Annotated in this window: 50 protein-coding genes, 3 tRNA genes and 5 pseudogenes; 30 read left to right on the top strand and 28 right to left on the bottom strand. The window is 66.7% G+C overall.

Features of this window, described 5'->3' with window-relative positions; genetic code table 11:
* Positions 1-92 precede the first annotated feature (92 nt).
* Positions 93-1187 carry a LacI family DNA-binding transcriptional regulator gene (locus AX769_RS04365; RefSeq protein ID WP_066276369.1) on the bottom strand — a complete coding sequence of 365 codons (1095 nt, stop codon included), beginning with the start codon at positions 1185-1187 and terminating at the stop codon, positions 93-95.
* Positions 1188-1331: 144 nt separating this feature from the next.
* Here AX769_RS04365 and AX769_RS04360 point away from each other — a divergent pair, with 144 nt between their 5' ends.
* From AX769_RS04360 to AX769_RS04350, 3 genes are read left to right on the top strand one after another with little or no spacing between them, the layout of a single operon-like run.
* The gene (locus tag AX769_RS04360; protein WP_082763480.1) at positions 1332-2330 is read left to right on the top strand and encodes a nucleoside hydrolase; all 999 of its coding nucleotides are present in this window, start codon (positions 1332-1334) and stop codon (positions 2328-2330) included.
* Positions 2327-3742, top strand: coding sequence for an MFS transporter (locus AX769_RS04355; RefSeq protein ID WP_066276367.1), 1416 nt, complete (start codon positions 2327-2329; stop codon positions 3740-3742). The genes AX769_RS04360 and AX769_RS04355 overlap by 4 nt, the downstream gene beginning before the upstream one ends.
* A 2-nt stretch (positions 3743-3744) precedes the next feature.
* Complete coding sequence (locus AX769_RS04350; protein WP_066276363.1) at positions 3745-4677, top strand: ribokinase; 933 nt, start codon at positions 3745-3747, stop codon at positions 4675-4677.
* Between the two features lie 117 nt (positions 4678-4794).
* Here AX769_RS04350 and lipA read toward each other — a convergent pair.
* From lipA to AX769_RS04330, 4 genes and pseudogenes are all read right to left on the bottom strand, one after another.
* A pseudogene (gene lipA / locus AX769_RS04345) lies at positions 4795-5777 on the bottom strand (lipoyl synthase).
* Positions 5774-6571, bottom strand: a complete 798-nt coding sequence (gene lipB, locus AX769_RS04340; protein WP_239451938.1) for a lipoyl(octanoyl) transferase LipB — start codon at positions 6569-6571, stop codon at positions 5774-5776. The pseudogene lipA and the gene lipB overlap by 4 nt, the downstream one beginning before the upstream one ends.
* Before the next feature lie 58 nt (positions 6572-6629).
* Positions 6630-7223 carry a GNAT family N-acetyltransferase gene (locus tag AX769_RS04335; RefSeq protein ID WP_239451937.1) on the bottom strand — a complete coding sequence of 198 codons (594 nt, stop codon included), beginning with the start codon at positions 7221-7223 and terminating at the stop codon, positions 6630-6632.
* A gap of 389 nt (positions 7224-7612) precedes the next feature.
* Complete coding sequence (locus AX769_RS04330) at positions 7613-7903, bottom strand: putative quinol monooxygenase (RefSeq protein WP_066276361.1); 291 nt, start codon at positions 7901-7903, stop codon at positions 7613-7615.
* Positions 7904-8011: 108 nt separating this feature from the next.
* Between AX769_RS04330 and AX769_RS04325 the strand changes: the two genes are divergently transcribed.
* Together AX769_RS04325 and AX769_RS04320 are read left to right on the top strand one after the other, a co-directional pair.
* Complete coding sequence (locus tag AX769_RS04325) at positions 8012-8359, top strand: DUF4190 domain-containing protein (RefSeq protein ID WP_066276360.1); 348 nt, start codon at positions 8012-8014, stop codon at positions 8357-8359.
* 316 nt (positions 8360-8675) lie between these two features.
* Positions 8676-8981, top strand: a complete 306-nt coding sequence (locus AX769_RS04320) for a hypothetical protein (RefSeq protein WP_157887448.1) — start codon at positions 8676-8678, stop codon at positions 8979-8981.
* Between the two features lie 460 nt (positions 8982-9441).
* On the opposite strand, the gene AX769_RS04315 is transcribed toward AX769_RS04320, so the two are convergent.
* Positions 9442-9528 (bottom strand) — tRNA-Leu (locus AX769_RS04315).
* A gap of 127 nt (positions 9529-9655) precedes the next feature.
* Here AX769_RS04315 and AX769_RS04310 point away from each other — a divergent pair.
* From AX769_RS04310 to pknB, 7 genes are all read left to right on the top strand, one after another.
* Positions 9656-10384, top strand: coding sequence for a DUF3662 and FHA domain-containing protein (locus tag AX769_RS04310; protein ID WP_066283162.1), 729 nt, complete (start codon positions 9656-9658; stop codon positions 10382-10384).
* Positions 10381-10920, top strand: a complete 540-nt coding sequence (locus tag AX769_RS04305) for an FHA domain-containing protein (protein WP_066276351.1) — start codon at positions 10381-10383, stop codon at positions 10918-10920. The genes AX769_RS04310 and AX769_RS04305 overlap by 4 nt, the downstream gene beginning before the upstream one ends.
* A 3-nt stretch (positions 10921-10923) precedes the next feature.
* Positions 10924-12171 carry a PP2C family serine/threonine-protein phosphatase gene (locus AX769_RS04300; protein WP_066276348.1) on the top strand — a complete coding sequence of 416 codons (1248 nt, stop codon included), beginning with the start codon at positions 10924-10926 and terminating at the stop codon, positions 12169-12171.
* A complete protein-coding gene (locus tag AX769_RS04295; protein ID WP_066276344.1) occupies positions 12155-13582 on the top strand; it encodes an FtsW/RodA/SpoVE family cell cycle protein in 1428 nt (475 codons plus the stop codon). Before AX769_RS04300 ends, AX769_RS04295 begins: the two co-directional genes overlap by 17 nt.
* Positions 13582-15045 carry a penicillin-binding protein 2 gene (locus AX769_RS04290; protein ID WP_066276342.1) on the top strand — a complete coding sequence of 488 codons (1464 nt, stop codon included), beginning with the start codon at positions 13582-13584 and terminating at the stop codon, positions 15043-15045. Before AX769_RS04295 ends, AX769_RS04290 begins: the two co-directional genes overlap by 1 nt.
* Entirely contained in the window at positions 15042-16814 is a 1773-nt protein-coding gene (locus AX769_RS04285; protein ID WP_066276339.1) for a serine/threonine-protein kinase, read from the top strand. The genes AX769_RS04290 and AX769_RS04285 overlap by 4 nt, the downstream gene beginning before the upstream one ends.
* Before the next feature lie 102 nt (positions 16815-16916).
* Positions 16917-18620: a Stk1 family PASTA domain-containing Ser/Thr kinase gene (gene pknB / locus AX769_RS04280; RefSeq protein WP_369824062.1), complete on the top strand. Its 1704-nt coding sequence runs from the start codon at positions 16917-16919 to the stop codon at positions 18618-18620.
* Between the two features lie 32 nt (positions 18621-18652).
* Here the strand turns inward: pknB and AX769_RS04275 are convergent, their stop codons facing one another.
* The 3 genes from AX769_RS04275 to AX769_RS04270 are packed head-to-tail and all read right to left on the bottom strand — an operon-like array spanning position 18653 to position 20279.
* The gene (locus AX769_RS04275; protein ID WP_066276333.1) at positions 18653-19291 is read right to left on the bottom strand and encodes an aminodeoxychorismate/anthranilate synthase component II; all 639 of its coding nucleotides are present in this window, start codon (positions 19289-19291) and stop codon (positions 18653-18655) included.
* A 47-nt stretch (positions 19292-19338) separates the two neighbouring features.
* Positions 19339-19497, bottom strand: a complete 159-nt coding sequence (locus AX769_RS24500) for a DUF4175 domain-containing protein (RefSeq protein WP_162269006.1) — start codon at positions 19495-19497, stop codon at positions 19339-19341.
* 2 nt (positions 19498-19499) lie between these two features.
* Positions 19500-20279: a class E sortase gene (locus AX769_RS04270; RefSeq protein WP_066276332.1), complete on the bottom strand. Its 780-nt coding sequence runs from the start codon at positions 20277-20279 to the stop codon at positions 19500-19502.
* A 72-nt stretch (positions 20280-20351) separates the two neighbouring features.
* Between AX769_RS04270 and AX769_RS04265 the strand changes: the two genes are divergently transcribed.
* Positions 20352-20606, top strand: a complete 255-nt coding sequence (locus tag AX769_RS04265; RefSeq protein ID WP_066276330.1) for a cell division protein CrgA — start codon at positions 20352-20354, stop codon at positions 20604-20606.
* A gap of 163 nt (positions 20607-20769) precedes the next feature.
* Here AX769_RS04265 and AX769_RS04260 read toward each other — a convergent pair whose 3' ends face one another.
* Positions 20770-21618 carry a rhomboid family intramembrane serine protease gene (locus AX769_RS04260; protein WP_204249321.1) on the bottom strand — a complete coding sequence of 283 codons (849 nt, stop codon included), beginning with the start codon at positions 21616-21618 and terminating at the stop codon, positions 20770-20772.
* Positions 21619-21625: 7 nt separating this feature from the next.
* A pseudogene (locus AX769_RS04255) lies at positions 21626-22170 on the bottom strand (peptidylprolyl isomerase).
* A gap of 123 nt (positions 22171-22293) precedes the next feature.
* Here AX769_RS04255 and AX769_RS04250 point away from each other — a divergent pair.
* On the top strand, positions 22294-22920 hold the full coding sequence (locus AX769_RS04250) for a hypothetical protein (protein ID WP_066276327.1): 627 nt from the start codon (positions 22294-22296) through the stop codon (positions 22918-22920).
* A 130-nt stretch (positions 22921-23050) separates the two neighbouring features.
* On the opposite strand, the gene AX769_RS04245 is transcribed toward AX769_RS04250, so the two are convergent.
* The 10 genes and pseudogenes from AX769_RS04245 to dnaA all read right to left on the bottom strand — a co-directional run bounded on the left by AX769_RS04245 (position 23051) and on the right by dnaA (position 34479).
* Positions 23051-23123: transfer RNA gene (locus AX769_RS04245), tRNA-Ala, on the bottom strand.
* Between the two features lie 29 nt (positions 23124-23152).
* A tRNA-Ile gene (locus AX769_RS04240) sits at positions 23153-23226 on the bottom strand.
* 284 nt (positions 23227-23510) lie between these two features.
* Positions 23511-23918, bottom strand: coding sequence for a DUF3566 domain-containing protein (locus AX769_RS04235; RefSeq protein WP_066276325.1), 408 nt, complete (start codon positions 23916-23918; stop codon positions 23511-23513).
* Positions 23915-26571: pseudogene (gyrA, locus tag AX769_RS04230) on the bottom strand (DNA gyrase subunit A). Before gyrA ends, AX769_RS04235 begins: the two are co-directional and overlap by 4 nt.
* 37 nt (positions 26572-26608) lie before the next feature.
* Positions 26609-28591: a DNA topoisomerase (ATP-hydrolyzing) subunit B gene (gene gyrB / locus AX769_RS04225; RefSeq protein ID WP_066276323.1), complete on the bottom strand. Its 1983-nt coding sequence runs from the start codon at positions 28589-28591 to the stop codon at positions 26609-26611.
* Between the two features lie 173 nt (positions 28592-28764).
* Positions 28765-29283: a DUF721 domain-containing protein gene (locus tag AX769_RS04220; protein ID WP_066276322.1), complete on the bottom strand. Its 519-nt coding sequence runs from the start codon at positions 29281-29283 to the stop codon at positions 28765-28767.
* Entirely contained in the window at positions 29280-30449 is a 1170-nt protein-coding gene (gene recF, locus AX769_RS04215) for a DNA replication/repair protein RecF (RefSeq protein ID WP_066276319.1), read from the bottom strand. Before recF ends, AX769_RS04220 begins: the two co-directional genes overlap by 4 nt.
* Positions 30450-30495: 46 nt before the next feature.
* Entirely contained in the window at positions 30496-31386 is an 891-nt protein-coding gene (gnd, locus tag AX769_RS04210; RefSeq protein WP_066276316.1) for a phosphogluconate dehydrogenase (NAD(+)-dependent, decarboxylating), read from the bottom strand.
* Between the two features lie 63 nt (positions 31387-31449).
* Positions 31450-32598: a DNA polymerase III subunit beta gene (gene dnaN, locus AX769_RS04205; protein ID WP_066276314.1), complete on the bottom strand. Its 1149-nt coding sequence runs from the start codon at positions 32596-32598 to the stop codon at positions 31450-31452.
* A gap of 466 nt (positions 32599-33064) precedes the next feature.
* A pseudogene (gene dnaA / locus AX769_RS04200) lies at positions 33065-34479 on the bottom strand (chromosomal replication initiator protein DnaA).
* Positions 34480-34759: 280 nt separating this feature from the next.
* On the opposite strand from dnaA, the gene rpmH reads away from it, so the two are divergent.
* The 10 genes from rpmH to AX769_RS04150 all read left to right on the top strand — a co-directional run bounded on the left by rpmH (position 34760) and on the right by AX769_RS04150 (position 41425).
* A complete protein-coding gene (rpmH, locus tag AX769_RS04195) occupies positions 34760-34897 on the top strand; it encodes a 50S ribosomal protein L34 (RefSeq protein ID WP_066276312.1) in 138 nt (45 codons plus the stop codon).
* A 29-nt stretch (positions 34898-34926) separates the two neighbouring features.
* Positions 34927-35307: a ribonuclease P protein component gene (locus tag AX769_RS04190; protein ID WP_066276310.1), complete on the top strand. Its 381-nt coding sequence runs from the start codon at positions 34927-34929 to the stop codon at positions 35305-35307.
* A 38-nt stretch (positions 35308-35345) separates the two neighbouring features.
* Positions 35346-35684, top strand: coding sequence for a membrane protein insertion efficiency factor YidD (yidD, locus tag AX769_RS04185; protein ID WP_082764007.1), 339 nt, complete (start codon positions 35346-35348; stop codon positions 35682-35684).
* A gap of 4 nt (positions 35685-35688) precedes the next feature.
* On the top strand, positions 35689-36681 hold the full coding sequence (gene yidC / locus AX769_RS04180; RefSeq protein ID WP_066276308.1) for a membrane protein insertase YidC: 993 nt from the start codon (positions 35689-35691) through the stop codon (positions 36679-36681).
* Between the two features lie 4 nt (positions 36682-36685).
* Positions 36686-37327, top strand: coding sequence for a R3H domain-containing nucleic acid-binding protein (locus AX769_RS04175; protein ID WP_082763477.1), 642 nt, complete (start codon positions 36686-36688; stop codon positions 37325-37327).
* A 36-nt stretch (positions 37328-37363) separates the two neighbouring features.
* On the top strand, positions 37364-38002 hold the full coding sequence (gene rsmG, locus AX769_RS04170) for a 16S rRNA (guanine(527)-N(7))-methyltransferase RsmG (protein WP_066276306.1): 639 nt from the start codon (positions 37364-37366) through the stop codon (positions 38000-38002).
* Positions 38003-38074: 72 nt separating this feature from the next.
* Positions 38075-38989: a ParA family protein gene (locus AX769_RS04165; protein WP_157887772.1), complete on the top strand. Its 915-nt coding sequence runs from the start codon at positions 38075-38077 to the stop codon at positions 38987-38989.
* Complete coding sequence (locus tag AX769_RS04160; protein ID WP_066276299.1) at positions 38989-39948, top strand: ParB/RepB/Spo0J family partition protein; 960 nt, start codon at positions 38989-38991, stop codon at positions 39946-39948. The genes AX769_RS04165 and AX769_RS04160 overlap by 1 nt, the downstream gene beginning before the upstream one ends.
* Before the next feature lie 87 nt (positions 39949-40035).
* Complete coding sequence (locus tag AX769_RS04155; RefSeq protein ID WP_157887444.1) at positions 40036-40713, top strand: hypothetical protein; 678 nt, start codon at positions 40036-40038, stop codon at positions 40711-40713.
* Between the two features lie 163 nt (positions 40714-40876).
* The gene (locus AX769_RS04150; RefSeq protein WP_157887443.1) at positions 40877-41425 is read left to right on the top strand and encodes a GNAT family N-acetyltransferase; all 549 of its coding nucleotides are present in this window, start codon (positions 40877-40879) and stop codon (positions 41423-41425) included.
* Between the two features lie 30 nt (positions 41426-41455).
* Here AX769_RS04150 and AX769_RS04145 read toward each other — a convergent pair whose 3' ends face one another.
* From AX769_RS04145 to AX769_RS04120, 6 genes are all read right to left on the bottom strand, one after another.
* On the bottom strand, positions 41456-42430 hold the full coding sequence (locus AX769_RS04145) for a D-alanine--D-alanine ligase (protein WP_066276289.1): 975 nt from the start codon (positions 42428-42430) through the stop codon (positions 41456-41458).
* Positions 42431-42523: 93 nt separating this feature from the next.
* The gene (locus AX769_RS04140; protein ID WP_066276287.1) at positions 42524-43828 is read right to left on the bottom strand and encodes a PLP-dependent aminotransferase family protein; all 1305 of its coding nucleotides are present in this window, start codon (positions 43826-43828) and stop codon (positions 42524-42526) included.
* Positions 43829-43963: 135 nt separating this feature from the next.
* Positions 43964-44290 (bottom strand): thioredoxin, encoded by a 327-nt coding sequence (trxA, locus tag AX769_RS04135; protein ID WP_066276284.1) that lies wholly within the window; start codon positions 44288-44290, stop codon positions 43964-43966.
* A 61-nt stretch (positions 44291-44351) separates the two neighbouring features.
* The gene (gene trxB / locus AX769_RS04130) at positions 44352-45335 is read right to left on the bottom strand and encodes a thioredoxin-disulfide reductase (protein ID WP_066276282.1); all 984 of its coding nucleotides are present in this window, start codon (positions 45333-45335) and stop codon (positions 44352-44354) included.
* A 144-nt stretch (positions 45336-45479) separates the two neighbouring features.
* Positions 45480-47177 carry a murein biosynthesis integral membrane protein MurJ gene (gene murJ, locus AX769_RS04125; RefSeq protein ID WP_239451936.1) on the bottom strand — a complete coding sequence of 566 codons (1698 nt, stop codon included), beginning with the start codon at positions 47175-47177 and terminating at the stop codon, positions 45480-45482.
* Complete coding sequence (locus AX769_RS04120; RefSeq protein WP_066276281.1) at positions 47174-49459, bottom strand: DUF6049 family protein; 2286 nt, start codon at positions 49457-49459, stop codon at positions 47174-47176. Before AX769_RS04120 ends, murJ begins: the two co-directional genes overlap by 4 nt.
* Before the next feature lie 70 nt (positions 49460-49529).
* Here AX769_RS04120 and AX769_RS04115 point away from each other — a divergent pair, with 70 nt between their 5' ends.
* The 6 genes and pseudogenes from AX769_RS04115 to dnaB all read left to right on the top strand — a co-directional run bounded on the left by AX769_RS04115 (position 49530) and on the right by dnaB (position 55185).
* Positions 49530-50957 (top strand): CCA tRNA nucleotidyltransferase, encoded by a 1428-nt coding sequence (locus tag AX769_RS04115; protein WP_066276278.1) that lies wholly within the window; start codon positions 49530-49532, stop codon positions 50955-50957.
* A gap of 138 nt (positions 50958-51095) precedes the next feature.
* A pseudogene (gene rpsF / locus AX769_RS04110) lies at positions 51096-51458 on the top strand (30S ribosomal protein S6); the annotation flags it as partial.
* Positions 51459-51635: 177 nt separating this feature from the next.
* A complete protein-coding gene (locus AX769_RS04105) occupies positions 51636-52214 on the top strand; it encodes a single-stranded DNA-binding protein (protein WP_066276270.1) in 579 nt (192 codons plus the stop codon).
* Positions 52215-52256: 42 nt separating this feature from the next.
* Positions 52257-52517: a 30S ribosomal protein S18 gene (rpsR, locus tag AX769_RS04100; protein WP_055964231.1), complete on the top strand. Its 261-nt coding sequence runs from the start codon at positions 52257-52259 to the stop codon at positions 52515-52517.
* 17 nt (positions 52518-52534) lie between these two features.
* Positions 52535-52987 carry a 50S ribosomal protein L9 gene (gene rplI, locus AX769_RS04095; protein WP_066276267.1) on the top strand — a complete coding sequence of 151 codons (453 nt, stop codon included), beginning with the start codon at positions 52535-52537 and terminating at the stop codon, positions 52985-52987.
* A 932-nt stretch (positions 52988-53919) separates the two neighbouring features.
* The gene (gene dnaB, locus AX769_RS04090) at positions 53920-55185 is read left to right on the top strand and encodes a replicative DNA helicase (RefSeq protein WP_239452081.1); all 1266 of its coding nucleotides are present in this window, start codon (positions 53920-53922) and stop codon (positions 55183-55185) included.
* A 1048-nt stretch (positions 55186-56233) separates the two neighbouring features.
* Here dnaB and AX769_RS04080 read toward each other — a convergent pair.
* A complete protein-coding gene (locus AX769_RS04080; RefSeq protein ID WP_066276262.1) occupies positions 56234-56920 on the bottom strand; it encodes a helix-turn-helix domain-containing protein in 687 nt (228 codons plus the stop codon).
* Positions 56921-57216 lie beyond the last annotated feature (296 nt).

The raw sequence follows: 57216 nt of genomic DNA, 5'->3' as shown, positions 1-57216 counted from the left end.
GGTGCTTCGAACCACGCGATCCGCTTGGCGCCATCGGATCGCGTGGTGTCGACCGGATCGCGTGGTTCGAAGGCCCGAGCCCGGCAGGCGTGTCAGCGAGCCCGCTGCGTCGATCCGCGGATGACGAGTCGCGCCGCGAGGTCGACCGTGGTCGCCGTCGACCCCGCCACCCCCACCCCCGACGACGCGGGCGCGGGGCCGTCGACGCGGTCGAGCAGGCCCAGCAGGGTCGACGCGGCCGTTCGACCGAGGGCCGCGCCCGGGAGGGCGACGCTGGTGAGGCCCGGCGCCGTCACCGCCGACGACGGGAGGTTGTCGAACCCGGCCACGGCGAGATCCTGCGGCACTCGGAGGTCGCTTTCGCGCGCGAAGGCGAGGGCCCCGTATGCCTGCGTGTCGGTGGCGCAGACGACCGACGTGACCCCGGCCGTCTGCCACTCGGGCCACTCGGTGGCCACAGCGCGGGCCGCCGCCGAGACCTCGACGAGGCTCGACGCCGGGCCGACGACGGCGACCCCTCGGCGCGCGGCTGCCGCCTCGAAGAGCGTGCGGCGCAGGGTGAACGTGTCGGTGCCGGTGCTGCTGTCGAGGTAGGCGACCGTGCGGTGCCCCTCGCCGGCGAGGTGCTCGACGAGCTCGTCGACGGCCGAGCCCAGGTCGTAGTTCACGGTCGGGAGCCCGGCCGAGCGGTCTCCCGGCGCATCCAGGAAGACGGTCACCGTGCCAGCGGGAAGCGCGTCGACGAGCTCGGCCGAAGGCGCGTCGACCAACAGCCCGGCGGGCCGAACAGCCATGAACCGGCGGAGGGCCGCTGTGCTGGGCTGCTCGCCGGTGCTCGACACCGACAGCAGCAGCTGGTAGCGGTCGCCGAGCGTCTCAGCGATGCCGGCGACGACATCGCCGTAATAGGGGTTCGACAGGTCGGGAGCGACCAGGATCACGATGTCGGCACTCCCTTTGGCCAGCGCGCTGGCCGCGTGGTCGACGACGTAGCCGAGCGAATCGATGGCGGCTGTCACGCGCGCCGTGGTGTCGTCCGACACTCGCCCCGTCGTCTTGCCGTTGGCGACGAGCGACACGGTGGCGATCGAGGTGCCGGCGAGGGCGGCCACGTCGGCGGCGGTGGCTCGGGGAGGCCGGCCGGGGCGCGCGCGTCGGGGCGCTCTCTCGACCGCATCCCCTGGCATCCTGCAATCGTACGGTCTTCTCGGCGACGGCGAGGTGCAGGCATCAAGCGCTTGACGTGTTCGGGTCTCCAGGTCCGTCAAGCGCTTGACCTTCTCGCGAAGTCGCGAGCCGGCGCTGGAGACCCCCGACGAAGTGGAGACCACATGACACCGAGCCCGACAACAACACCGAGCCCGACACCGACCCCGCCGGGGACCCCACCCCGCGCGATCGTCCTCGACTGCGACCCCGGCCACGACGACGCCGTCGCCCTGCTGCTCGCCCACGGCGACGCGCGTATCGACCTGCTGGCCGTGACGACCGTGTTCGGCAACCAGACCCTCGAGAAGGTCACCCGCAATGCTCTTTCGGTGGCCAGGATCGCCGGGATCTCGGGCATCCCGTTCGCTGCCGGCGCCGCCCGCCCCCTCGTCCGCGAGGTCGAGCACGCCTCCGACATCCATGGCGAGTCCGGCCTCGACGGCCCGACTCTGCCCGAGCCGACCATCGAGCTCGACGCCCGCCACGCAGTCGACGTGATCATCGACACCGTGATGTCGCGCGAGCCCGGCACCGTGACGCTCGTCGCGACCGGCGCCCTCACGAACCTCGCCCTGGCCGTGCGCCGCGAGCCGGCCCTGATCGAGCGGGTGCAGGAGGTCGTGCTCATGGGCGGCGGCTATCACGTCGGCAACTGGAGCGCCGTCGCCGAGTTCAACATCGCGATCGACCCGGAGGCCGCGCACATCGTCTTCAGCGCGGGTTGGCCGGTCGTCATGGTCGGCCTCGACCTCACCCACCAGGCCCTCGCCACCCCGTCGGTCGCAGCCCGGATCGCCGCCGTCGGCACCGCGCCCGCCCGCTTCGTCGGCGAGCTGCTCGAGTTCTTCGGCACGACCTACAAAGAGGTGCAGGGCTTCGACTCGCCACCCGTCCACGACCCGTGCGCCGTCGCCTACGTCATCGACCCGACGATCGTGCAGACCGTGAAGGTGCCGATCGGCATCGAGCTGACCGGCACGCTCACGCTCGGCATGACGGTGGCAGACTTCCGGGCAGCGGCCCCCGAGAGCTGCACCACCCGGGCCGCCACGACCCTCGACCGCGAGCGCTTCTGGGCCCTCGTCGTCGGCGCCCTCGAGACGATCGGAGAAGGCGAGTGAGCACCGTCACCACCACCGCCCCCAAGGCCGTCCGCCTCGGCGCGCTGACCGCGGCTCTCCTCGCCGCGTGCATCGCCTTCCAGCTGAACGCCAGCATGCTCAGCCCGGTGCTCGTCACCATGGCGACCCAGCTGCACACCGACCAGGCCACCATCGGCCTCTCGCAGACACTGTTCTTCACCGCAGCCGCTCTGTTCTCCCTCTTCCTCCCGCGGCTGAGTGACATCGTCGGCCGCAAGCGCGTGCTGACCTGGATGCTCGTCGTCATGCTGATCGGCAGCGTCGTCGCCGCCCTCGCCGTCAACGTGCCGATGCTCTTCGCCGGCCGGATCATCCAGGGCGTCGCGGGCCCCGTCGTGCCGATCTGCCTGCTCATGCTGCGCAGCGAGGTGAAAGACCCGAAGCGCTACGGCGTCACCATGGGTCTCATCACCGCGGTCAACGGCGGCATCGCGGGCATCGACGCCCTCGCAGGCGGCTGGCTCGCGACGAACTTCGGCTTCCGTTCCGTCTTCTGGGTCATCGCGGCGATCGCCGCTCTCGCTGCGCTGTTCGTGATCTTCTGGGGCGTCGAGTCACGCCCCTCGAACGGCGTGCGGATGGACTGGTGGGGCGTCCTGCCGCTCGTCGTCTCGATCGGCGCCCTGCTCACGGCCATCAACGAGGCCGGCAAGCTCGCCTCCGCCGACTGGGCTCTCGTGATCGGCGGTGTCGTCGTCGCGGTCGTCGGCTTCGTCGTCTTCTGGCGACTCGAGAACAGGATCCGGCAACCGCTGATCCCGACCGCGTATCTGCGCCGCCGCGCATCCTGGGCCCTGCTCGTCACCACGCTTCTCGCGATCACGGGCGTCTTCGCCGTGGTCAACGGCCTGGTGACCTCGCTCGCGCAGAACGCCGACGCCGGCTTCTCGATGAAGCCCGACGTCGCATCGCTGGCCTTCCTCACCCCATACGCCCTCGTCGGCTGGCTCGTCGGGCCGTTCGCCGGCCGGCTCGCCCCGACGCTCGGGTACCGCACAATGTTGCGGATCGGCATCGGCGGCAGCGTCGTCGCGACCCTCATCATGGCCTTCGTCGGCGTGCATTCGCTGCCCGTGCTGATCGCGGCCACCGTGCTGATCGGCATCAGCTACGCCGGCATCGCCAACATCATGCTCAACGGCCTCGGCATCGTCCTCTCGCCCGCCGACAACCCCGGATTCCTGCCCGGGCTGAACGCCGGTGCGTTCAACCTCGGCGCGGGGCTCAGTTTCGCGGTGCTGCCCGTGCTGCAGGTCGTCGGCTCGCCGACCGGCAGCCACTCGACCGTCGGCTACACGACAGGCATGCTGCTCGGCGCGGCCATCACCCTGGGGGCGTTCGCCGTGTCCTTCCTGATCCCCCGCCCCGCCGACGCCGAGACGAAGGAGTGAGCATGGGCGACATCGTGATCGTGGGGTCGCTCAACACCGACCTCGTCGTGCAGACCGAGCGCTTCCCACAGCCGGGCGAGACGCTGCACGGCTCGCCGCTCGTGACCTCACCCGGCGGCAAGAGCTCGAACCAGGCCGCGGCCGCGGCTCGCCTCGGTGGCGCCGTCCGACTCATCGGGGCGGTCGGCGACGACGACAACGGCAGGATGCTGATCGCCGCGGCCCAGAGTGCCGGCGTCGACACCGACGCGGTCGCCCTCCGCCCCGGCACCACGACCGGCACGGCGGTGATCACGGTCGACGCCCGGGGCGAGAACACCATCGTCATCTCCGCCGGTGCCAACGGCACGCTGTCACCGGCCGATGTCGACCAGCACCGCGCGGTGTTCGACGGCGCAGCGGTGCTCGGGCTGTGCCTCGAGGTCGACGTCGAGACCGTGCTGGCGGCCGCGCGAGCGGGCCATGAGGCCGGTCTCGTCGTGCTCACGAACCTCTCGCCGTTCGCCGACGTGCCCGACGAGCTGCTCGAGCTGACCGACATCGTGCTGCTCAACCAGCACGAGGCCGCGCTGGTGCTCGACGGCGGCGACGACAGCGACAGCCACAGCGACGACGACGACATGGACCACGACGCCCTGGCCGCGGCCCTGGCCGCGCGCGGCGTCCACCGCTTCGTGGTCACCCATGGGTCGGCAGGATGCACGGTGTTCGGCGAGCAGGCAGCCCCGGTCACGGTCGCCTCCCCTCGTGTCACGGCGGTCGACACCACCGGCTGCGGCGACGCCTTCATGGGTGCCCTCGCCCTCCGTCTCGCCGAAGGTGACGATCTCGTCGGGGCCGCCCGCTACGCGGTCCGGGTGGCGAGCTTCGCCGCCACCCGCGCCGGGGCGCAGAGCTCGTACCCGACCCCGACCGAGCTGGGCGCCTTCGCCTGACCCCGGGGCCGCTGAACGGCGTACCGCCGCCGGGCCCGCGCCGTCACCGGGCTGCACGCCTTCGCACGACCGCGCCCTGCCGCCGGACCGAGCGCCGTCAGAGCCTCGCGCCCGCGGTCACACCGCCTGCGCGCCCGCCGACGCTTCGGCCAGGTGCCGCAGCCCCTCCGGCACCTGCCTCCCCTGCGCCTCCATCGTGCGCGCCCAGAGCCGGCCGGCCCGGTAGGACGAGCGCACGAGCGGTCCGGCGAGCACGCCGCTGAACCCGAGGTCTTCGGCGATGTCCTTGAAGTCGACGAACTCCTCCGGTTTCACCCAGCGGGCCACGGGCAGGTGCCGCGGGCTCGGCCGGAGGTACTGCGTGAGCGTGATGATGTCGGTGTGAGCCTCGCGCAGCTGCTCGAGGGCGTCGATCACCTCGCCGTATTCCTCGCCCATGCCGAGGATGAGATTCGACTTCGTGACCAACCCTGCGTCGTGGCCCTGGCGCAGCACGTCGAGCGACCGCTCGAACGTGAAGGCGGGGCGGATTCGGCGGAAGATCCTGGGCACCGTCTCGACGTTGTGGGCGAACACCTCGGGCGCCGCCTCGAACACCTTCGCGAGCAACTCGGGGCGCCCCGAGAAGTCGGGCACCAGGATCTCGACACCGGTGCCCGGGTTCAGCTCGTGCACTTTACGGATGGTCTCGGCGTACAGCCAGACGCCCTCGTCGGCCAGGTCGTCGCGGGCGACACCGGTGACGGTCGCGTAGCGCAGCCCCATCGACCGGACCGACTCGGCGACGCTGAGAGGTTCGCGGAGGTCGAGGGGTGACGGCTTGCCGGTGTCGATCTGGCAGAAGTCGCAGCGCCTCGTGCATTGCGAGCCGCCGATCAGGAAGGTCGCCTCGCGGTCTTCCCAGCACTCGTAGATGTTGGGGCAGCCGGCCTCCTGGCAGACGGTGTGCAGCTTCTTGTCGGCCACGAGTGCCGTCAGCGCCTGGAACTCGGGCCCTGATGCGCGACCGTCTTGATCCACGACGGCTTCTTCTCGATCGGCGTCGCGGCGTTGCGGGCTTCGACGCGCAGCAGGCGGCGGCCGTCAGGCGCGGCGCTCACGCCCTGACCGCCGAACGCCCGACAGCGAGCGAGCCGGCGTCGAGCGAACGCGCGTCCAGCGAACGCGCGTCCAGCGAACGCGCGTCCAGCGAACGCGCGTCCAGCGAACGCGCGTCCAGCGACTCGAGGTACGCGACGAGGCGGTCGTCGACGAGGTCGACGACGTCGGCCGGCAGGATGCGACGACCAACGGCCCGCGACAGCGTGGTGACACCGGCGTCGGCGATGCCGCACGCGACGATCGTCGAGTACGGCTCGAGCGAGTTGTCGCAGTTGAGCGAGATCCCGTGCATCGTGACCCCTTGCGCGACCCGGATGCCGATCGCCCCGACCTTCTCGTCGCCGAACACCCCGCGCACCCAGGCGCCGCTGCGCCCTTCGATCCGCTCGGCGGTCACGCCGACCGCGGCGCACACATCGATCACGATCTGCTCGAGGGCCCGCACGTGAGCCACGACGTCGACGGGCTCGGGCAGCCGCACGATGGGATAGGCGACGAGCTGGCCTCGCCCGTGCCAGGTGATCCTGCCGCCCCGGTCGGCCTCGATCACGGGGCTGCCGTCACGGGGCAGATCGGTCGGCTGCGTGCGGGTGCCGGCGGTGTAGACGTCGGCGTGCTGGCACAGAATCAGCGCGTGGTCGAGAGTGCCCGCCACCACCTCGGCGTGGAGGCGGCGCTGGAGGGCGAGCCCCTCGCCATAGTCCAGAAGCGCGGTGTTCGGAAGTGCGGTGTCCGGAAGCGCGGTGTCAAAGAGTACGGCGTCGCCGCCGAGACCGATTCGCATCGTCGTCATGCGGCGAGGATAGCGTTAATGTACTCGGTCTAAAAACTCCTTCGAGCACGCGCAACCGTCAGCGCAACTCGCTCGGAGGCGCGCTGGCCGAGTCGCCCGTCGGCAGCCACAGCTGCATCCACGCGGTCGAGTGCCAGGATCCGAGCTTCCAGCCGATGTCGCGGTAGGTCGCCACGCGCTCGAACCCGAGCGCCTCGTGAAGGCCGACGCTCGCCTCGTTGGGCAGCGTCATGCACGCCATCGCGATGCGGAACCCGCGGTCGACGAGGCGCGGCAACAGCGCCGCGTAGAGCGCCCGCCCGCCCCCTCGGTGCCGCTCGTCGCGGGCGAGGTAGACACTGACCTCGGCCGCCCAGCGATACGCCGCCCGCGTGGCGAATGGGCCGGCGTAGGCGTAGCCGATCACTCGGCGATCCGGTGCCTCGCCGTCTTCGAGCACGAGCCAGGCGTGAGCGGCCTGCGCGTCGGCGATCCTGCGCCGCATCTCGTCGACCGACGGCACCGCCTCTTCAAAGGTGATCGCGGTGTCGTCGATGTAGGGCCGGTAGATCTCGCGGCAGCGCTCGGCGTCGTCGGGCGTGGCATCTCGGATGGACGCCCTGAGGTGGCGGCTCGCCGCGCTGTCCCGAATCCATGCCAAAAAGTCTGGCACGGTCGATCGGTGAAGATCTCTCGCATCACCGCCACCGTCTCGGCCGTCGCGGCCATGCTGCTGGTGAGCGTATGCACGGCTTCCCCGACCGGCGCCACAACATCGGCGTCATCATCCTGAAGACGGATGTCCCCCGGGCAACTTCCTGGGGTACATTGCTTGCGGGGATCACCTCCACCTGGTCGGGCTTGACCCGCGGCTCTGCAAACGGGGCGCGGACGATCACCCTTCCGGCCGACAGGCCTGCTGGCGCAAGGACGCGCGAGCAGGCCTGTTTCCGTTCTGGGCGCGCCCCAGAGCGGCTTCGCACTACGCGATCCCTTTCACGCCATCGGATCCCGTGGCTCCAAGGGGATCGCGTGGTTCGTCGCGAGAGGTCCGCGCCTCCCCTACAGAGCGAGGGTGTGCGAGAAGATCCGCTTGAGGCGTGCCTCGGAGATGTCGCCGAGTCTCGACGCGCCCTCCGGCGTCTGACGCCAGGCGTTGTACGCGGCGTGGTGCTCTGTCGTCTCCCAGATCTCGACGACCACGAGCTTCTGTTCGTCGTCGTCGTCGAGCAGCACCTCGAGACTCTCGTTGCCGTCGAACGCCGCCGTCTGAGCCAGAGTCTCGCGCAGGATCTCTTCGGCGCCGCTGGTGCGTTCTTTGAGGGTGATTTCGAGCAGAACTGTCATCGACATACCGCGAAGATACTCCGCGCGCAGCACCGTCCACCTCACGATTCACCCGCCCCTCGCCTGCTCCCCGTGATTAGAGTGACCGGCATCACCCGAAACGAAGGAACTGTCATGGTCGACACCCCTACCCATGCCGCACCGCCCACCTACCAGGGCAGCAACTACCAACCTCGTCAGGGAACGTCGGGCATGGCCATCGCCGGCTTCGTCCTGGCGTTCTTCGGCGTCCTCGACATCGTCGGCCTGATCCTCTCGATCATCGCCTTCCGTGCCGCCAAACGCGAGAACCGCCCGCGTGGATTGGCGCTGGCCGGGATCATCATCGCTGCTGTGACCATCGTCCTCGCCATCGTCGGCGGCATCGTCGCCGGCGTCGCGCTCGGCCACGTCGCATCAGAATGCAAGCAGCTCGGCCCCGGCACGCACCACGTCAACGGGGTCACGTACACCTGCTCGTGACCGCGCGATCAGCTGACGTGGCTGACGTTCTCGAATAGTGCGGCCCCCGACAGGCACCTCGGTAGACGGTGCCGCGGCCGCCTCGACAGGGGTCGAATATGCTTCGTGCATGCCATTCAGGTTCGGGCGCAAGCCGACGGAATCGAACAGCAGCGGGGCGGCCCCAGCCGGTCTCGTTCGACCCGGCCCGCGGGATCGCGACCGTCGCGGCGGCGGCGGCCAGTTTACTGACGAGGGCTGACGGCCTGTCGAGGCCGAGTCGGTCGAGAAATCGGCTTGGGGAGACTTCTGGGCGGTGCTCGCCGAGGCGGAGAAGATGCTGATTCGAGCGACCGAACTCAGCCCAGACGATCCCTACCCGTGGTCCCAGCTCATCTGGACCGGAACGGGCCTCGAGGTGTCGAAGGGCGACATCCTCGAGCGGTTCACGTCGATGCAGGAGCGAGACCCGAGCTACATCTACGGCTGGCTTGCGGTCGTCCCGTCACTGGCGAAGAAATGGGGCGGAAGCCACGAACTGATGTTCGCCGTCGCCCCGCACGGCGACCGTGAGCTCCCCGCCGGAAGCGTCGGCCGGGTCGGCATCGTGTGCGCGCACGAAGAGCGTCGCCTGTGTCTCTAAGGCTGGGAAGATGACGCTACCGCAGCGGCGAACTACTTCACGCGGCCCGAAGTCGTGGCCGAGATCTCGGCCGCGGCATCCAACAGCGTGCTCTCTGACCAGCACGAGCCCGGCGTTGCAACCCGGTCGGCGCAAAGCTGGTTCTCGTACGGTCTCACCCGAGTCGGCGAAAGCGCTGTCGGCGAGCGGATTCGCGCTGCCGACCTCTTTTTTCCAGTTGGGCGAGGACGGAATCCCCGCCGACCCCTGACGGACTGTCTACGGCTCGCGGGCCGGCACGCACTACGCGAGGATCCGCAACCTCTGCTATCGCGAGGCCCTCGCGAGCGACTCGCGGTCCTAGCCCTTATGCGCCCGAGCGGAAGCGTGGCGCGAAGCGCACGCGCCGAGAGGCGCCAGACCAGCACCCGGCAATGGAAAAGCCCCATCTCGACGAGATGGGGCAAGGAGTTTCCATTGCTGGTGCGCGAGGGGGGAGTTGAACCCCCACGCCCTTTCGGGCACACGGACCTGAACCGTGCGCGTCTGCCTATTCCGCCACTCGCGCCAGCGCTGGCCCCGAAGGACCAACCTGAAAACGATAGCATGCAGCCGCTCCCCGATTTGCACCGGCTAGTCTCGGGGGATCTCTGTGAGCGCCCACCGGCGTGCACACCACCGACCAGGAGAACCCGATGGGGCTACTCGACAACTTCGAACAGCGTCTCGAGCGCGTCGTCAACGGCGCCTTCTCGAAGACGTTCCGTTCGGGTGTCCAGCCGCTCGAGATCACGGCGGCGCTGAGGCACGAGCTCGACATCAAGGCGGCGGTGGTGTCGCGCGAGCGCATCCTGGTGCCCAACGAGTTCCGTGTCCTGCTCTCGAAGACCGACTACGACAAGATGCACGCCATGGGCGGCGCACTCATCGACGAGCTGGTGCAACTGGTCAAGAATCACGCCGCGGCGCAGAGCTACTCGTTCGCCGGCCCCGTGCGGGTCGCGCTCGAAGACAACTCCGAGCTCAGCGTCGGGATCATCAGGATCGAGTCGGCGAACGTCCGTGAAGAAGATGTGACGTGGACACCGGTCATCGAGATCGACGGCCGGCAGCATCGCATTAAGAGAGGTCGCACGATCGTCGGCCGCGGCAGCGAGGCCGACATCACGGTCAACGACACGGGCACGAGCCGCAAACACGTCGAGATCCTGTGGGACGGCGAGCGCGCGCAGGCCACCGACCTCGGTTCGACGAACGGCTCGAAGCTCGACGGCGAGCCTCTGACGAAGGCCGTGCTGCAGCCCGGTTCGGTCGTTCAGATCGGGCGGACGCGTATCGTGTTCCGAGTGCTTCCCGTCTCCTCCGCTTCTCCGCGCCCCGGCGACCCCCGCCGTGAGGGCGATGACGGGGGGTCGACGCGGTGACCAGTGAGCTGACTCTTCTCGTGCTGCGGTTGGCGTTCATCGTCGTCCTGTGGCTGTTCATCTTCTTCATCGTCTACGCGCTGCGCAGCGACCTCTTTGGCCAGCGAGCCAAGCGATTGCCGTCCGATCAGCAGCCGACATCGACACCACCCGGCGGCCAGGCCGCCCAGAACCAGGCCGCCGCGCCATCCCGACAGGCAGCGGCACCGCGCACCCCGCCGCCGTCCGCCCCGAGCGCCGGCGACACCGCCAGCCGCCTGCTCATCACCAAGGGCGCGAAGTCAGGCCTCGAGATGCCCCTCGGCGACGGGCCGCTGACCATCGGCCGCTCGAACGAGAGCAACCTGATCATCCGCGACGACTACACGTCGACGCATCACGCCCGCCTCATGCTCTGGAACGGCCGCTGGGTCGTCCAAGACCTCGACTCGACCAACGGCACCTTCGTCGACGGCGAGAAGGTCACCGTTCCCACGCCCGTCCCGCTGAACACCACGGTCACCATCGGCACGACCAGCTTCGAGTTGCGGCGGTAGCGCGTGAGCGCAGCGATCAAGAGCGCCGCACTGTCCAACGTCGGGAAGATCCGGGCGAACAACCAAGACAGCGGCTACGCGGGCAACAGCCTCTTCGTGGTGGCCGACGGCATGGGCGGCCACGCGGGCGGCGACGTCGCCTCCGCGATCGCGATCCGCAGGATCCGAGAGACCGACAAGTCGTACGCCTCGCCCGGCGATGCCGAATTCGCGTTGCAGTCGTCTCTGATCGCCGCGAACCAGCTCTTGGCCGAGACCGTGTTCGAGCACCAGGAGCTCACCGGGATGGGCACGACCGTCAGCGCGATGATGCGCGTCGGCGACAGCATCGCGATCGCGCACATCGGCGACTCGCGCATCTACCTCTTCCGCGACGGCGAGCTCAGCCAGATCACCGCCGACCACACCTTCGTGCAGCGCCTCGTCGACTCCGGCCGCATCACGCCCGAAGAGGCCGCGGTGCACCCGCGGCGCTCGGTGCTGATGCGGGTGCTCGGCGACGTCGACGCCGCCCCCGAGATCGACACCGCGATCATCGGCACCCAGCCCGGCGACCGGTGGCTGATCTGCTCGGACGGCCTGTCGAGCTACCTCGCCGAAGACCGCATCCGCAAGGCGCTCGCGAGCGGTCTGGATCCTGACGCCGTCTGCCGCCGCCTGATCAAAGAGACCCTCGATCACGGCGCCCCCGACAACGTCACCTGCGTCGTGGTCGACGTCGACGACGACGAGACCAGTGCCGCCGAGGTGCCGACCACGGTCGGCTCGGCCGCCGCCCCCCTCACCTTCGAGGGCGAGCAGGGCCGACGCCCGCTGCGCCTGCCGACGCTGCTGCTGCACCCGCTCAAGGTCGCGACCACCCCCGAAGACAGTCACTTCGAGCCGGAGTCGGACGAATACCTCGCCGAGTTGATCGCCGAAGACCGCCGCCGTGCGCACCGACGCCGGGTCACCTGGCTTGTGGCGCTCATCATCGCGGTGCTGCTCGTCGTCACGGGCATTTTCTTCTCGTACCGCTGGACGCAAGACCACTACTACGTCGGCGATCGCGACGGCACCGTCGTGATCTACAAGGGTGTGCAGCAGTCGCTCGGGCCGATCGCCCTGTCGAGCGTCTACGAGACCACCACCGTCAAGCTGTCCGACCTGTCGAACTACAACCGGCAGAACGTCGACGACACCATCAACGCGGCGAGCCTCCGAGACGCTCGCGCCATCGTCGAGAGGCTTGCCGATGCCAGCAAGCAGTGACGCCACCCAGGCGATCGGCACGCCGTCGAACCCCGCCTTCGCGGCCGCGCCCATGACCGAGAAGATCCGCATCCGGCTGCGTCAGCCGGCCCGCCTCCGCAACATCGAGCTCGCCCTTCTGTTCGTGGCCTGCGGCATCTGCGCCGGCGCGATGATCCTGGTGCAGCTCGGCGCGCTCGGCAAGATCGAGCCGGGCATCCTCTACGAGGGCATCACGATCCTGGTGCTCGCGCTGATCCTCCACTTCGTGCTGCGCATCGTCGCCCGCGAGGCCGACCCGTTCGTGCTGCCCATCGGCCTCACGCTGAACGGCCTCGGCATCGCCGAGATCTACCGCATCGACATCCCGAGCTGGACGACGAAATTCCCGACGCACGCGGGCGAGCGCCAGATCTACTGGACGATCGCCGCCTTGATCCTGGCGATCGTCGTGCTGATCGGCATCCGCAACTACCGCGTGCTGGCGCGCTACCGCTACATCGCGATGTTCGCGTCGATCGTGCTCCTTCTTCTCCCACTCGTCCCGGGCCTGCGTCTCACCGGGCTCAACGCCTACGTGTGGATCCACGTCGGCCCGCTGTCGTTCCAGCCGGGTGAGATCGCCAAGATCACGCTCGCGATCTTCTTCGCCGGCTATCTCGTGCAGGCCCGCGATTCGCTTTCGCTGATGGGGCCGAAGATCCTGGGCATGCGCTTCCCTCGGCCACGCGACCTCGGGCCGATCCTGGTCATCTGGGGTGTCGCGATGGTGGTGCTCGTCTTCGAGCGCGACCTCGGCACGTCGCTGCTCTACTTCGGGCTGTTCCTGGTGATGATCTACGTCGCCACCGGGAAGGCCAGCTGGGTGATCATCGGGCTGGTGCTCTTCGTCGGCGGCGCGATCGTCGCGGCCCTGTCGCTGTCCTATGTGCACGGCCGGTTCCAGGCCTGGCTCGACCCCTTCCAGTCGAGCGTCTACAACGCCTCCGGCGGTAGCTATCAGCTCGTAACCGGTCTGTTCGGTTTCGCCAACGGCGGCTTGATCGGCACCGGGCTCGGCCAGGGGTCGCCGCAGACGACGCCGCTCGGCCAGAGCGACTACATCATCGCGTCGCTCGGCGAAGAGCTGGGGCTCGTCGGCCTCGTCGCGATCCTGGGGCTCTACCTGCTGCTGGTGTCGCGAGGCTTCAGGATCGCCTTCGTGGGCCAGGACGACTTCGGCAAGCTCCTCGCTGTCGGGCTCTCGTTCGCGATCGCGCTCCAGGTCTTCGTGGTGATGGGCGGCGTCACGCGCGTGATCCCCCTCACCGGTCTGACGATGCCCTTCCTCGCGGCGGGCGGCTCCTCTCTCTTGTCGAACTGGATCATCGTCGCCCTCATCCTCCGGCTCTCCGATGGCATTAGAAACCAACCGAGGACGGTGGTCGGCTGATGAACAAGCAGCTGAAGCGCGTCAGCGTCGTGGTGCTGGCCATGTTCGTGGCCCTGCTGGTCTCGACGACGTACATCACCGGCGTCCAGGCGGACTCCCTCCGCGCCGATCCACGCAACTCGCGGGCGATCCTCCAGAGCTACTCGGCTCAGCGCGGCGCCATCGTCGTCGGCGGGAAGGCCGTGGCCGAATCGGTGCCCTCGAAAGACCAGTACAAGTTCTTGCGCACCTACACAGACGGGGCGCTCTATGCCCCCATCACGGGCTATTACACGCTCGGCGAGGGCGCGACCGGTATCGAGAACGCGCTCAACAAGCAGCTCTCGGGCAAGTCGAACGAGCAGTTCTTCGATCAGATCAACTCGCTGCTCACCGGCAAGGACCCGGAGGGGGCCTCCGTCAACACGACCATCGACCCCGCCGTGCAGAAGGTCGCCTACGACGCCCTCGGCAACAACACCGGAGCCGTCGTCGCCATCGAACCCTCGACCGGCAAGATCCTGGCAATGGTCTCGAAGGGCTCGTACGACCCCAACCAGCTCGCCAGCCACGATCGCGCCAGCGTGCTCAAGAGCTACGACACCCTGCTGCACGACTCGTCGCAGCCGCTGATCAACCGTGCCATCGCCGGCGACCTGTACTTCCCCGGGTCGACGTTCAAGCTCGTCGTCGCTTCGGCTGCCTTCGAATCGGGCAAGTACACCAAAGACTCGAAGCTGCCCAACCCGGCGACGTTCACCCTGACGGGCACCAGCACCAAGATCAACAACGCCGAGGGCGGCGCGTGCGGCGGCGGCTCGACCGTCACGATCGAGACCGCCCTGGTCGACTCGTGCAACATCCCCTTCGCCGAGCTCGGCGAGAAGCTCGGCTACGACGCGATCAACGTCCAGGCCAAGAAGTACGGCTTCGACTCGGCCGTCTCCATCCCCCAGACGGCGACCCCGAGCGTCTTCCCGGCGACAGGCGGCGACGACGCCACCCTCGAGCTGCAGTCGTTCGGCCAGGGCAGTGTGCGCGAGACGCCGCTGCAGGTGGCCATGACCACCGCGACGATCGCCAACGGAGGCAAAGAGATGAGCCCGACCTTGATCGACACCATCCAGAATCCCGACCTCTCGTACCTCGAGAAGTTCAAGGCGAAGTCGCTCGGCTCGCCCATCAGCGAGAGCACGGCCTCGACGCTCACCACGTTGATGACCGAGGTCGTCGCGAAGGGCACCGGAACCAATGCGAGAATTAGCGGTGTCGACGTCGCCGGCAAGACCGGCACGGCGCAGACCGGCGAGAGTGCATCCGATCCCTACACCCTCTGGTTCACCGGGTTCGCCCCGGCTGCGAACCCCAAGGTGGCTGTCGCGGTCGTCGTGGGCAACGGCGGAGGTCAGGGGCAGTCGCTCGTCGGCAACACGGCAGCGGCACCAATAGCAAAGCAAGTCATGGAGGCGGTGCTGAACAAATGAGGCCATTCAGCGGGCTCACCTTCGGTGGTCGATACGAACTCTCGTCGCGCGTCGCGATCGGCGGCATGGGCGAGGTCTGGCAGGCGACAGACCTGGTCATCGGCCGAACCGTCGCGATCAAGATCCTGAAAGACGAATACCTGGGCGACCCGGGCTTCTTGGAGCGTTTCCGCGCCGAGGCCCGTCACGCAGCCCTCGTCAACCACGAAGGCATCGCCAACGTGTTCGACTACGGCGAAGAAGAGGGCAGCGCCTTCCTCGTGATGGAGCTCGTGCCCGGCGAGGCGCTCTCCACCATCCTCGAGCGCGATCGCGTGCTGCCCACCGACAAGGTGCTCGACATCGTCGCGCAGACGGCGTCGGCCCTCCAGGCCGCGCACGCCGCCGGCCTCGTGCACCGCGACATCAAGCCAGGCAACCTGCTGATCACGCCCGACGGCCGCGTCAAGATCACCGACTTCGGCATCGCCAGGATCGCCGACCAGGTTCCGCTCACGGCCACGGGCCAGGTCATGGGCACCGTGCAGTACCTCTCGCCCGAGCAAGCATCCGGGCATCCTGCCTCGCCGTCGACCGACATCTACTCGCTCGGCATCGTCGCCTACGAGGCCCTCGCCGGCCGCCGGCCGTTCACGGGCGAGTCGCAGGTCGCGATCGCGATGGCGCAGATCAACGAGACGCCGCCCGACCTGCCCTCGACGATCCCCGAGCCCGTTCGCAAGCTCGTCTACTCGTGCATCGCCAAGAAGCCCGCCGAGCGCCCCGCGTCGGCGGCTGCCCTCGCTCAGGCCGCGCGCGCTCTGCGCCGTGGCGACGTGGCTGCCGCGACCGCAGCCGTGCCGTTCATCGGCGTCGGCGGTGACGGCGACGCAGCCACGCAGGTCTACCCGGCGCAGGATTCGACGACTCGTCTCATGCCCGCACCCGGCGCAGCCCCCACGGCCGCCACCCTCGGGCTCGGCGCTGCCACGTCGCAGCTGCCGGCGACGACCGGGGTCGACGAGGACGAGCCGACCAAGAAGAAGCGCAGCCCCTGGTTCTGGCCGATCATCGTGCTGATCGCCATCGTGGTCGTCGGCGGCATCATCGCGGCGATCGCCTATGCGAACCACGGCACGTCGACGCCGGCCGCCACGAAGACGGCCTCGGCGCCCAAGACACCGAAGCCCTCGGTCACGCCCTCGGAGACCCCGACGGCGGAGGCGGCCATCAATCCCTCCGACTACGAGGGCAAGACGTACGCCGTGGCGAGCGCCGCACTCCAGCAGCTGGGCTACGGCACTCAGATGGGCTCGAACCCGAAGACCGCGCCCACGCCGGCTCAGGTGGGCCTCGTGTACGACGTCGACCCGCAGGGAAACGTCGCAACGGGCACGCTGATCAACCTCTACGTCTACGTCGCTGCGCCGACGGCGGCGACGCCGGGCAAGCCGAGCATCTCGCCGACGACGATTCCCGCCGACGGCACGACGACCGCAACCGTCACGCTCCCGGCGTACACGTGCCCCGTGGGCTACTCCGAGACGGCGATCACCTACACGATCACCGGCGGCACCGACACGTCCGGCAAGACGACGAACTCGATCGGCGTCAACGCGACGACCGTCGATGTCCAGTCGTCAAGCCCGGGCCAAGTCACGTTCAAGTACACGGTGAGCTGCGGCAGCTCGGTCACGTCGCCCGATTCGCCCCTCGTGTCGATCCCGGTCACCGCCGTGTCCACACCAGTACCGACACCGACGGACACCGGGCAGCCCGGCACTCCGTAGTCACAGGCGCTTCTCGGTCTCTGGGCTGAGGCCGCGCAGGTCTCGCCCCGGTACACTGGGGGCCGGGACAGAGGGTTTGGGAGTTCATTCGTGGCTGAAGGTGTGACTGAGGGGATCAGCCTCCTTGCCAACCGGTATCAGATCGGACGACTGATCGGGCACGGTGGCATGGCCAACGTGTACCTCGGCACCGACTCGCGCCTCGGTCGCCAGGTGGCCATCAAGCTGATGAAGTCGCAGCTCGCCACCGACCCGTCCTTCCGCAGCCGCTTCCGGCAGGAGGCCCAGGCCGCGGCTCGCATGGCGCACCCGACGATCGTCCGCGTGTTCGACGCCGGCGAGGAGACCACCCGCGACGCCCTCGGCAACACCGTCCTCGTGCCGTACATCGTCATGGAGTACGTCGAGGGCCGCATGCTCAAAGACATCATCGCCGAGGGCCCTGTCCGGCCCAAAGAGGCGGTGCGCATCACCGAGGGCATCCTGACGGCGCTCGAATACAGCCACCGAGCCGGCGTCGTACACCGCGACATCAAGCCGGGCAACGTGATGCTCACTCAGACCGGCCAGGTCAAGGTGATGGACTTCGGCATCGCCCGGGCCGTCTCCGACTCGGCGGCAACGGTGGCCCAGACCACGGCCATTCTCGGCACCGCCCAATACTTCAGCCCCGAGCAGGCTCGAGGCGAGACCGTCGACGCCCGCAGCGACCTCTACTCGACCGGCGTCGTGCTCTTCGAGATGCTGACCGGGCGCCCACCCTTCCGCGGCGATTCGCCCGTTGCGGTGGCCTACCAGCACGTCAGCGAGCCGCCGGTGCCGCCGGGCGCCCTGAATCCTGCCGTCTCACCGGCTCTCGACGCGGTCACCCTGCACGCCCTCGCGAAGAACCGCCTCGATCGCTTCCAGAGCGCCCACGAGTTCCGCGCCGACGTCGTCGACGCCGGGGCCGGCCAGCTGCCCGCTCGCAAGATCCAGGCGCCTGCGCCCGTCAGCACCACGACCACGATGTTCGGTGTCAGCCCGCTGGCCGCGTCGGGGTCGGAGGCGGCGCTCAAAGAGCTCGACAGCACCGATGCCAACCGGCCCGCGCGCACGCAGACGAGACCGCCGGTCGCGTGGCTGTGGATGGGCATCGTGCTGATCGCCATCATCGTCGTGGCCGTCGTCATCTGGGTGGTGCGGCTGTCGCCGATCACGCTGCCCAACAACGACTCGATCTCGGTGCCGAACCTCTCGTCCGAGACGTATGCGCAGGGCTCCGCCAAGCTCGACAAGTTGAAGCTCACGCCCGACCGCGTCGACGAGTCGAGCACCTCGGTCGCCAGCGGCAAGATCATCAAGACCACGCCCGATCCCGGCACCACCGTCACCGTCGGCGAGACCATCGAGGTCTACGTGTCGACCGGGCCGCAGACGGTCTCACTGCCCGACGTGTCCGGGCAGTCGGTGAACGGTGCCTGGTCGCAGCTCACCGCCCTCGGCCTCAAGAAGGGCTCGGAGACCCAGCAGGACAGCCCGACCGACAGCGCCGGCACAGTCATCTCGACGTCGCCCGCGGCCAACAGCAAGGTCGCTCCCGGCAGCACAGTCGACGTCATCGTCGCGAGCGGCACCGTCGCCGTGCCCGACGTCACGCAGCAGACGCTCACGCAAGCGACCGCCACCCTGACCGGGCTCGGCCTCGTCGTCACGCCGCAAGCCGACTACGCCTGCACGGGCCAGCTCGTCACCCAGCAGTCCCTGCCGCCGGGCGAGCAGCCGCAGCAGTCGCCGATCACGCTGACCTACTGCGCGGGCAGCTAGCCGGTCGCCGCTGACCGGTCGCCCGACCCGCGTCAGCCGAGGTTGACGAGCGGGCTGAGCCCCTTGGCGATCTCGGCCGCGCCCGGCAGCCCGGCCACGCCGAGCCAGTTGCCGATCATGCTGTAGCCGCCCTCGGTCAGCACCGACTCGGGGTGGAACTGCACGCCGTAGACCTCGGCATCGCGATGCCGCAGACCCATGATGACGCCGCCCTCGGTGCGCGAGGTGACCTCGAGGGCGTCGGGCACGGTGTCGTTCACCACGGCGAGCGAGTGATAGCGCGTCGCGACGAACGGCTGCGGCACGTTCTCGTAGAAGGCGCTGCCGTCGTGAGTCACCTTCGACGTCTTGCCGTGCATCAGCTCTTCGGCGTGCGTGACCGTCGCGCCCAGGGCCTCGGCGATGGCCTGGTGGCCGAGGCAGACCCCGAGCAGTGGCGTGCCGCTCTCGACGGCGGCGTGCACGACATCGATCGAGACGCCGGCGGCCGCAGGCGTGCCGGGGCCCGGAGACAGCAGGACGCCGTCGTAGTCGGCGATCCTGCCGGACGCCTCGGCACCGGGGAAGGCGTCGTTGCGCACGACGTCGGTCTCGGCGCCCAGCTGCTGCAGGTAGCCGTTCAGCGTGTAGACGAAGCTGTCGTAGTTGTCGATGACGAGGATGCGGGTCACGAGAGTCTCACTGTCGGGTGGGGACGGTCAGGATGAAGGGGTGGGCCTCAGCCGGAGCCCACGGTGACGTTCGGCTCGACGAGCGAGTCGACGACGGGGAAGACCCAGGTGATGAGGGCGAACAGGATGGCGGCGGCGACCACGAGCAGGATCAGCACGCGCAGCCACCACGGGCCGGGCAGAACGCGCCAGAGTGCTCCGTACATGATCAGGCCTTCCCGACGGCGGAGGTGATCTCGGCCGGCGGCCCGGCAGAGAGGGGCTGCCACGACGTGAAGACGCCGTAGGCGATGATGCGCTCGGCAGCACTGAACTTCGGGTTGCAGCTCGTCATGGTGATCAGACGGTCTTTGGACGCCGTGTTGACCACGGGCGCATCCGGAACCTGCTGCAGCACCTGCACCTGAGTGGGCTTGACGTACTGCAGATTGCGGAAGGTGTACGTGTAGTACCCCTGCGCCGTCTGCACGTAGATGTGGTCGCCCACCCGCAGCTGCGCGATCGAGCCGAACGGGGCGCCGTGCGTCGTCCGGTGCCCGGCAATGGCGAAGTTGCCGATCGCACCGGGCATCTGCGTGCTGTCGTAGTGACCCGCGTCACCCTTGTCGAGCGTGCCGACCGTCGTGGTGCCCGCGGCGATCGGCACCTTGTAGTCGGCGCCGAACCGCGGCACGTACAGCACGCCGAACTGGTTGGTGCCGGTGGCTGCCGGGGTGACGGGCGGGGTCGTCGGCGTCGCGCCGGTGGGAACCGGGGTGGGGCTCGAGTCGGCCTTCTTCTGGAACTGCTGCTGGAGACTCGACGCCTGGCTGCGCAGGTTGCCCGAGACGATGATGTTGTTGAACCACTGCTGCCAGGCGATGAACAGCAGCACCAGCACGCCGGCCGTGATGAGGCTCTCGCCCAGCACACCGACGACGGACACTCGGCGTCGGCGCCTCGGTCGCACTCGCGCGGGCGACTCGGTGTCGGCGGGCTCGTCGGTCATGCTCTCGATTGTACGGGGCCGCTTGCCCGTGCGGAGGGTCCCCACAGGGGGGCTACCGCTACACTTCTGCCCATGGCCAAAGACAAGAAGACCAGCGCGGCGTCCGCGGCCGCGGTACGACCAGACACCGGATCGTCGAACACGGGCCCCAACCCCGTGTGGTTCAAGCCGGTGATGTTCGGCTTCATGCTGCTCGGGCTCGTGTGGATCATCGTCTACTACCTGAGCGCGAGCACCTACCCGGTGCCCTCCCTCCATGCCTGGAACATCCTGGTCGGCTTCGGCATCATGTTCGTCGGCTTCTTGATGACCACACGCTGGCGTTGACCGGCCACCGACTTACACGGGTGTAATTATCCCCACTGTGGACTTCGCTGTGGATAACTTTCTTTCTTGTCCACGGTTTTTCCACAGCCGTGCTTCTCTGCACAACTCGCTCATGACGAAGGCCCCCTTCACCCGAGGGGGGCCTTCGTTCTGAGTGCTGCGCCTACAACATCCCGAGCAGCTGAGCCGACCGCACGAGTGCGACGGCTATCAGAACGACGGCCAGGCCGGTCGCCAGCACCGTGCGCTGCACCTGCTGCTGGCGATTCTGCAGCTTCATGTAGATGTAGGCCGTCAGACCGCCGATCAACACCGCCCCGATGTATGCCTGCCAGGGCGTGTGCAGGTACAGCCCGATCACGATGTTGAGGGCGACGATCACCAGGATCTGCACCGCTCGCTGACCCAGATGGCGCTGGATCATGTAGAAAGCGCCGAACAACCCGAAGACCGCGACGCTGCCGCCCACCAGGGCCGTGCCCGGCGAGAACAGGCCGACGGCCACCTCGCCGCCGAGGCCGCCCAAGAGGTACAACCCCGCGTAACGCACCGAACCCAACTGGCGTTCGATCATTCCGCCGAAGAGGACCAGCATGTAGCCGTTGAAGAGCAGCTGGATGATCGAACCGAACCCGGCGTAGACGAACATGCCGGTGAACAACCGCCAGGGCTGCAGGATCGTCAGCGGCTCGAAGAAGGCGAGCTCGTTCGCCACCCCGGGCACGAGACCGGCGATGAAACCGATCAGCAGCAGGCCGATCAGCGCGTACGAGACGATCGGGCCGCCCGAGGTGGCCAGGCTGTTCATCCTGGTGACTACCTGCGGCCGCGTCCGCACGCGCGGCATGCTGCCGCGAGCCTCCCGCACGCACTCCGGGCAGTGCACGCCGACAGCCGCCGGGGTCTGGCACTGCGGGCAGATGGTGCGCCCGCAGCGCTGGCAGAGCACGAAGCTCTGCCTGTCGGGGTGCCGGTAGCAGAGGTTGTCGGAGTTGCGCGGTGCGTATGTCACGAAGGGGTCAGGCACCGACCTCGTCGATGGTGACGCTCTCGATGACGACGTCGTCGAGGGGCTTGTCACGGCCATCGGTAGGGACGGCCTGGATCGCGTCGACGACCCTCTTCGACTCGTCGTCGTTCACGGCGCCGAAGATCGTGTGCTTGCCCTGCAGCCAGGGCGTCGCGACAGTGGTGATGAAGAACTGCGAGCCGTTGGTGCCTTTACCGCCGCGCGTGCCCGCGTTGGCCATCGCGAGGATGTAGGGCTCTTGGAAGGTGAGCTCGGGGTGGATCTCGTCGTCGAAGTTGTAGCCCGGGCCGCCGACGCCCTGACCGAGCGGGTCGCCGCCCTGGATCATGAAGTCGGGAATGATGCGGTGGAAGACGACGCCGTCGTACAGCTTGTCTTTTGAGACCTTGCCGGTCGACGGGTGGGTCCACTCGATCGTGCCGGTGGCGAGGCCGGTGAAGTTGGCGACGGTCTTGGGGCGTGGTTGCCGAAGAGGTCGACCTTGATCGTGCCTTTGTTGGTGACGATCGTGGCGACAGCAGTATGCAGTGACATGGACGTAATTCTTCCACAGTGCAGTGGGGATTCAGTGTCCCCTCAGACATCATCCTGTGACCTGCCAGGAGGGCACGTGCCAGGATGGGTTCAACGCCGCAGAATCCACATTGAGGAGACCCCATGGCCACGATCAGCAAGCAGCGAGCACGTGAGTTCGACAAGCTCAAGAGCCAGGCCTCCGATGTCTGGGACGACCAGAAGGAGGCGCTCGGCAAGGCCAGCCACTTCTGGCACGACGTCGGAGTCGAGGCTGCGAGCGTCGCCGTCAAAGACGTCGCGCCGCGCGTCAAGTCCGCCTACGAGAACCAGGTGAAGCCAGCCGTCGCCAGTGCCGCGAGCCAGGGCAAGGACCGCCTCGTGAACGACGTGGCGCCCGCCGTCTCGGATGCCGTGAAGTCGAGCTCGGTCGGTCAGGCCGTCAAGGGCAGCTCGCTCGGCGACCTCGTCGGCAGTGTCGACCTCGACTCGCTGAAGAAGAACGGTAAGAAGCTCAGCCGCAAGGCCAAGCGCAAAGCCCTGAAGAAGGCGGCGAAGACCGCCGCGAAGCACCCGAAGGGCGCCATCAAGGTCGCCAAGGTCGCTCATACGGTCAAGAAGAGCCAGAAGAAGGGCGGCCACGGAGGTCGTACCTTCCTCATCATCCTCGGCATCATCGGTCTCGGCGCCGTCATCTTCGCCGCCGCGCAGACGCTACGTGCCGACGACGAGCTCTGGGTCGCCGACGACGACGACACCGCCAAGAACTAGCCGCACCGCAGGTTCGCCCCGCGACGCCAGAAGGCCCGCACCCCTCGAGGGTGCGGGCCTTCGTCGTCCCCGCCGCAGCGGGCTGACAAGCACAGGAGACAAGGGGAAGGGCGCGAAGCGCCCGAACACGTGGAGCCTGGGAGAATCGAACTCCCGACATCCTGCTTGCAAAGCAGGCGCTCTACCAACTGAGCTAAGGCCCCGGGGAAGTGTGGTGAAAACCACTGGGGAGTGGGGCTACTAGGACTTGAACCTAGGACCTCTTCGTTATCAGCGAAGCGCTCTAACCGCCTGAGCTATAGCCCCCTGGACCGAATAAGACAGTACCGTATTCCGGCGGTTCTACCCAATCGAGGCCCGGCCGATCCGTGATCCTGCCCCCTTGTCTCGAAATCGCGACCTCGGCCGTCTACGCACCACCGGATGGCAGTAACGCGTGTAACTCGAGGGCTGAATCGGTCGCGATTTCGACGACGAAGTCGATCGCGGTGCACCAAGTCGATCGCAGTACACGACGACGAAGCGCGGTACACGACGACGAAGCGCGCAGCCCCGACGGGGCCGCACGCTTCGCGAGAGTGCTGCTGCAGCTAGTTGTTGGTGAACCCGACCAGCAGGCCGCCGGTGATGCGCACGCTGAGGTTGTAGAGCACCGCGGCGATCGCGCCCAGGACGATGCCGATGATGATGTTCAACACGGCCACCACGACGGCGAACAGCATGACCTGGCCGATCGACAGCGTGTCTTGAAGGGTGAACTTCTGGTCACCCAGCACCTCCTGCAAGAGGGAGTCGATCGTCGAGAAGATGCCTAGGCGAGCCAGGATCGTGTAGACGAGGAAGGTGGCCACGACGGTGATGATGCCGATGGCGACCGAGATCAAAAACGAGAGCTTGACGGCCGACCAGAAGTCGACATAGACGAGCTTCAGTCTGACCTGCTTGGTGCCGACGGGCCGCTTGGCCTTGCTCTGCAGCTTTTCTGCGACGCTAGTCATTCTTCGGTCGTGTCCTCTCCGGCGGGCGTGGTGTCGCCTGCAAGGGTCTCACCTGCGGTCGGAGTCTCGCCTCCGTCTGCAGATCCATCTTCGCCGACGGAAGCCTCTTCGGCTGCATCGTCGACATCGGCGGGCCCCTCGAGGTTGCGCTCGGTGTTGCGAGCGACGGCGATGATGCGGTCGTCGGTGGCGAATCGTGCGAACACGACCCCCATGGTGTCGCGGCCCTTGGCTGGTACCTCGGCCACGGCAGACCTTACCACCTTGCCTCCCGAGAGAACGACGAGCACCTCGTCGTCTTCGGAGACGATCATGGCGCCGGCGAGATCGCCGCGGTCGTCGGACAGCTTCGCCACCTTGATGCCCAGACCGCCGCGGTTCTGCACGCGATACTGGTCGGCCGCGGTGCGCTTGGCGTAGCCGCCCTCGGTGACCACGAACACGTAGCCCTCTTCGCCGACGACCGAGGCCGACAGCAGCGAGTCGTCGCCACGGAAGCTCATGCCTTTCACACCCGAGGTCGAGCGGCCCATGGGTCGCAGCGAGTCGTTCGTGGCGGTGAATCGCAACGACATTCCGTGGCGCGAGACCAGCAGGAGGTCGTCGTGCTCGTCGACCAGCAGGGCCGAGACGAGCTCGTCGCCCTCGCGCAGGTTGATGGCGATGATGCCGCCGGTGCGGTTGGTGTCGTACTCGGTGAGCGCGGTCTTCTTGATCAGACCGTCGCGGGTGGCGAGCACCAGGAACTCGGCGACCTCGTAGTCGGGGATGTCGAGCACCTGCGACACGTCTTCGTCGGGCTGCATCGCGAGGAGGTTCGCCACGTGCTGGCCCTTGGCGTCGCGCCCGGCCTCCTGCAGCTCGTAGGCCTTGGCGCGGTAGACCCGCCCCTTCGTGGTGAGGAAGAGCAGCCAGTGGTGCGTCGTCGTGACGAAGAAGTGCTCGACCACGTCGTCGGCGCGCAGCTGTGCGCCCTTGACGCCCTTGCCGCCGCGGTGCTGCGAGCGGTAGTTGTCGCTGCGGGTCCGCTTGATGTAGCCGCCGCGGGTGAGCGTGACGACCATCTCCTCCTCGGGGATGAGATCTTCGACGCTCATGTCGCCGTCGAAGCCGAACATGATCTCGGTGCGGCGGTCGTCGCCGAACTTGTCGGTGATGTCTTTCAGCTCTTCGCCGATGATGGTGCGCTGGCGCTCGGGCTTCGCGAGAATGTCCTGGAAGTCGAGGATCTTGCGCTCGAGCTCGTCGTGGTCGTCCTGGATCTTCTGGCGCTCGAGGGCGGCCAGGCGGCGCAGCTGCATGGCGAGGACGGCGTTCGCCTGGAGCTCGTCGATGTCGAGCAGGTCGATCAGACCGGTGCGTGCCTCGTCGACGGTCGGCGACCGGCGGATGAGCGCGATGACCTCGTCGAGCGCGTCGAGGGCCTTGATGTAGCCACGCAGGATGTGGGCGTCGGCCTCGGCTTTGCGGAGGCGGAAGGTGGTGCGCCGCACGATGACCTCGACCTGGTGGTCGACCCATGCCGAGATGAAGCCGTCGAGGGGAGGGTGCGCGGCACGCCGTCGACGATCGCCAGCATGTTGGCGCCGAAGTTCTCTTGCAGCGACGTGTGCTTGTAGAGGTTGTTGAGCACCACCTTGGCGACCGCGTCGCGCTTCAGCACGATGACCAGTCGCTGGCCCGTGCGGCCGGAGGTCTCGTCGCGGATGTCGGCGATCCCGGCGATCCTGCCCTCGCGCACGAGGTCGGCGATCTTGATCGCGAGGTTGTCGGGGTTGACCTGGTATGGCAGCTCGGTGACGACGAGGCAGGTGCGGCCCTGGATCTCTTCGACGTTGACGACGGCTCGCATCGTGATCGAGCCGCGGCCCGTGCGGTAGGCGTCGTGGATGCCGCGGACGCCGAGGATCTGCGCGCCGGTCGGGAAGTCGGGGCCCTTGATGCGCTGCATGAGCGCCTCGAGCAGCTCTTCGCGGGTGGCCTCGGGGTTCTCGAGGTACCACTGCGCGCCGGCCGCGACCTCGCGGAGGTTGTGCGGCGGGATGTTGGTCGCCATGCCGACGGCGATGCCGACCGAGCCGTTGACCAAGAGGTTGGGGAACCGCGACGGCAGGATCGCCGGCTCTTGAGTGCGCCCGTCGTAGTTGTCTTGGAAGTCGACAGTGTCTTCGTCGATGTCGCGCACCATCTCGAGTGCGAGCGGGGCCATCTTCGTCTCGGTGTAGCGCGGTGCCGCAGCGCCGTCGTTGCCCGGGGAGCCGAAGTTGCCCTGGCCGAGCGCGAGCGGGTAGCGGAGGCTCCACGGCTGTACCAGGCGCACCAGGGCGTCGTAGATGGCGGTGTCACCGTGGGGGTGGAAGTTGCCCATCACCTCGCCGACGACGCGGGCGCACTTCGAGAACGCGCGGTCGGGGCGGTAGCCGCCGTCGTACATCGCGTAGATCACTCGGCGGTGGACCGGCTTCAGCCCGTCGCGCACCTCGGGCAGAGCGCGCCCGACGATCACACTCATCGCGTAGTCGAGGTACGAGCGCTGCATCTCGAGCTGGAGGTCGACCGCCTCGATGCTGTCGCGCTTCAGCGCCGCAGCGAACTGAATGGGGTCTTCGCCCTCGGGGATGCCGCCGGTCGTGTCGTCGGTCTCGTCTGCCATTTGGATCTATATCTCTTTTTCGGTAGCGGAGCGCGGGTCAGATGTCGAGGAAGCGAACGTCTTTGGCGTTCTGCTGGATGAAGTTGCGGCGCAACTCGACGTCTTCGCCCATGAGCGTGTTGAAGATGGAGTCGGCCGCCACGGCGTCGTCGAGGGTGACCTGCCGGAGGGTGCGCGTGTCCGGGTCCATCGTGGTCTCCCAGAGCTCTTTGTAATCCATCTCGCCGAGACCCTTGTAACGCTGGATCCCGTTGTCCTTCGGCAGGCGCTTGCCGGCCGCACGACCCGCGATCGCGAGGGCGTCGCGCTCTTCGTCGCTATAGACGTATTCGTGCGGCGCGTTCGACCACTTGAGCTTGAACAGCGGCGGCATCGCCAGGTAGACGTAGCCGAGGTCGATCAGGGGGCGCATATAGCGGAACAGCAGGGTCAGCAGCAGCGTGGTGATGTGCTGGCCGTCGACGTCGGCATCGGCCATCAGCACGATCTTGTGATAGCGAGCCTTGTCGGGGTCGAAGTCGTCGCCGATGTCGGCGCCGAACGCCTTGATCATGGCCTGGACCTCGTTGTTGCCGAGGGCGCGGTCGAGACGCGCCTTCTCGACGTTGAGGATCTTGCCGCGGAGGGGCAGGATCGCCTGAGTCTCGGGGTTGCGGCCCTGGACGGCGGAGCCGCCGGCCGAGTCGCCCTCGACGATGAAGATCTCGCTGAGTGCCGGGTCTTTCGACTGGCAGTCTTTGAGCTTGCCCGGCATGCCGTTCGACTCGAGGACGCCCTTGCGGCGGGTCTGGTCGCGCGCCTTGCGGGCGGCGAGACGGGCCGCCTGAGCGGACTGGCCCTTGCGGATGATCGCCTGGGCCTGTTTCGGGTTGCGGTCGAACCAGTCGTTTAGCTGGGCGCCCGCGACGCGCTGCGTGAACGACTTGGCCTCGGTGTTGCCGAGCTTCGTCTTGGTCTGGCCCTCGAACTGCGGCTCGCTCAGCTTGATCGAGATGACTGCCGTCAGGCCCTCGCGGACGTCTTCGCCCGAGAGGTTGTCTTCCTTCTCTTTGATGAGGCCCTTCTCACGGGCGTACTTGTTGACGACCGTGGTGAGAGCGGCGCGGAAGCCCTCTTCGTGGGTCCCGCCCTCGTGGGTGTTGATGACGTTGGCGTAGGTGTGGACACTCTCGCTGTAGGAGGTGTTCCATTGCATCGCGACCTCGAGGGCCATGTTGCGGTCGGTGTCTTCGGCCTCGAACGAGATGATGTCGTCGTGGACGACGTCGTTCTTCTTCGACGAGTTGAGGTAGGCGACGTAGTCTTCGAGGCCCTTCTCGTACATGAAGTCGTCCGACTGGACCGTTGCGCCGTCGGGCGCGTCTTCGGGCAGCGGGCGCTCGTCGGTCAGGGTGATGCGCAGGCCCTTGTTGAGGAAGGCCATCTGCTGGAAGCGATTGCGGAGGGTCTCGTAGTCGAACTCGACGGTCTCGAAGATCTCGGCGTTCGGCCAGAAGGTGATGATGGTGCCGGTGTCGTCGGCATCCTCACCCTGAGCGAGCGGGGCGACGGGCACGCCGTCGGTGAAGCTCTGGCGCCAGACCGACCCCTGACGGTGCACCTCGACGTCGAGCTCGGTCGAGAGCGCGTTGACGACCGACGACCCGACGCCGTGCAGACCACCCGAGACCGCGTAACCGCCGCCGCCGAACTTGCCGCCGGCGTGGAGCACGGTGAGCACGACCTCGACGGTCGACCGTTTTTCGATCGGGTGCATGTCGACCGGGATGCCACGACCGTTGTCGACCACGCGGATGCCGCCGTCTTCACGCATGAAGACGTGGATGGTGTCGCAGTAGCCGGCAAGCGCCTCGTCGACGGCGTTGTCGACGATCTCCTGGACCAGGTGGTGCAGACCGCGAGGGCCGGTCGAGCCGATGTACATGCCGGGACGCTTGCGGACCGCCTCGAGACCTTCGAGAACCTGAATGTCGCTTGCTTCGTAGGAGTGGTCGGTACCGTCGTGCGAATTCGGTGACATCAGTTATGGGGCTCCTGCCGGTTTGCTCGAAACGCCGCCCGGCCTGGACGAAGGCAGATGCCTGTCGAAAGGCCGTCCGGACGACCCTCACAGTCTACCTCAGGAGACCTCCCCGAAGGGCGAAATACGCCCTCAGAGCGATTTTCAGAGGCCAGGTGACCGATTCACCCTTGTCAACCGTAAGTATCGCGAGGACCACGCCCTGGGACCGATCTGGGGCCGCGTTTCCAGGTCGGGGCGTTGGGCCCCAAGAAACGCATCGACTCGATGCCCGCCTCGGGGTAGGTCGAGATGATCGCGGTGGTGACCTGCGAGCGCATCAATCGCAGCTGCGTCGCCCATGCCGTCGAGTCGCACTGCACGGTCAGCGTGCCGTCTTCGACCCCGACCGGAATCGAGTGCTGACTCAGCTCGTCGCCGACCATCGCCGGCCACGCGGTCATCAGATCCGACTGCGCGAGGCTCGAGTTCCAGCCCAGCTCGGTGGTGACGCCCAGGATCACGTCGGCGATCCCTTTCGGGTCGCGCCCGGATCCGAAGGGCTGGCTCGGGGCACCCGACCGAGCGATGCGGCGGCGCGCGTCCCTCCCCCTGGTCGAGGCGTCGCCGAACACCCTGCGGAACCGGAGGTAGACACGTTGAGCTTCGTTGTCCTCCGTGCCGCGCGACCGCCCCGCCCTCTGCGGGCTCATGAGGCGACCTCGTCGACGATCGCTCCGTGGGCGATCCTGACGGTGTGCGCGGCCAGCCTCTCCGGCACGTCCTCTTCGACCGCGGCGGTGATCAGCACCTGCTCGTAGTCGGCCACCGAGTCGGCGAGCCGCTCACGTCGCGTGCGGTCGAGCTCGGCGAACACGTCGTCGAGCACGATCACGGGGTCGCCGGTGTCCGAGTCGGCCCGCAGCACCGAGGCCGACGCGAGTTTGAGAGCGAGGGCGAACGACCAGGACTCGCCGTGGCTGGCGTAGCCGCGCGCCGGCAGCCCGTTGAGAGAGAGGAAGAGATCGTCGCGGTGGGGGCCGACGAGCGTGACGCCTCGCTCGAGTTCTTTCGAGCGGACGCGCGCGAGGGTCTCGCGAAAGAGAGGCGCGATGGCCTCGGCATCGATGGCATCCTGCGCGGCCCCCTCGTCGACGGGGTCGTCGTCGTCACGGACCGTGCCGCGGATGCTCAGGACCGTCGACAGCTCAGCCGCGTGATCGTCGCCGGCGACGGCCGAGTACGACGCGGCGACCCGGGGCCCCAGGGCTTCGACGAGCTGGTCGCGCGACGCGATGATCTCGCTGCCGAGAGCGACGAGCCGGTCGTCCCAGATGTCGAGCGTCGAGAGCTTGTCGCCCGACACCCGCGAGGCCCTGGCCGACTTGAGCAGCGTGTTGCGCTGACGCAGCACCCGGTCGTAGTCGCTCAGGATGCCACTCAGGCGCGGGTTGCGCGCCACCAGCAGCTCGTCGACGAAGCGGCGCCTCCCGCCGGGCTCGCCCCGCACCAGCGCGAGGTCTTCGGGGGCGAACAGGATGCTCGAGAAGTAGCGGGGCAGTTCGCGCACCTTGATGGCGCCGCGATTGATCTGCGCGCGATTCGGCCCGGACCGATTTATCTGCACCTCGGCCAGCAGCTCGCGATCGTTGCTCTCGAGGCGGGCGCGCACGATGGCGGAGCCTTGCCCCTGACGGATCAGGGCTGCGTCGCTCGAGACGCGGTGCGACCCGAGAGTCGCGAGGTAGCCGAGAGACTCGACGAGATTCGTCTTGCCCTGGCCGTTGCGGCCGACGAACAGGTTGGGCCCGCGTTCGAGCGAGACCTCGGCCGTCGCATAGTTGCGAAAGTCGGTGAGGCTCAGATGAAGTACTCGCACGCGGGCCCTGCCTCGGCGTCGGCCCGGAAGTAACCGGGCCGAGGGGTTAGTCGGCCTTTTTGACGGCGTGGCCGCCGAACTGGTTGCGGAGAGCGGCTACGGCCTTCATCGTCGGCGAGCCGTCGCCCTGGCGCGACACGAAGCGCGCGAAGATGGAGGCCGAGATGGCGGGCATGGGGACGGCGTTGTCGATGGCCTCTTCGAGAGTCCAGCGACCCTCGCCGGAGTCTTCGACGTAGCCCGAGATGTCTTCGAACGCGGGGTCTTCTTCGAGACCGAGCACCAGCAGCTCGAGGAGCCAGGAGCGCACGACCGTGCCTCGCTGCCAGGCCTTGAAGACGCCGGTGACGTCTTTGATGAGGTCCTTCTTGGTTTCGAGAAGCTCGAAGCCCTCACCGTAGGCCTGCATGATGGCGTACTCGATGCCGTTGTGGACCATCTTCGCGTAGTGGCCGGCACCGCACGGGCCGACGTGCACGAAGCCCTCGGCCTGGGGGCCCTCGGGGCGGAGCACGTCGAAGATCGGCATGGCCGCGGCCACGTCTTCGTCGCTGCCGCCGACCATGAGGCCGTAGCCGTTCTTGAGGCCCCAGACACCACCGGAGACACCGGCGTCGACGAATTTGATGCCCTTCGAGTCGAGCAGCTTGGCACTCTCGAAGTCGCTCGTGAACTTGGAGTTGCCCCCGTCGATGACCATGTCGCCCTCGGAGAGGACGTTGGACAGCTCTTCGATGACGCTCGCGGTGATCTTGCCGGCGGGGACCATGGCCCAGACGATCCGCGGGGCGGGGAGAGCCGCTGCGAGGTCTTTGAGGGTCTTGACGTCGGAGACGGCCGGGTTGGTGTCGTAGCCGGTCACCTCGATGTCGTGCTCGCGCAGGCGAGCGCGCATGTTGTTGCCCATTTTGCCGAGACCGATGAGGCCGATGTGCATGAGGTTCCTTTGTTCAGTGAGCGCGCGTCGCAGGTCTTGGCGCACGTTCGTCGATGTGCGCGGTCAGCGCAGCAGAAGGTTGGGCTGGAGCAGGTACTTGTAGCTGTCCGCACCGGGCTGGTCTTTCGAGCTCTGGCTCGTGATCAGCACCGGCCCCGGCTTGTTGGGGTTCTCGGTCTTGGTGAACGAGATGCGGACGAACTCCGAGTGCACTGCGCCCAGCCCGTCCAGGAGGAACTGCGGCTTCAGCGAAACCACGGTGTCGTCTCCGGTCAGGAGCGCGTCGATCGACTCTGACGCCTGCGCTTGCTCACTGCCGATTGCCTCGAGGGTGAGGCCGTCGATGGTGAACGTGAATCTCAAAGCTGCTTCGCGCTCGAGGACGAGCGACACGCGGCGCGTCGCCTCCACGAGCTCGGCGGTGTTCATGACCGCGTAGTTCTCGACCGTTTCGGGGAAGAGCCGCTTGACGGGAGGGAAGTTGCCCTTGATGAGCAACGACGTGACGATCTTGTTGTCGGCCTGGAATGCGATCAGCCCGCGGTCGTCGGATCCGGTGATCGCGACGGACAGCGTCGACGCGTTGCCGAAGGTCTTACCGACCTCCTGCAGAGTCCGGGCCGGCACCAGCGCGGTCAGGGTCTCGGTGGAGGCGGCGGTGCCGGGATCCCAGTCGATGCCTCGAACGGCGACGCGGTAACGATCGGTCGCGACCAGCGAGAGCGCGTTTTCGGTGACTTCGAGCTGCACGCCGGTGATGACCGGGGTGACGTCGTCGCGGCTGGCGGCCACGGCGACTTGCGAGACCGCGAGCGAGAAGGCGTCGCCGGGAACGACACCTGACTGCTCACCGACCGTGGGCAGCGTGGGGTACTCCTCGACGGGCATGCTCAGCAGCGAGAACTTGGCCGAGCCGCAACTGACCGAGATGCGAGTGTCTTCGGTGGTGAACACGACGGGGGCGTTCGGCAGGCGGTTCGCGATGTCGGCGAGGAGGCGGCCGGAGACCAGGATCGTGCCGGGCTCGTCGATCTCGGCGGCGATGCTCGTCTGGCTCGAGACCTCGTAGTCGAACGACGACAGCGTCAGCCCGCCCTCGTGCGCCTCGATGAGGACACCGCTCAGGATCGGGAGGGTCGTCCGCTGAGGGAGCAGCTTGACGGCGAACGAGACGGCGTCGCTGAAGACGTCGCGGTTGACCTGGAACTTCACGCTGTGACCCCTATCGGAAACATCTCGTGCCGGGCCTCGAACCGACCTGGCCGGTTAATACTGGCACAGCAATTCTCCAGGTGGTCCCGGGGGCTCCCAGGCGTTCGGAGGGTGGCCTATCGATCCACAAGGTTGGCTTCTCCAAGATTAATTTTTAAGTAGGAGTAACAGTCTTAACCGTTGTGCACAGTGTGGATAACTTGTTAACAACCGCCTGGCCGCTGGGAACTACATCCGTGTGAGTTGTTGACAGTGTGTGGACGTCGAGGGGTGGACCTGTGGTTTCGCTCTCGGGTCGAAGTCGTGTCACTCACAGGCCGACTGAAAGTTTCAACAATCTGTGCCCGACTTATCCACGACTTTCCACAGGTTATCCACACTGGGGGAAACTTGTCGGCATTAAGGCCCACCCAGGTGTCCCCAGGGGCGCGACAGGGGCTCTGCAAGACGTCAAACAGGGCGGGACCTACTTGTAGCGGTGATCCTGCTTGATACGGCTGGTGAGCTCGGTGACCTGGTTGTAGATCGAGCGGCGCTCTTTCATCAGCTCGGAGATCTTCTTGTTGGCGTACATCACGGTCGTGTGGTCGCGGTTGCCGAAGAGCTGCCCGATCTTGGGCAGTGAGAGGTTGGTGAGCTCGCGGCAGAGGTACATCGCGATCTGGCGTGCGGTGGCGATCGCCTGCGAGCGGCTGGAGCCGTAGAGGTCGTCGACCGACAGCTTGAAGTAGTCGGCCGTGTGGGTGATGATGTCGACCGGCGCGATGACGTTGTCTTCGTCGAGGGTGATCAGGTCTTTGAGTACCGTCTGCACGAGGGCCATGTCGACGGCGGTGCGGTTGAGGCTGGCGAACGCGGTGACGCGGATCAGGGTCCCCTCCAGCTCGCGGATGTTGCTCGACACCTTCGTCGCCATGTACTCGAGGATCTCGTCGCGCACCTGCAGCTTCTCGCTCTGCGCCTTCTTGCGCAGGATCGCGATGCGGGTCTCGAGGTCGGGCGCCTGCACGTCGGTGATGAGGCCCCACTCGAAGCGGGAGCGCATCCGGTCTTCGAAGCCGGTGAGGTGCTTCGGCGGCAGGTCGGAGGTGATGACGAGCTGTTTGTCGTGGTCGTGCAGGGTGTTGAAGGTGTGGAAGAACGCCTCCTGCGTCGAATCCTTGCCTTGTAAGAACTGGATGTCGTCGATCAGCAGGATGTCGATGTCGCGGTAGCGCTGCTGGAACTGGCTCGACCGGTTGTTGGCGATCGAGTTGATGAAGTCGTTGGTGAATTCCTCGCTCGAGACGTACCGCACGCGGATGCCCGGGTACATGCTCTCGGCGTAGTGGCCGATGGCGTGGAGGAGGTGCGTCTTTCCGAGGCCGGACTCGCCGTAGATGAAGAGCGGGTTGTAGGCCTTGGCCGGCGCCTCGGACACCGCGACCGCGGCGGCGTGGGCGAACCGGTTGGAGGCGCCGATGACGAAGTTGTCGAAGCTGTACTTCGGGTTGAGGCGAGAGTCGTTGCGTTTGCCGCCGGGCGCCGGCTCAGCGGGGGCCGGCACGAACGGGGCGTCGACGTACTGCGGCGCCTCGGCCTGCTCTTGCGGCTGGCTCAGAGTGTCGGGCGTGATCTCGGGGTTGACCGTGATGGCGAAACTCGAGACCGTGCTGTCGTCGAGTGCCGAGATCGCTTCGAGGAGGGGCTCGCGGATGCGCTGCTCGAGCATGCCGCGGGTGAGCTCGTTCGGCACTTCGAGATACAGGGTGCCGCCGAGGATGCCCTTCGGCTCGACGAGGCTCACGAAGCCGTGCAGCTGGGGGTGATTCGGTCGTCGGTGGTGAGGCCGGCGAGGACGGAGCGCCAGAGGCCCTGGACCGGGTCGATCGTGCTCGTCAAGGTGTTCTCGCTTCTATTGCCTAGGGTGTTTTTCCACACACTTGTCCACAGGGACGGGTGAAGAAACCCACCTTAGTTCGACACGGCGGGGGGAGCGCAACCGGAGTTCTCCCCACCTGTGGATAATGGTCGTTTTGCCCTCACGTTTGACCGCAGCCTTCAGCTCGCGTAGTTTTAACCAGTTGATTTCAGCCACCTTTGAGCTGACAAGACTTCTCGGACTGCGGCTCGTGTTTCCAACGCGGCAAGCTCGGTCCCCTTTCCTTCTGGAGACGAAACGATGAGCAAGCGCACCTTCCAGCCGAACAACCGTCGCAAGGCCAAGAAGCACGGCTTCCGCGCCCGCATGCGCACCCGCGCCGGCCGCGCCATCCTCGCCGCTCGCCGTGGCAAGGGCCGCACCGAGCTCTCCGCGTAGCCAGCCCTCTTCGCAGGGTCGAGGCTCTCGTGTTGGCCCGCGCCAACCGCATCGTCCGCGCAGACGACTATCGCAACACCGTGCGTCGTGGCCGCAAGTCGGTCACGGCGCACTGTGTCGTCTACCGGCGGGTTCGTGCCGAGGGCGACGAGGACCGCTTCGGCTTCATCGTGTCGAAGGCCGTCGGCGATGCGGTCACGCGCAACACCGTGCGCCGTCGCCTCAAAGGCGTGGCCCACCAGATCCTGGTCACTGACGCCGCTCGACTCTCCGCGGGATTCTCCCCTGAGAGAACGGACGTCGTGATAAGGGCACTGCCAGCCACTCTCGGAGTTCCTTGGTCTACCCTGCTCGAAGAGGTCTCGACAGCTCTGAACAAGGGCGTGACGGCAGGAGGTGAGAGTCGGTGATCCATCTGCTCTACACGCTTGCGCTGATCCCCCGAAACATGTGCGTCGCGATCCTGCGGGTCTACCGGGCGGTCATCTCGCCTCTGTACGGTGACGTCTGCCGCTACTACCCGAGTTGCTCGCGCTATGCCCTCGAGGCGATCCAGCAGCACGGCGCAGTCAAGGGCATCGCTCTGGGTCTCTGGCGCATCGTGCGCTGCAACCCCTGGGCGAAGGGCGGAATCGACGACGTGCCTCACACTCACCACCACCGTTACACGGTCACAGCCCACGGCTTCGTGACTGCGAGACCTGAACTCGCCGCCGGCACCGAACTCGCCGGCAGCCCGGTTCTTGCTACCAGCCCTGTGCAGCTGCACAGCCCCAGGAAGGCCTGACCCCATGCTTGATTTCATCGGCACGATCCTCTACCCCATCCGCTGGGTGGTGGAGGCGATCCTGGTGTTCTGGCACTGGGTGCTCGTCTCGGTCGGCATGTCGTCCACCTCGGGTCTCACCTGGGTGCTCGCGATCGTTCTGCTGACGATCATCGTCCGGATCTGCCTCATCCCCATCTTCGTGCGCCAGATCAAGAATCAGCGCCGCATGATGGAGGTAGCGCCACAGCTGAAGAAGATCCAGGACAAGTACAAGGGCAAGAAAGACCAGTTCTCTCGCGAGGCCATGTCGCGCGAGACCATGGCCCTCTACAAAGAGACCGGCACCAATCCGCTCTCGTCGTGTCTGCCGCTTCTCATCCAGATGCCGGTGTTCTTCAGCCTCTACACCGTTCTGCACAACGCTCAGACCGGCAAGGTCGGCATCGGCCTCCTCAACAAGGCCCTCTCGCATTCGTTCGCCAACGCGAGCCTCTTCGGTGCTCCGCTGCACGAGACCTTCACGCACTCCGACGCCATCCAGGTCAAGCTCATCGCCGGCGCGATGATCATCCTGATGACCGCCTCGCAGTTCTACACACAGCTGCAGCTGACCTCGAAGAACATGTCGCCCGAGACCAAGGCGAGCCCGATGTTTCGGCAGCAGCGCATGCTCCTCTACGTGCTCCCGCTGGTCTTCCTCTTCTCAGGTCTGAACTTCCCTCTCGGCGTCATGTTCTACTGGCTGACCTCGAACTTCTGGACCATGGGCCAGCAGTACATGGTGATCCGCAACAGCCCGACACCGGGCAGCGACGCGGCACTCGCCCGCGAGGCCAGACTCGCGAAGAAGCACCAGGAGCGCGAGGCGCGTGGCAAGAACAACCCGATCACCAGCGGCCCCGGCCTCACCTCGTTGACCGAAGTGGCTGTGACCGAGGCCGAGGCGCCGAAGCGCGTCACGACGCAGCGCGTGCAGCCGGTCGGCAAGAACCGCTCCAAAAAGCAAGGCAGGTAGCCAGATGTCTCTCACCCCGAGGGCCGACACCCCGCGCACCGACGACGACGAATCGACTGGATCGCAGGATCTCGTCGAGTCGCCCGCCACTCCCGACCAGGGGTCAGCAGCGGCGCGGGTCGACCAGGCTGAGGGCGCGGACCTCGACGAGGGCACTGATCTCGACGAGGGCGCGGATCTCGACGAGGGCGCGGATCTCGACGAGGGCGACATCGCCGCCGACTACATCGAAGAGCTGCTCGACATCCTCGATCTCGACGGCGACATCGACATCGAGACGCGTGGCGGCCGGTCGTACATCTCGGTCGACTCGTCGGGCGAGAACGACCTTCACCTGCTTTCGAAGCCGGACACCGTCACGGCTCTTCAAGAGCTCACGCGCATCGCGGTGCAGACCCGCACCGGCGAATTCTCACGGCTGATCCTCGACGTCGGTGGCTCACGGGCCACGCGTGAGCAGGAGCTCACGGCTCTCGTCGACCGAGCCGTTGCCAAGCTCGACGAAGGCGCCACGGCGGCCTCGCTGCCTCCGATGTCTTCGTACGAACGCAAGCTCGTGCACGACATCGTCGCCTCGCGTGGTGACTTCTCGTCGGAGTCCGAGGGTGAAGGGCGCGACCGTCACACTGTTGTCACCCGCGCCTAGTTCGTATTTCATGTATCACTTGGTCGAGGTTGTTCGATGACGGATGCCGTCGGCGTGCTCGAAGAGGAACCCCCGGCCGCCGCGTCCCTCTTCGGCGACAGGATCGACGTCGTCCGGCAGTACACACGTGATCTGGCGAAGTACGGCGAAGAGCTCGGCCTGATCGGGCCTCTCGAGCTCCCGCGGCTATGGACTCGCCACGTGATCAACAGCGGCCTGTTGGCTCCGCTGTTGGTCGCTGGTCGTGTCGGTGACATCGGCTCGGGGGCCGGCCTTCCCGGTCTCGTGCTGGCGGCTGCACGACCAGACACGCACCTCATCCTGATCGAGCCCATGGAGCGTCGCACCGACTGGCTGCGAACCGAAGCCGATCGGCTCGGCCTCACCAATGTGGAGATCGTTCGTGCGCGTGCCGAGGAGGCGACGATCTCGCCGTATCTCGACCAGGTCACCGCGCGTGCGGTCAGTGCTCTGTCGAAGCTCATCCCGATCGCTGCGCCGCTCGTCAGGACGGGCGGCCAGGTGCTCTTCCTCAAGGGTGCACGGGTGACCGAGGAGGTGATCGCGGCGCGGAAGGCGATCGCTAGAAACCACCTCGTCGATGGCGAGGTGCTCGAGCTCGGTGTCGGCTTCGTCGAAGAAACCACGCGCGTCTTTCGGGCTACAGTTGACTGACTCGCGGCGCTGACCCTGAGGCCGTCCTGGCCTCCGATCAGTCCGTTTCACGTGAAACATTGCGATGCGGAGATTCATCGGGTGACTACAGCTTCTGACGGTTACGACGCGACGACGCCCCTGGCTCGTGAGCTGGCCGACCTTTCTCGCCGCCGAGAGGCTCTGGCAGTCGATACACTTCCCAAGCCGTCGCGCACTCGCGTCATCACCGTCTCGAACCAGAAGGGCGGGGTGGGCAAGACCACCTCGACGGTCAACCTGTCGGCGGCATTGGCACGCAATGGTGCTCGTGTGCTGGTAATTGATCTCGATCCTCAGGGCAATGCGTCAACTGCGCTGGGTGTCGAACACCGAGCCGAGACGGCCAGTGTCTACGATGTCGTGGTCGGTGAGTCGGCGATTGCCGATGTGATCCAGAAGAGCCCGGAGTTCGACGAGCTGTACTGCGTCCCCTCGACCATTCACCTGGCCGGCGCCGAAATCGAGCTCGTCTCTCTCGTGGCTCGCGAGCAGCGACTCCGAACTGCGCTCGACACCTTCCTCTCAGCTACCGAGGCTGCGTCCAATCGATTCGACTACGTCTTCGTTGACTGCCCGCCGTCACTGGGTCTTCTGACGATCAATGCTTTCGTTGCAGCGCAAGAGGTGCTCATCCCCATTCAGTGCGAGTATTACGCGCTCGAGGGCTTGAGTCAGCTTCTACGGAACATTCAATTGATCGAGAAGCACCTGAACCCGGTGCTCAAGGTGTCGAGCATCCTCTTGACCATGTACGACGGCCGCACCAACCTGTCGCAGCAGGTGGCCGCTGACGTCCGCGAGCACTTCCCCGCCGAGGTCCTCCGCACGATGATCCCCCGCTCCGTACGCATCAGCGAGGCGCCCGGCTACGGACAGACCGTCATCAGCTACGACACCAATTCGCCCGGCTCCCTCTCGTATCTCGAGGCGGCTGCCGAGCTTGCACACCGAGGAGCACCCGAATAGTGGCTACGAAGAGAACCGGCCTCGGCCGCGGTATCGGCGCGCTGATCCCTGTCGCCGATGACTCGCAGGATCGGCCCGTCGATGTCTTCTTCCCCGCGCGAACGCAGACGGCGGAAGAACTCGTGGCAGTACCGGGGGCACGCCTGGCAAGTCTCAACCCCCTCGACATCGTGCCAAACGCGCATCAGCCCCGCACGGAGTTCCGTGAGGAGGAGCTCTCCGAGCTGGTGGCATCCATCCGCGAGGTGGGCGTCCTGCAGCCGATCGTGGTGCGTGCAATCAAGGGCGCGGGGGCGGGTCAACCGCAGTACGAGCTGGTCATGGGTGAGCGGCGTCTGCGTGCGACGAAGGAGCTGGGGCTTGCGACGATCCCGGCGGTCGTCAAAGACACCGCCGACGACGCCATGCTGCGGGATGCTCTGCTCGAGAACCTGCATCGGGCGCAGTTGAATCCGCTGGAAGAGGCGTCGGCGTACCAGCAACTCCTGGCCGACTTCGCCATCACGCAGGAGGAGCTCGCCTCGCGCATCGGCCGAAGCCGCCCGCAGGTGACGAACACGCTGCGTCTGCTTCGCCTCCCCTCCCCCGTGCAACGGCGGGTCGCCTCGGGCGTCCTCTCGGCCGGCCACGCTCGCGCGATCCTGTCGGTCGTCGACGCGGCCGGCATGGAACGGCTGGCCGACAAGATCGTAAATGAAGACCTGTCGGTGCGCGCGGCCGAGGCTGCTGCTGCTGCCATTACTGCCGCGCCGGGTTCGGGGGCGTCGAAGAAGAGTCCGGCCCCGAGTGCGACGCAGGGTCACCTCAACGAGGTCGCCGAACGGCTAGGCGACAGGTTCGATACTCGCGTGAAAGTGAACCTCGGGGCGCGCAAAGGGTCGATCACCATCGACTTCGCCTCGATCGGCGACCTCAACCGGATCTTGCAAGAAATGGGCCAGGATCCCTACGGTCAGTAGCCCTCTGATCAGGGCATTCGCTGGGATCGTTGCTGTACGGCGATCTGACGTGGTCCCTGTGGGTTGGCGACTCCGCCGAGTGCCCTCGTGAGGGGAGATCGCGCGCTTCTTTCGACCGATCCTGAACTTCCACGACTTTTAGCCCATGGCTGGGTCGCGATCGCTGAGTCGTTTGGTGCCCGGCTGCACCTGGACCCTGTGTGCGGGTTGCTCAGCGAGGAGACGAGCACCGTCATCGCCAACCTGCGCAGTGCGGTCTCCTCCCCCGGGGTCTGGGAGTACTCGATCGTCGAGCTTGATCTGCCATGGTCACAACAGGTCAGGATGCTGGATGCCCAGACGGTCGACGACTATCCGGGTGAGGCCGATGCGACGCGTCACGCGCGCCTCAGTGAAGATGCGCTCGTCGGGCTGTTCGGTTCCTCCAGGCTGTTCGGCGCTCTGACCGTGGCGCCCGAAGCATCGACCGCAACGGGAGGTGGTGGCCGAGGCGAGTTGATTGCGTTCTCATCCGTTCGCTCCGTGGGGGACGGTGTCATCGAGACCGACTTCACTGCTGTCCACCGGGATCACCGAAGAAAAGGCCTTGCTGCTGCGCTGAAGGCGGCGTCCGTCCTCGCTGCGTGGACCGATGGTCATCAGGAGTTCCGCACGGGTGGGTCTCGTCGTAATGAAGGCATCCGGGCGGTCAATCGGCGGCTGGGCTACGTCGAGACAGAGCGCTGGATCACTCTGCGAGACCCGAATGTAGCGGTGGCTGACTGACGCTGTTCTCAGCCGGGGAGATTGTTTCACGTGAAACATCGACCCGCGCCGGCCCTGGCAGTAGTCAAGCCAGTGGCTGCGTCACGAAGATCTGCGGGAGACTGAACCAATGCGACATGCACCTCTGGCCGTGACTACCGCGCGCCTTCGCCTGGATCCCCTTTTGCCCAGTGATGTCGAGGACGTCTTCCGTATCTACTCTGACCCCGCAACTTGGAAGCACAGCCCTCACGATCGGTTTACAAGCAGAGAGCAGGCGGTTCGGCTGGTCGGCAATTCGCAGCGAAGCCATGGCTCCTTGGGGCTGGGCACCTGGGCGATTCGCCTCGGAGACGCGGGCTTAGACGCACGCCTTACGGAGGAGACGTTTGTCGGGACCGGCGGTGCGCTCTTCTACGAAGAGCCGGGGATCTGGAATCTAGGCTACCGGTTGGCTCCCGAGGCGTGGGGGCGGGGATTCGGCACTGAACTGGCTGAGGCAGCCGTCGTAGCTGCGGGACAAGTCGCTCCTCACATTCCGGTGACTGCCCGGGTTCTCACGAACAATCCGCGTTCCGTTCGCGTGCTGGAGAAGGTAGGGCTGAAGCTGCTCTGGGAGGGCCCGACAAAAGACGAGAGGCCCGCCGAAGAGAGGACGCCACCGCTGAGGCGGATCTATGCGGACCGTCGACTACCGGCGCACGCCTTCGACTGGCTCATCGATCACGCCTGAGCATGGTTTCACGTGAAACACTGCGATGGATTACGCGCGGTGGTCGGTGATGGCTTTCTGGGCGAGCTCGGCATAGACCCAACCGAGGTCGTAGCCGGCATTCTCGAGGGCCTGAGGCACGAGTGAAGTCTCGGTGAGGCCCGGCAGCACGTTCACCTCGAGGAACCAGGGGGTGCCGGCGCCATCCACGATGATGTCGACGCGGGATAGGTGACGAAGACCCAGCGCCTCGTGGGCTGTGACGGCGGCGGTGGCTGCAGCGGACGCAACGTCGTCGGCGAGCCGCGCCGGGGTGAAGAATCGCGTCTCCCCCGCGTTGTAGCGAGCCTCGAAGCCGTAGAAGCCAGAGGTGGGGACGATCTCGACAGCCGGCAGCGCTCTGGGGCCGTCGCCCGTGTCGAGCACGCCGATGGCGATCTCAGTGCCGACGATCTTCTGCTCGACGACGACGTCTTCGCAATACGTGTAGGCGTCGACCATCGCGCGCGGCAGTGCCCCCACCTTGTCGACGACGGTGACGCCCTGGGCCGACCCCCCGCGGGCCGGCTTGACGACGACGGGGATCGGGTGCTCGTCGGCGATGGCCTCGAGCACGCTGGCCGCACCGAGCTCACGGAAGGCATCGTGTGACAGCGTGATGCTGCGGGGTGTACGGATACCGGCGCGGGCGACTAGGGCCTTCGCGGTCGGCTTGTCCCAGGCGAGGCGCGCGGCGGTCGATTGTGACCCGACGAACGGAATGTCGATGGCTTCGAGAAGACCACGCAGGGCGCCGTCCTCGCCGCTCGCCCCGTGAAGCGCGGGCCACACGACATCGGGGCGAGTGTCGCGGAGGTGGCCCAGCAGCGTCGCGTCCGGGTCTCGGAGCTCGACGGTCAGACCGTGTTCGATGAGGCTGTCGGCGACACGGCGACCCGACCGCAGGGAGACGTCGCGCTCATGGCTGATGCCGCCGGCGAGGACGGTGACGGTGCGGATCGGCTCGGGAATCAGTGGCGTGGACATCGTGATGGGGCGCTTTCGGTGGAGAGACCAGGATGGAACGGTGCGCGGTCGCGTCAGATCGCCACACAGCCGCAGAAGATCAGAAAGTGCTGATCAGATGGTGTTCGGCGGAGGCGTCGTGACGTTCTGCCTCGTCGGGATCGGCGTGGTGAGCGTCGCCCCCGAGAAGGTGCGCAGCAGATCGAGTTCGCCGTTGATGACCGTGGCCAGTCGGGCGATGCCGGTGCGGATCGACTCGGGAGTCGGGTAGCAGAACGACAGGCGGATGTTTTGGGCCCCCTGGCCGTCGGCATAGAAGGCGGTGCCGGGCGTGTACGCCACGAGCTCTTTCACGGCGCGAGGCAGCATGGCCTTCGAGTCGAGCTCGGTGGGCAGCGTGAGCCAGACGAAGAACCCGCCGTCGGGCTTCGTCCACGACAGCGACGGCAGGTACTCCCCCAGTGCGGCGAGCATCGTGTCGCGGCGCTCTTTGTAGATGCCGCGGAACGTGTCGATCTGACCCTTCCAGTCGGCCTGGTCGAGATACTCGGTGATGACGAACTGGCCGAACGAATTCGGCGAGAGGGTGGCCGATTCGTTGGCGAGGATCAGCTTCTCGCGAATGGCATGCGGGGCGAGCGCCCAGCCGACCCGGAATCCTGGTGCCAGGGTCTTCGAGAACGACCCGAGGTAGATGACCCCCTCGTCGTCGACCGAGCGCATGGCCTGGGGTGCCGGCTTGTCGAACGCGAGCAGGCCATAGGGGTTGTCTTCGAGCACCAGGATGCCGTTCGACCGGCAGATGTCGAGGATCTCAAGACGGCGGGCCCACGTCAGCGTCACACCGGCAGGATTGTGGAAGTTCGGGATCGTGTACAGGAACTTGATCGACCGGCCCTCGGACTTCAGCCGAGCGATCGTCTGACGGAGTGCCTCCGGGTTCAGGCCATCGTCGTCCATGTCGACGTGCGACACCTCCGCCTGGTAGGCGCGGAAGACTCCGAGCGCGCCCACGTAGCTGGGGCTCTCGGCGAGCACGACGTCGCCCGGGTTGATGAAGAGCCGGGTGACGAGGTCGAGGGCCTGCTGGGATCCTGTGGTCACCACGACGTTGTCGGCGCTGCCGCGGATGCCCTCGAGTGCCATGATCTGCATGATGTGCTCGCGGATCGCCGGGGTGCCCTGGCCCGAGCCGTACTGCAGGGCCATCGGGCCGTTGTCGTGCATGACCTTCTCGATCGCGCCCATGACGAGCTCGCGAGGCAGCCCCGAGACGAACGGCATCCCGCCGGCCAGAGAAACGACCTCGGGGCGCGAGGCGACGGCGAACAGGGCTCGCACTTCGGAGGCGCTGAGGCCTGCCGTGCGGTCTGCATAACTGTCGTACCACGGATCGAGGTTGGTGCCCTGGTTGGTCATGGAAGTGCCCTGTTCTGTGAGGGGGTGTCTCGAGGTTATAGGAGCGAAAGGAAAGTGACGGGGTTTTAGCTAGGCGCAGCACAGAGAAAGCCCGCCCAGCGTGGATGCTCGGCGGGCTTTCCGTGTGAGTGGCAGTTACGCCAGGAAGTCCGCCAGGTCGGCCTCGAGGGCCGGCTTGGGCTTGGCGCCGATGATGGTCTTCGCCACCTCGCCGCCCTTGAAGACCTTCATCGCGGGGATGGAGGTGATCTGGTACTTCATGGCCATCTGGGGGTTGTCGTCGACGTTGAGCTTGACGATCTTGATCTTGCCGGTGTTCTCGGACGCGATCTGGTCGAGGATCGGCGAGACGGCGCGACACGGGCCGCACCATTCTGCCCAGAAGTCGACCAGGATCGTCTCGTCGGAGTTGAGGACGTCGGCCTCGAAGCTCGCGTCGGTGACTGCGGTTGCGTTGCTCATGTGTTTCCCCTTTCGTGGAGAGTGGAGTCGGTGAAGCGGATGAAGACGGAGGGCCGGAGCGCTAGGCGCTGACGGTGACGGGCTCGACCGGGTCGGCCCCGACGGCCTGGTCAAGCAGGTCTTTTGGGAGGCCGGCCAGGTAGTGCTCGGCGTCGAGGGCGGCGACGGTGCCGGAGCCGGCAGCCGTGATGGCCTGTCGGTAGGTCACATCGATGACGTCGCCGGCGGCGAACACACCGGGGAGGTTCGTCTTGGAGGAGCGACCCTCGACCGCCACGGTGCCGTCGGTCGTGAGGTCGAGCTGGCCGTGGACGAGGTGGACGCGCGGGTCGTTGCCGATCGCGATGAACAGGCCCTCGAGGTCGAGCGTCGAGGTCGAGCCGTCGACGGTGTCGGTGAGGACGACGCCGCCGGCCTTCTCGTCGCCGGTGATCTCGGTGACCTTCTTGTTCCAGACGAACTCGATCTTGTCGTTCGCGTAGGCACGATCTTGCATGATCTTCGAGGCGCGAAGGCTGTCGCCGCGGTGGATGACGTAGACCTTGGTCGCGAAGCGGGTGAGGAAGGTGGCCTCCTCCATCGCGGAGTCGCCGCCCCCGACGACTGCGATCTCCTTCTGCTTGAAGAAGAAGCCGTCGCACGTGGCGCACCACGAGACGCCGCGGCCGGAGAGGCGCTCTTCGCCCTCGATGCCGAGCTTGCGGTAGGCGGAGCCCGTTGCGAAGATCACAGTGAGTGCTTCTTCGACGGTGCCCGAGCCGAGGGTGACCTTCTTGACCGTGCCGGTGAGATCGACCGAGGTGACGTCGTCGAGCAGGACCTCGGCGCCGAAGCGCTCGGCCTGCTCCTGCATCTTGAACATCAGGTCGGGGCCTTGGAGGCCCTCGGGGAAGCCGGGGAAGTTCTCGATCTCGGTGGTCTTCATGAGCTCACCGCCCGCTTCGACGGACGAGGCGACGACGAGGGGGTTGAGACCGGCGCGGCCCGCGTAGATCGCAGCGGTGTAACCGGCGGGGCCGGAACCGATGATGATGACCTGGCGCATCTGGCACCTTTCGTGAGTGCGATGCCCGGAGTATCCGCGCACCTGAGTCGTGAAACGCATTCTACCGACCGCTTATTCCGCGCTTCATGGGTGCTCCCGGTCGCGACGGCGACGCAGGGCGAGTGGGCCCTAAAGGCGTCAGGATCAGCGACGTCGAAGGCGGCGGAGGACGGGTCGCGTGATCGCCGACAGCTCGGGGATCCGGGCCGCCGTGAGCAGCACGAAGTACACCACCGCCATGACGGCGCCCCCGACGATGATCGTCACGAGAGCCCGGAAAGCACTGTCTTGCCCGAATCCGTGGGGGTTGTAACCACCCATACCGGATACGACAGCCAGACCCACCAGTCCGGCGACGACCGAGAACACCAGGTATTGGACGTGCCGCCGCACGATCCACCGGCCGTCCATGCCGCCCAGGCGCCTCGTGACCATCCGCAGCGCCACGATGGTCTGCGCGATGCCGGCGATCGAGGTCGAGATCGCGATGGCGACCGCGATGTGGTGCGGTGAGACGGCGGCCGCGCAGATGCCCGCCGCGATCACGAAGATGACCGACTGGACGAGCTGCAGGAAGAAGACCGTGCGCTGCTCGTGGAAGGCGAAGAACACCCGCTGCAGGAGGAACAGCATGCTGAAGAAGACGAGGCCCGGCAGATACGCCAGGATCACCGCGGCCATCGCCGTCACGTCGCCGAACTTCACCTCGTAGAAGCGGGCGAACGGGAAGGCCACCACCGCGAGGGCGATGGTCGAGAAGACCAGGAACATGCCGATCGATCGCATCGACTCCGAGAGGTTGTTGCGGACGGCACGGAGGTCTCCGCGATCCGCGTGCGCCGTCATGCTTGTGAAGTAAGCCGTCGCAATCGACACCGTCACGATTCCGTGCGGCAGGAAGAAGATCAGCCACGCCGCTGCGAGCGTGGCGTTGGAGGCGCCCTGATCGCTGCCGAGGGTGGCCACGCGGCTCTGGACGATACCGGCGAGCTGGGTCACCAGGATCAGCGCGAACATCCAGCCCGCCGCCCGGCCGGTGTCGCGGAGGCCTACGCCGCGCCAGCGGAAGTCGGGCTTGAACGAGAGCCCCGCGCGCCGCCAGAAGACGAGGAGGAAGCCCGCCTGGGCTGCCACTCCGAGCGTGGCAGTGCCGGCCAGGATGACGGTCTTGCCGGTCGTCCAGTCGTCGACCAGCGTGTTGCGCGACCCGAACGCCACGACGAACACGACGAGGCCGAGGATCGACACGACGTTGTTGAGCACCGGGGCCCAGGTGAAGGGCCCGAAGATCTGCCTCGCGTTGAGGATCTCGCTGAGCAGCGAATAGACCGCGTAGAAGAAGATCTGCGGCAGGCACCAGTAGGCGAAGGCCGTGGCCAGCGCGATGGCACGAGGGGAGAACCCGTCTCCGCCCGATCCTGCCTGCTGGGCGTAGACATTGACGAGGATGGGTGCGGCGATCGTGGCGATCAGGGTGATGATCGTGAAGGCGACGAGCCCCAGGGTGACGATCTTGTTGATGTAGCGCTGGCCGCCGTCGGGGCCGCGGCTGGCCCGCACGATCTGCGGCACCAGCACGGCGCTGAGCAGACCGCCGGCGACCAGCGCGTAGATCGTGTTGGGCAGCTGGTTCGAGAGGGCGAACGCGTCGGCGACGCCCGAATAGGTCTGACCGATCGCGTAGGCGAGCACGGCCGTCTTCGCGAAACCGAGCACGCGAGAGACGAGCGTGCCGCTGGCGAGGAGGGCACTGGCCCGGCCCAGGCTGCGGGTGCGGACAGGCGCCCGCTCGAGGGCAGGATCCGGCTCCTCGGCCCCCGCATACCCGGCTGCGTCGGTCACGCGTCGGCCTCGACGGAGGTCGGCTCGCCGTCGCCGTCGCCGCCGCCTGTCTTGCCACGCCGGCGCCGCACACTGCGGTAGATGCCGCCGCCGAAGAGCAGGACCACGGCGATGCCGAAGACGAGGGTGATGACGGTCTCCCAACCGGCCTGCACGTTGATCATCACCTGCGACGGCGTCGAGATCGCGATGCCCTGCCGGCTCGACAGGCTGAGCGTCAGTGTGACCTTGCCGTTGGCGACCGACTGCACCGGCACCGTGATGCGCTGCTGCGACTTCGGCTGGATCGTCACCGGCAGGTTGTTCTTCTCGACGGTGAGCGAGTAATTGGACGGAACGACGCGCAGATAGACGGTCGCGGCCGACGCGGTGTCGTTCTGCACGTAGAGCGGCAGCGACGATCGGTCGCCGAGGATGTTGATGGTGCTGCCCTGCACGACCGAGACCTGCGTCGTGGTCGTGGCGACTGCTGATCCTGCCTTGCCGATCTCGGTCGCGAGCCCCGAGGGGTTGCCCGCCCAGGCGGTCGAGGAGAGCGCCAGTGTCTGCAGCCGGAACTTCGCCGTCACGAGCGTCGGCGTGGCCAGGGCGGTCGCGAACTGGTCGAGGGCCATGTCGGATTTGACGAGCGGCATCAACGCGTCGACGCGGCTGTCGGCCGCGGTGCGCGACACGAGGCTGCCCGGCGCCGGGCTGGCGGCGGCTGCGTCGGTGAGGTGGATGCTCTTCGACCAAGTCAGCTTCGACAGGGCGGTGAGCGCCTCGGTGAGCCGCGGCTCGGTCGTCGCCCAGTTGCGATCGAGCGTGGCGAAGAGGGTGACGGCATTGCTCGGGCGCTCGTGCGCGAGAGTGGCGAGCTCGGCCGAGAGCTCGGCCATGTCGGCTGAGAACTCCTCCTCGGTGTTCGCCGAGGCCGAGTCGCGCAGCAGGCCCGACAGGTCGGCGTCGGAGACGATCGCCTTCGTCGACCCGATCGTCGTCGCGGCGTTCGCCCCGTCGCCGCCCGACACCTTGACGTTGGCGCTCGAGAGGATCGTCGTCGTGTCGCCGCTCTTGGCGAAGGCCGCGAGGTCGTCCGACCCGACCGTGTTGTCGAGCGGCCAGGCCACGCCCTTCAGTGTGTAGTCGAATGCGAGCAGCGACTGCGTGGTCGGCACCGACGAGGTCGGAGGGATCGTGGTCGCAGTCGGTGCGGGTGTGGCGGTCTTGGTGGCGGGCGCCGTCGGCTTCGTCGCCGTCTTGGTCGGTGCCGCCGTCTGCCCCGGGGTCGCGGGGGCCAGGTTCGACTCGTAGACCTGCGGGTCGCGAGCCTGCTGCGCCGCGATCTGGGCCGCGAAGTCGATCGGGCCCGGCAGGGTGACCTCGCCGGCCTGTCGCAGGGCCGAGATGTCGGCGTCGGCATACGCGAGGGCGAAGGTCTCATTGGGTGCCGACTCGAGCCTCTGCAGCCAGACGATGGCCGAGGGCGGGGCGTCGTTGCCGAGGATGCGGATCGACGCCAGGATCATCGGATCGATGCCGAGCGCGACTTCGCGGCCTCGCACCGCGTCGAGTTCTTGGGTCAAGACGCCGTCCGTCGACGTGTAGTTCGCGAGGGCCTCGCTCGAGATCAACCCCGTCGTCGACGCCGGCACGGTGATCGGCACGGCGACGGCGAGTTTCGTCGGCGCGAAGCTGACGCCCGGGAAGTAGACGACGCTCGAGTGCTGCTCGGTGAGGGGCGTGTCGTTCACGGCGTAGCGGGCGCCGAAGGCCTTCGCCCCCCAGTCGCTTCCGGTCAGCCCGAGGGTGTCGGGTGGCAGCGTGATCGAGATCGGGCTCGCGGTGGTGCCGGCCGGGATCGCGGGCACCTCGACGCTCGTCAGGTACGAGCCGAGGGCGTCCGTCGTGTCGTTGGCAGGGCGGGCGAACCAGGATTCGATCTGCGAGCGGCTCGAGAAGGTCGCCTTGTCGAGATAGACGGTCGCGACGCCCGCCTCGAGTGCCTGCGAGGTGCCGTTGTGCACGGTGATCGTCGCCGTGAGGGCGCCGTTCGACTTGACGATCCCGTTGTCGCCCGGGGCGAGCGACATCGTGACCGCGGAAGAGGAAGTGGAGGTGGAGACCGGCGTCGCCGGCGTGCCGGAAGCCGTGGTGCCGGGCGCTGTCGCCGTCGACGCGGGCGTCGCGTTCACGCTGCTCGCGACCGGGGTCGTCGCCGCGGTCGCCTCAGTGCCCGGCAGGCCGACGGCAAGAGCGAGGGCGGCCAGGGAGGCGACGGCGAACGCGGACAGAGATCTCATGAGGCATAGCGAGTCTAGGGAATGACGTGCCAGGAACCTGGATGCTGTGCCTGTGGCATGCTGATGCGTCATGGATACCGTCGCCTCGGCCGTCGAACGGCTCGATCACCTGGCGGCCACCCCTCGTGTCGACCTCTTGGCCCGTGCCTTCGAGAAGGCGGGCCACGAGCTCGCCCTCGTCGGAGGCCCGGTGCGTGACGCCTTCATCGGCCGGCCCGTGAACGACTTCGACTTCACCACGTCGGCCAGCCCCGACGAGATCCTCGCGATCGTCGTCCCGCTCGCCTCGGCGCACTGGGACGTCGGTCGGGCCTTCGGCACGATCGCGGCGCGGGTCGACGGCGAGACCGTCGAGATCACCACCTACCGCAGCGACGTCTACGACGGCGAGACGCGTAAGCCCGAGGTCGAGTTCGGCGACACGCTCGAGGGTGATCTTGTCCGCCGCGATTTCACAGTGAACGCCATGGCGCTGCGGCTGCCGTCTCGCGTGCTCGTCGACCCGTCGGGCGGCGTCGAAGATCTGCTGGCCGGTCGCCTCTCGACCCCGGGGGCCGCGGTCGACTCGTTCCGCGACGACCCGCTGCGCATGATGCGCGCCGCTCGCTTCACGGCGCAACTCGGCTTCACCGTCTCCGACGAGGTGCGCGAGGCGATGGCGTCGCGGGCGTCGACGCTGTCCATCGTCTCGATCGAGCGTGTCAACGACGAACTGTCGAAGTTGCTCAAGACCGACGACCCCGTGCCGGGCATCCGGCTGCTCGTCGAGACGGGCATCGCCGCGCTCGTCCTGCCCGAGCTGCCGGCGATGATCCTGGAGCGCGACGAGCACCACCACCACAAAGACGTCTACGAGCACAGCCTCACCGTGCTGACCCAGGCGATCGGATACGAGGCCTCGCGTCACCCGGGCAGCCCGCCCGACCTCACGCTGCGCCTCGCCTCCCTTCTGCATGACATCGGAAAGCCCGCCACGCGGCGGCTGGAACCGGGTGGTGTGGTTACCTTCCACCACCACGACCTCGTGGGCGCGAAGCTCGCGAAGAAGCGCCTGAAAGAGCTGCGCTTCGACAACGACACGATCGCCGCGGTCTACCAGCTGATCGAGTTGCACCTGCGCTTCTTCGGCTACACCGAGGGCGCGTGGACCGACTCGGCCGTGCGGCGCTACGTGCGCGACGCCGGCGACCAGCTCGAGCGGCTGCACATGCTCACCCGGGCCGACGTCACCACTCGCAACCGGCGGAAGGCCGACCGGCTCGGCTTCGCCTACGACGACCTCGAGCACAGGATCGCCGAGCTGCGCGAGAGAGAAGAGATCGACAGTCTGCGCCCCGACCTGGACGGTGTGCAGATCCAGGCGATCCTCGGTATCAAGCCGTCCCGCGAGGTCGGTGAGGCCTACCGCTTCTTGCTCGAACTGCGGACGGAAGAGGGCCCGCTCGGCGAAGAGGAGGCGACCCGTCGCCTCCTGGGCTGGTGGGCAGAGCGTTCGTAGCCGGGCTGGCGGTCGGAGAGCTGATCGCGTACGCTTGTAAGGTTGCTTGAGCACCCGTTCGGGGTTCCGGCAGCTATGCAACTACCCTCCTGCCACAGAAATACTGTGGCCGTTAAGTCCGAAGGAGGTGGGTTAGACATGCATCAGTACGAATTGATGGTGATCCTTGACCCCGAGATCGACGAGCGCACTGTCGCTCCGAGCTTGGACAAGTTCCTCAACGTCATCCGCAACGACGGCGGCACGGTCGACAACGTCGACATCTGGGGCCGTCGCCGCCTCGCCTACGAGATCGCCAAGAAGAGCGAGGGCATCTACGCCGTCGTGAACCTGACCGCGAACCCCGACGCGACCGTCGAGCTCGACCGTCAGCTGGGTCTCTCCGAGGCCGTCCTCCGCACCAAGGTGCTCCGCGCCGAAGAGGGCATCGAGATGGTCGCCAAGGCCAAGAAGCTCGCCGACGAGAAGGCCGCCCGCAAGGCTGCCGCCCCGGCGAAGGCTCCTGCCGCCTCGGCCGCTGCTGCTCCGGCCGCTGCTGTCGCGTCGGCTCCTGCTGCAGCGCCCGCCGCTGCCGCTGCGCCTGCCGCACCGGCTGCGCCTGGACCCGCCGCCGCTGATGCGCCTGCAGCTCCCGCCGCTTCTCAGCGTTCGTCGGCAACGCAGAGCGCCGAGTAGCTCGTGGCCGGCGAAACCGTCATCACCGTCGTGGGCAACCTGACCAGCGACCCCGAGCTGCGTTACACGCAGAACGGGCTCGCAGTCGCGAACTTCACGATCGCGTCGACCCCCCGCACGTTCGACCGCGCGTCGAACGAATGGAAGGACGGCGAGGCGCTCTTCCTGCGTGCCAGTGTGTGGCGCGAGTTCGCCGAGCACGTCGCCGCCTCGCTGACGAAGGGCTCTCGCGTCATGGCGCAGGGTCGCCTGAAGCAGCGCTCGTACGAGACCAAAGAGGGCGAGAAGCGCACCTCGATGGAGCTCGAGATCGACGAGATCGGCCCCTCGCTCCGCTACGCCACCGCTCAGGTGACCCGTGCCTCGTCGTCTCGCGACGGCGGCGGGTCGTTCGGCGGCGGCGGTGGCGCGCCCGCGCGTCAGCCTGTCGGCGGCGGTAACGGCGGCGGCCAGCAGGAGGAGCCGTGGGGTCAGCCTGCGGCCGCTCCGCAGGGTGGACAGGGTTCATCCGGTTCGGCCTCCTCGGGCGACGTCTGGAACACTCCGGGCGGCGGCACCTACAACGACGAGACCCCCTTCTAAACGGTCTCACCACACAACTTCTTTTACTGAAAGCAGAAAACAATGGCTGGAAAGAGCAGCGGCGACCGCCGCAAGCCCCTCCGCGGAAAGGGTGGCAAGAACGCCGCCCCTGCGAAGGCGATCCGCGTCGGCGTCATCGACTACAAAGACGTCGCGACCCTCCGCAAGTTCATCTCCGAGCGTGGAAAGATCCGCGCCCGCCGCATCACCGGTGTCTCCGTCCAGGAGCAGCGTCTCATCGCTCGTGCCGTGAAGAACGCCCGTGAGATGGCGCTCCTCCCCTACGCCGGCTCCGGCCGCTGATCGGAAGGGACTTTCTCATGAGCAAAGTAATCCTGATCCACGAGGTCTCCGGCCTCGGCTCGGCCGGTGATGTCGTCGACGTCAAGAACGGCTATGCGCGCAACTACCTGGTGCCTCAGGGCTTCGGTGTGCCGTGGACCCGCGGTGGCGAGAAGCAGGTCGAGCAGATCCGCTCGGCTCGCACCAGCCGCGAGCTCAAGACCATCGAAGAGGCGAAAGACATGAAGGCCCGCCTCGAGGCCGTCACGATCACGCTGCCCGTCAAGACCGGTCAGGGCGGGCGCCTCTTCGGCTCCGTCAAGCCGGCCGACGTTGCCGAGGCCGTGTCGGCGCAGGGTGTCGGCACGATCGACAAGCGCAAGGTCGAGATCCCGACCGCCATCAAGCTGACCGGTGAGCACGAAGCCACCATCCGTCTGCGCGAAGACGTCGTCGCGACCATCGCCCTGAACGTGGTCTCCAAGAAGTAGCTTCACCCCCTTCGCTGTTCGTTCGCGTTCGGCGGGGATCGATAGCGGCACGTGCCTCGGCATGTGCCGCTATCGGCGTTTAACGGAGTCGGCGGCGTCGGGGTTTCGGGAGGATGGGGGGTTCGGGAGGATGCGAGGGTCCTCGGGGAGGACTTCTGCCCCCTCAGCGGCCTCCGGGGAGGATGTGGCCCCGTTTCACGGCCCTTCGGGAGGATGGCTGGCCCGGATCTCCTCCCGGCCTTCCACGGCCGACAGCCCCTCCGGCTTGTGGGGGAGGAAAACCCTCCGGCTTGTGGGGGAGGAAAACCGGCCGCACGTCGGTCGATCCGTGTCGTCCGCTAGCGCCGCAGGGGTCACCGTGTCAAGTTATTTGTGCACAGGCGACCCCCTGAGGCGCAACCTTCAACCCTCGATTTACACTACTTTGCACACATGGGGTGTGGAACGGGAAATCCCAGGTCAAGCGGTGATTAAAGCCCCGAAATACTTTCTCCTCCACAGGTTTGTCCACAGTTGTCCCCAGACTTTCCCGGCGTTTCTCCCATATTGTCCACATCGTTATCCACAGGGCAGTTTGTCCCGGTGGGGGTCAAGTCCCTAGTGTGTGACAGCGCCTACTAGGGAGGCTGCGAAACCGTCGTCCGAGGCCTGTTCAGGGTGCTTCGCTGCGATGCTCTCGTCTGCCCTGTCGGCGTGTTCGATCGTTCTGCCGACGAGGGTGTCGGAGGGTGGCGGTAGAACGTTCTCAGCACGTCCAGTCACTCAACCGCTCGCAGGAGGCCTCCGTGTCGATAGCCCATCTCGGACTCGCCCCCAGCGACAGCAGCGAGGGCCGGCCGGAGTCGGCGGGCTACGACGGCGGCTCGGGGTCGGGCTACGACCGCCGCACTCCCCCGCACGACCTCCTCGCCGAGCAGAGTGCCATCGGTGGCATGCTGCTCTCGAAAGACGCCACGGCCGACGTGATCGAGACGGTTCGCGCGGCCGACTTCTACCTGCCCAAGCACGAGGTCATCTTCAACGCGATCATGGGCCTCTACTCGCACGGCGAGCCCACCGACGTCATCGCCGTCACCGACGAGCTCACCAAGGCGGGCGAACTCACCCGCGCCGGCGGGGCGGAATACCTCCACACGCTCACCGGCCTCGTGCCGACCGCGGCGAACGCCGGCTACTACGCGTCCATCGTCGCCGAGAAGGCCGTCCTGCGCCGCCTCGTGGAGGCCGGCACGCGCATCGTGCAGATGGGCTACGCCAGCGAGGGCGAGGTCATCGACCTCGTCAACAACGCTCAGGCCGAGGTCTACAACGTCGCGGGCGGCGTCCAGACCGAAGACTACGTTCCGCTCACCGACGCCGTCACCGTCGCCATCGACGAGATCGAGGCCGCCAAAGGCCGAGACGGCCAGATGACGGGTGTGCCGACTGGCTTCGCCCAGCTCGACGCCCTCACGAACGGCCTGCACCCCGGCCAGCTGATCATCGTCGCCGCGCGCCCCGCGCTCGGCAAGTCGACGCTCGCTCTCGACCTGTGCCGTGCGGCGTCCATCAAATACAACCAGCCCTCCGTCTTCTTCTCACTCGAGATGGGGCGCAGCGAGATCGCCATGCGTCTCCTCTCCGCCGAGTCGAGCGTGCCCCTGCAGAACATGCGCAAGGGCACCGTCGACTCCCGCGACTGGACGACCATCGCGCAGACCCGGGGCAGGATCAACGACGCCCCCTTCTACATCGACGACTCCCCCAACATGACGCTCGTCGAGATCCGCGCGAAGTGCCGTCGCCTCAAGCAGCAGGTCGGCCTCAAGCTCGTCGTCATCGACTACCTCCAGCTGATGACCTCCGGCAAGAAGGTCGAGAGCCGCCAGCAGGAGGTGTCCGAGTTCTCGCGAGCCCTCAAGCTGATGGCCAAAGAGCTGCAGGTGCCCGTCATCGCCCTCTCGCAGCTCAACCGTGGCCCCGAGCAGCGCGCCGACAAGAAGCCCGCGATCAGCGACCTCCGCGAGTCGGGCTCGCTCGAGCAGGATGCCGACATGGTCATCCTCCTGCACCGCGAGTCCGCCTACGAGAAGGACAACCCGCGCCAGGGCGAGGCCGACTTCATCGTCGCCAAGCACCGCAACGGCCCCACCGACACCATCACCGTCGCCTTCCACGGCATGTTCTCGCGGTTCGTGGATATGCCTTCGATGTCGTAGTTGTGTGTCGGCCGTAAGTGATCTTGTCCTTTCCAAATGATTGAGTCCGAATTCCGCCAAATCGGACGGAATCATTTTTTGACAGCCTTCTGCTCTTGGTCATGTTTAGTCGGCCGATCGTCCAAGCCGATCGTGGGCTTGGTGGGTGTTTCTTGACTCAGGGGCGGCTGGCGGTTTCGTCCTTCGTCGCCTTCCGCGATTGGATGCGCGACAGCTATGAGCTCAGCGAGTCGGACTTAGAGGCTGTTTGGGCGCTCCCCTTCGACCCGCGCGACGTGTCAGGCTTTCTTGCCTATCTGGCGACGGGTGTGACTGGTGCGGGTCGTCGGCGGTTGACGAGGACGAGTGCGGATGCGTTCCTCGATCTCGTGTTCGCTGACAGTCGTTCGAAGGGGTCGATGATGCGCCGAAGGCACTGGGTGGATCGCACACAGCTGCTTGACGAGTTGGGTTTAGTTACAAACGAACAGCGGGGACGTACCGCGGGTGAGAGTGAGCGTGTTTTCAGCGATCACGATTTGCAGATCGTTCTTTCGCGAATGGCTAACACGCGGGGCCGGGGCGCTCGTAGCGCGGTGGGGTATTCAGCGTTGATTCTCCTCGCCCGCGGGACGGGCCTTGGTGTGCGGGACCTTCTGTCCATTCGCTTCGGGGAAATTGCGCTATCCGCCGCCGGCATCACATTGTCGCTGCCTGGATCTCAGGAGGACCACGAGGACGCTTCAAGTATCCAACGGGCTGCCACGCCCCTCGTTTGCGCGCCGTGTGCCTTGACCAGGTGGGTTCGGGTATCGAGCCGTGACTGCAACCACCCGGAGGTCTTAGCAGCACAAAGCCAAGCGACGTCCAATATGCATCTGTGCGCGGGGCCAGCTTTTCAGGCAGGGACTGACGATCGTGTCTTCGCGCGCCTGGGCCGGCAAGGGAAGGACAGTTCCGGGACCATCAGGACACGAACGGCGATGCAGGCAGTTCATTGGCATTTGAATCGAGCAGGGCTTGGGGATGGTCCCTACTCCCTGAAGTCAGTTATTGCGGGCGGGGGCCACTAGGTCGGTGAAGCGTTCTTTCGCGGCACAGACCGCTTCAAGGCGCGATCGAGTCGGGCGACGTCCTCTGCACGAGGCAGATGTTCCCGCTGGCCGGCAGCATCGAGATACCAATGGACTACGAGTGTTTCGCATCCGGGTTTCAGGTTGATCGAATGAGGCACATTCGGAGGAATGCGGATGGAGTGCCCTTCCCCCACCTCGACTGTTCGCCCTTCGAGGAAAAGGAGGGCCGTCCCTGACGTGACGGCGATTGTTTCCTCTCCGTGATGACTGGTGGACCCTTCAGTGTCGCTCTCAGAGGTGAACTCCACCAGGAAGGCGCTCGCCTGTTTCATCGACAGAGACAGCTGCGTGTATTTGCGTCCGCGCGAGACACTCGCTAGGTGCTGTCGAATCGACATCGTTGGGAGCGAGAGGTCCAGCAGGGCCTGCACGGAAACCTTGAGACGCTCGCTCAGGCGAAGGAGTTGGACGGCATTGAACGGCCGCTCACCCTTCAAGTTCCGGATGTAGGAGCGTTCGGAAATACCGAGAGTTGCTGCGACGTCATCCCGGCTGAGGCCCTGGTCAATTCGGGCAGCCTCCACTCTCGCCGCAATCAGCTTGTTGATGGAGGCCGAGTCCGACAAATCCTCCGGGTTCCATCGCCCGGCGTGGAGATCGGCGGCCGACGGTTCACGCACGAACTCTCCATTCGATCGCGGGTTTCCTGCACCACATGCGCCGACTGTAACGCCTCACGGACGCTTCAATCCCCCACATTCGACTTCGGATAGGGGCCCCGCCAAACCTGGCGAAAATGACAACAAACGCGCCAAATTTGGCACACTTATCGGGTGAGTAGAAATCAGCCAGGAGGGCGTACCGCAACTGGGGCGGCCGCCTGCGGACAAGGCACCCTTGCCGCAGGCGCTTGGCGAGTGTTTGCGTACAAGACTGCGTCACTCACCTTCGGAATAGGTGGAGTCCACGTCGTCCC

Origin of the sequence: Frondihabitans sp. PAMC 28766, from assembly GCF_001577365.1 — a bacterium.
In the GTDB taxonomy this organism is placed as follows: Bacteria; Actinomycetota; Actinomycetes; order Actinomycetales; family Microbacteriaceae; genus Frondihabitans.
This window is presented reverse-complemented; position numbering and strand designations above follow the sequence as displayed.

Bases quoted from the DNA above. Each gene is read 5' to 3' on its own strand.
- AX769_RS04365 (WP_066276369.1), bottom strand. From the start codon at position 1,187: ATGCCAGGGGATGCGGTCGAGAGAGCGCCCCGACGCGCGCGCCCCGGC.
- AX769_RS04360 (WP_082763480.1), top strand. From the start codon at position 1,332: ATGACACCGAGCCCGACAACAACACCGAGCCCGACACCGACCCCGCCG.
- AX769_RS04350 (WP_066276363.1), top strand. From the start codon at position 3,745: ATGGGCGACATCGTGATCGTGGGGTCGCTCAACACCGACCTCGTCGTG.
- lipB (WP_239451938.1), bottom strand. From the start codon at position 6,571: ATGACGACGATGCGAATCGGTCTCGGCGGCGACGCCGTACTCTTTGAC.
- AX769_RS04330 (WP_066276361.1), bottom strand. From the start codon at position 7,903: ATGTCGATGACAGTTCTGCTCGAAATCACCCTCAAAGAACGCACCAGC.
- AX769_RS04325 (WP_066276360.1), top strand. From the start codon at position 8,012: ATGGTCGACACCCCTACCCATGCCGCACCGCCCACCTACCAGGGCAGC.
- AX769_RS04320 (WP_157887448.1), top strand. From the start codon at position 8,676: ATGCTGATTCGAGCGACCGAACTCAGCCCAGACGATCCCTACCCGTGG.
- AX769_RS04310 (WP_066283162.1), top strand. From the start codon at position 9,656: ATGGGGCTACTCGACAACTTCGAACAGCGTCTCGAGCGCGTCGTCAAC.
- AX769_RS04295 (WP_066276344.1), top strand. From the start codon at position 12,155: ATGCCAGCAAGCAGTGACGCCACCCAGGCGATCGGCACGCCGTCGAAC.
- AX769_RS04290 (WP_066276342.1), top strand. From the start codon at position 13,582: ATGAACAAGCAGCTGAAGCGCGTCAGCGTCGTGGTGCTGGCCATGTTC.
- AX769_RS04285 (WP_066276339.1), top strand. From the start codon at position 15,042: ATGAGGCCATTCAGCGGGCTCACCTTCGGTGGTCGATACGAACTCTCG.
- AX769_RS24500 (WP_162269006.1), bottom strand. From the start codon at position 19,497: ATGTACGGAGCACTCTGGCGCGTTCTGCCCGGCCCGTGGTGGCTGCGC.
- AX769_RS04270 (WP_066276332.1), bottom strand. From the start codon at position 20,279: ATGACCGACGAGCCCGCCGACACCGAGTCGCCCGCGCGAGTGCGACCG.
- AX769_RS04265 (WP_066276330.1), top strand. From the start codon at position 20,352: ATGGCCAAAGACAAGAAGACCAGCGCGGCGTCCGCGGCCGCGGTACGA.
- AX769_RS04250 (WP_066276327.1), top strand. From the start codon at position 22,294: ATGGCCACGATCAGCAAGCAGCGAGCACGTGAGTTCGACAAGCTCAAG.
- AX769_RS04235 (WP_066276325.1), bottom strand. From the start codon at position 23,918: ATGACTAGCGTCGCAGAAAAGCTGCAGAGCAAGGCCAAGCGGCCCGTC.
- gyrB (WP_066276323.1), bottom strand. From the start codon at position 28,591: ATGTCACCGAATTCGCACGACGGTACCGACCACTCCTACGAAGCAAGC.
- AX769_RS04220 (WP_066276322.1), bottom strand. From the start codon at position 29,283: ATGAGCCCGCAGAGGGCGGGGCGGTCGCGCGGCACGGAGGACAACGAA.
- gnd (WP_066276316.1), bottom strand. From the start codon at position 31,386: ATGCACATCGGCCTCATCGGTCTCGGCAAAATGGGCAACAACATGCGC.
- rpmH (WP_066276312.1), top strand. From the start codon at position 34,760: ATGAGCAAGCGCACCTTCCAGCCGAACAACCGTCGCAAGGCCAAGAAG.
- yidD (WP_082764007.1), top strand. From the start codon at position 35,346: ATGTGCGTCGCGATCCTGCGGGTCTACCGGGCGGTCATCTCGCCTCTG.
- yidC (WP_066276308.1), top strand. From the start codon at position 35,689: ATGCTTGATTTCATCGGCACGATCCTCTACCCCATCCGCTGGGTGGTG.
- AX769_RS04175 (WP_082763477.1), top strand. From the start codon at position 36,686: ATGTCTCTCACCCCGAGGGCCGACACCCCGCGCACCGACGACGACGAA.
- rsmG (WP_066276306.1), top strand. From the start codon at position 37,364: ATGACGGATGCCGTCGGCGTGCTCGAAGAGGAACCCCCGGCCGCCGCG.
- AX769_RS04145 (WP_066276289.1), bottom strand. From the start codon at position 42,430: ATGTCCACGCCACTGATTCCCGAGCCGATCCGCACCGTCACCGTCCTC.
- AX769_RS04140 (WP_066276287.1), bottom strand. From the start codon at position 43,828: ATGACCAACCAGGGCACCAACCTCGATCCGTGGTACGACAGTTATGCA.
- trxA (WP_066276284.1), bottom strand. From the start codon at position 44,290: ATGAGCAACGCAACCGCAGTCACCGACGCGAGCTTCGAGGCCGACGTC.
- trxB (WP_066276282.1), bottom strand. From the start codon at position 45,335: ATGCGCCAGGTCATCATCATCGGTTCCGGCCCCGCCGGTTACACCGCT.
- AX769_RS04120 (WP_066276281.1), bottom strand. From the start codon at position 49,459: ATGAGATCTCTGTCCGCGTTCGCCGTCGCCTCCCTGGCCGCCCTCGCT.
- AX769_RS04115 (WP_066276278.1), top strand. From the start codon at position 49,530: ATGGATACCGTCGCCTCGGCCGTCGAACGGCTCGATCACCTGGCGGCC.
- rpsR (WP_055964231.1), top strand. From the start codon at position 52,257: ATGGCTGGAAAGAGCAGCGGCGACCGCCGCAAGCCCCTCCGCGGAAAG.
- rplI (WP_066276267.1), top strand. From the start codon at position 52,535: ATGAGCAAAGTAATCCTGATCCACGAGGTCTCCGGCCTCGGCTCGGCC.
- dnaB (WP_239452081.1), top strand. From the start codon at position 53,920: ATGCTGCTCTCGAAAGACGCCACGGCCGACGTGATCGAGACGGTTCGC.